This window comes from Frankia sp. RB5 (assembly GCF_059816245.1).
In genome coordinates this window covers 1-57,671 of record NZ_JCBATA010000034.1, presented here as the reverse complement: position 1 = coordinate 57,671, position 57,671 = coordinate 1, and the positions used below count along the sequence as shown (strand labels likewise).

The 57,671-nt window shown below is 74.9% G+C and carries 49 protein-coding genes (1 of these 49 running past the window's edge); 30 read left to right on the top strand and 19 right to left on the bottom strand.

All coding sequences use genetic code 11. The features are described from left to right. From AC6EXY_RS18790 to AC6EXY_RS18780, 3 genes are all read left to right on the top strand, one after another. On the top strand, positions 1-445 hold the 3' portion of the coding sequence (locus AC6EXY_RS18790) for an MFS transporter (protein ID WP_207770593.1). 875 nt of this gene lie to the left of the window's left edge; 445 of the gene's 1,320 nt are visible here — the last part of the coding sequence; its start codon lies off the left edge, out of view; it ends in the stop codon at positions 443-445. Positions 446-594: 149 nt separating this feature from the next. Next, the gene (locus tag AC6EXY_RS18785) at positions 595-1,368 is read left to right on the top strand and encodes a thioesterase II family protein (protein WP_101836201.1); all 774 of its coding nucleotides are present in this window, start codon (positions 595-597) and stop codon (positions 1,366-1,368) included. Positions 1,369-1,573: 205 nt separating this feature from the next. After that, positions 1,574-2,227, top strand: coding sequence for a DUF4231 domain-containing protein (locus AC6EXY_RS18780; RefSeq protein ID WP_499817374.1), 654 nt, complete (start codon positions 1,574-1,576; stop codon positions 2,225-2,227). Between the two features lie 284 nt (positions 2,228-2,511). On the opposite strand, the gene AC6EXY_RS18775 is transcribed toward AC6EXY_RS18780, so the two are convergent. The 3 genes from AC6EXY_RS18775 to AC6EXY_RS18765 form a co-directional block, all read right to left on the bottom strand. Next, positions 2,512-3,039, bottom strand: a complete 528-nt coding sequence (locus AC6EXY_RS18775) for a hypothetical protein (protein WP_499842378.1) — start codon at positions 3,037-3,039, stop codon at positions 2,512-2,514. A 594-nt stretch (positions 3,040-3,633) separates the two neighbouring features. Next, positions 3,634-3,963 (bottom strand): DUF362 domain-containing protein, encoded by a 330-nt coding sequence (locus AC6EXY_RS18770; protein ID WP_101836193.1) that lies wholly within the window; start codon positions 3,961-3,963, stop codon positions 3,634-3,636. 323 nt (positions 3,964-4,286) lie between these two features. After that, the gene (locus AC6EXY_RS18765; protein WP_101836191.1) at positions 4,287-5,339 is read right to left on the bottom strand and encodes an NAD(P)-dependent alcohol dehydrogenase; all 1,053 of its coding nucleotides are present in this window, start codon (positions 5,337-5,339) and stop codon (positions 4,287-4,289) included. A gap of 80 nt (positions 5,340-5,419) precedes the next feature. On the opposite strand from AC6EXY_RS18765, the gene AC6EXY_RS18760 reads away from it, so the two are divergent. The 8 genes from AC6EXY_RS18760 (at position 5,420) to AC6EXY_RS18725 (ending at position 15,889) form a co-directional block, all read left to right on the top strand. Then, on the top strand, positions 5,420-6,112 hold the full coding sequence (locus AC6EXY_RS18760; protein WP_499817375.1) for a TetR/AcrR family transcriptional regulator: 693 nt from the start codon (positions 5,420-5,422) through the stop codon (positions 6,110-6,112). Between the two features lie 452 nt (positions 6,113-6,564). Beyond that, positions 6,565-8,952 (top strand): serine/threonine-protein kinase, encoded by a 2,388-nt coding sequence (locus tag AC6EXY_RS18755; RefSeq protein ID WP_499842377.1) that lies wholly within the window; start codon positions 6,565-6,567, stop codon positions 8,950-8,952. 305 nt (positions 8,953-9,257) lie between these two features. Next, the gene (locus AC6EXY_RS18750; protein WP_101832937.1) at positions 9,258-9,725 is read left to right on the top strand and encodes an Lrp/AsnC family transcriptional regulator; all 468 of its coding nucleotides are present in this window, start codon (positions 9,258-9,260) and stop codon (positions 9,723-9,725) included. A gap of 44 nt (positions 9,726-9,769) precedes the next feature. Next, positions 9,770-10,834: a small ribosomal subunit Rsm22 family protein gene (locus AC6EXY_RS18745; RefSeq protein WP_499817377.1), complete on the top strand. Its 1,065-nt coding sequence runs from the start codon at positions 9,770-9,772 to the stop codon at positions 10,832-10,834. Positions 10,835-11,122: 288 nt separating this feature from the next. After that, a complete protein-coding gene (locus tag AC6EXY_RS18740; protein WP_499817378.1) occupies positions 11,123-13,441 on the top strand; it encodes a DUF7846 domain-containing protein in 2,319 nt (772 codons plus the stop codon). A gap of 92 nt (positions 13,442-13,533) precedes the next feature. Further along, on the top strand, positions 13,534-13,890 hold the full coding sequence (locus tag AC6EXY_RS18735) for a hypothetical protein (RefSeq protein ID WP_499817379.1): 357 nt from the start codon (positions 13,534-13,536) through the stop codon (positions 13,888-13,890). A gap of 48 nt (positions 13,891-13,938) precedes the next feature. Then, the gene (locus AC6EXY_RS18730; RefSeq protein WP_499817380.1) at positions 13,939-14,907 is read left to right on the top strand and encodes a neutral zinc metallopeptidase; all 969 of its coding nucleotides are present in this window, start codon (positions 13,939-13,941) and stop codon (positions 14,905-14,907) included. 85 nt (positions 14,908-14,992) lie between these two features. Then, positions 14,993-15,889: an SAM-dependent methyltransferase gene (locus AC6EXY_RS18725; protein ID WP_101832275.1), complete on the top strand. Its 897-nt coding sequence runs from the start codon at positions 14,993-14,995 to the stop codon at positions 15,887-15,889. A 116-nt stretch (positions 15,890-16,005) separates the two neighbouring features. Here the strand turns inward: AC6EXY_RS18725 and modA are convergent, their stop codons facing one another. After that, a complete protein-coding gene (gene modA / locus AC6EXY_RS18720) occupies positions 16,006-16,815 on the bottom strand; it encodes a molybdate ABC transporter substrate-binding protein (protein WP_101832276.1) in 810 nt (269 codons plus the stop codon). A gap of 519 nt (positions 16,816-17,334) precedes the next feature. Beyond that, positions 17,335-17,955: a TetR/AcrR family transcriptional regulator gene (locus AC6EXY_RS18715; protein ID WP_101832277.1), complete on the bottom strand. Its 621-nt coding sequence runs from the start codon at positions 17,953-17,955 to the stop codon at positions 17,335-17,337. A gap of 77 nt (positions 17,956-18,032) precedes the next feature. On the opposite strand from AC6EXY_RS18715, the gene AC6EXY_RS18710 reads away from it, so the two are divergent. The 3 genes from AC6EXY_RS18710 to AC6EXY_RS18700 all read left to right on the top strand — a co-directional run bounded on the left by AC6EXY_RS18710 (position 18,033) and on the right by AC6EXY_RS18700 (position 22,120). Then, positions 18,033-19,604 (top strand): MFS transporter, encoded by a 1,572-nt coding sequence (locus tag AC6EXY_RS18710; RefSeq protein ID WP_243407605.1) that lies wholly within the window; start codon positions 18,033-18,035, stop codon positions 19,602-19,604. A gap of 110 nt (positions 19,605-19,714) precedes the next feature. Beyond that, on the top strand, positions 19,715-20,473 hold the full coding sequence (locus tag AC6EXY_RS18705) for a response regulator transcription factor (RefSeq protein ID WP_101832279.1): 759 nt from the start codon (positions 19,715-19,717) through the stop codon (positions 20,471-20,473). Positions 20,474-20,530: 57 nt separating this feature from the next. Then, on the top strand, positions 20,531-22,120 hold the full coding sequence (locus AC6EXY_RS18700) for a sensor histidine kinase (RefSeq protein ID WP_499817381.1): 1,590 nt from the start codon (positions 20,531-20,533) through the stop codon (positions 22,118-22,120). A gap of 106 nt (positions 22,121-22,226) precedes the next feature. On the opposite strand, the gene AC6EXY_RS18695 is transcribed toward AC6EXY_RS18700, so the two are convergent. From AC6EXY_RS18695 to AC6EXY_RS18685, 3 genes are all read right to left on the bottom strand, one after another. Then, complete coding sequence (locus tag AC6EXY_RS18695) at positions 22,227-22,622, bottom strand: VOC family protein (protein WP_101831772.1); 396 nt, start codon at positions 22,620-22,622, stop codon at positions 22,227-22,229. Positions 22,623-22,683: 61 nt separating this feature from the next. Further along, positions 22,684-23,262, bottom strand: coding sequence for a nuclear transport factor 2 family protein (locus AC6EXY_RS18690; RefSeq protein WP_499817382.1), 579 nt, complete (start codon positions 23,260-23,262; stop codon positions 22,684-22,686). Positions 23,263-23,362: 100 nt separating this feature from the next. Beyond that, the gene (locus AC6EXY_RS18685; protein ID WP_499842376.1) at positions 23,363-25,741 is read right to left on the bottom strand and encodes a UvrD-helicase domain-containing protein; all 2,379 of its coding nucleotides are present in this window, start codon (positions 25,739-25,741) and stop codon (positions 23,363-23,365) included. Positions 25,742-25,980: 239 nt separating this feature from the next. Here AC6EXY_RS18685 and AC6EXY_RS18680 point away from each other — a divergent pair, with 239 nt between their 5' ends. Continuing rightward, positions 25,981-27,942, top strand: coding sequence for an amino acid transporter (locus AC6EXY_RS18680; RefSeq protein WP_101831775.1), 1,962 nt, complete (start codon positions 25,981-25,983; stop codon positions 27,940-27,942). 119 nt (positions 27,943-28,061) lie between these two features. Continuing rightward, a complete protein-coding gene (locus AC6EXY_RS18675; protein ID WP_101831776.1) occupies positions 28,062-28,454 on the top strand; it encodes a DUF2237 family protein in 393 nt (130 codons plus the stop codon). Positions 28,455-28,479: 25 nt separating this feature from the next. On the opposite strand, the gene AC6EXY_RS18670 is transcribed toward AC6EXY_RS18675, so the two are convergent. After that, on the bottom strand, positions 28,480-29,415 hold the full coding sequence (locus AC6EXY_RS18670) for a sulfotransferase family protein (protein WP_101831777.1): 936 nt from the start codon (positions 29,413-29,415) through the stop codon (positions 28,480-28,482). 138 nt (positions 29,416-29,553) lie between these two features. Between AC6EXY_RS18670 and AC6EXY_RS18665 the strand changes: the two genes are divergently transcribed. From AC6EXY_RS18665 to AC6EXY_RS18640, 6 genes are all read left to right on the top strand, one after another. Then, on the top strand, positions 29,554-30,525 hold the full coding sequence (locus tag AC6EXY_RS18665; RefSeq protein ID WP_115537946.1) for a glycoside hydrolase family protein: 972 nt from the start codon (positions 29,554-29,556) through the stop codon (positions 30,523-30,525). Between the two features lie 289 nt (positions 30,526-30,814). Next, positions 30,815-31,603 (top strand): FadR/GntR family transcriptional regulator, encoded by a 789-nt coding sequence (locus tag AC6EXY_RS18660; protein ID WP_101831778.1) that lies wholly within the window; start codon positions 30,815-30,817, stop codon positions 31,601-31,603. 229 nt (positions 31,604-31,832) lie between these two features. Further along, a complete protein-coding gene (locus AC6EXY_RS18655) occupies positions 31,833-33,551 on the top strand; it encodes an MFS transporter (RefSeq protein WP_243407580.1) in 1,719 nt (572 codons plus the stop codon). A 9-nt stretch (positions 33,552-33,560) separates the two neighbouring features. Next, entirely contained in the window at positions 33,561-34,184 is a 624-nt protein-coding gene (locus AC6EXY_RS18650) for a TetR/AcrR family transcriptional regulator (protein ID WP_101832172.1), read from the top strand. Next, positions 34,184-35,695: an amidohydrolase family protein gene (locus AC6EXY_RS18645; protein ID WP_101832171.1), complete on the top strand. Its 1,512-nt coding sequence runs from the start codon at positions 34,184-34,186 to the stop codon at positions 35,693-35,695. Before AC6EXY_RS18650 ends, AC6EXY_RS18645 begins: the two co-directional genes overlap by 1 nt. A gap of 53 nt (positions 35,696-35,748) precedes the next feature. Further along, on the top strand, positions 35,749-36,264 hold the full coding sequence (locus AC6EXY_RS18640) for an acyl-CoA thioesterase (RefSeq protein WP_101832170.1): 516 nt from the start codon (positions 35,749-35,751) through the stop codon (positions 36,262-36,264). Between the two features lie 35 nt (positions 36,265-36,299). On the opposite strand, the gene AC6EXY_RS18635 is transcribed toward AC6EXY_RS18640, so the two are convergent. Together AC6EXY_RS18635 and AC6EXY_RS18630 are read right to left on the bottom strand one after the other, a co-directional pair. Then, a complete protein-coding gene (locus tag AC6EXY_RS18635) occupies positions 36,300-36,770 on the bottom strand; it encodes a DUF2752 domain-containing protein (protein WP_243407579.1) in 471 nt (156 codons plus the stop codon). Then, entirely contained in the window at positions 36,763-37,236 is a 474-nt protein-coding gene (locus AC6EXY_RS18630; RefSeq protein WP_101832173.1) for a TM2 domain-containing protein, read from the bottom strand. The genes AC6EXY_RS18635 and AC6EXY_RS18630 overlap by 8 nt, the downstream gene beginning before the upstream one ends. 726 nt (positions 37,237-37,962) lie before the next feature. On the opposite strand from AC6EXY_RS18630, the gene AC6EXY_RS18625 reads away from it, so the two are divergent. Together AC6EXY_RS18625 and AC6EXY_RS18620 are read left to right on the top strand one after the other, a co-directional pair. Then, entirely contained in the window at positions 37,963-38,475 is a 513-nt protein-coding gene (locus AC6EXY_RS18625) for a hypothetical protein (RefSeq protein ID WP_101832169.1), read from the top strand. Between the two features lie 164 nt (positions 38,476-38,639). Next, positions 38,640-40,331, top strand: coding sequence for a bifunctional aminoglycoside phosphotransferase/ATP-binding protein (locus AC6EXY_RS18620; protein ID WP_499817384.1), 1,692 nt, complete (start codon positions 38,640-38,642; stop codon positions 40,329-40,331). 225 nt (positions 40,332-40,556) lie between these two features. Here the strand turns inward: AC6EXY_RS18620 and AC6EXY_RS18615 are convergent, their stop codons facing one another. Beyond that, positions 40,557-41,192 carry a response regulator gene (locus AC6EXY_RS18615; protein ID WP_101832101.1) on the bottom strand — a complete coding sequence of 212 codons (636 nt, stop codon included), beginning with the start codon at positions 41,190-41,192 and terminating at the stop codon, positions 40,557-40,559. A 284-nt stretch (positions 41,193-41,476) separates the two neighbouring features. Here AC6EXY_RS18615 and AC6EXY_RS18610 point away from each other — a divergent pair, with 284 nt between their 5' ends. Then, positions 41,477-43,990, top strand: a complete 2,514-nt coding sequence (locus AC6EXY_RS18610; RefSeq protein WP_101832102.1) for a diguanylate cyclase domain-containing protein — start codon at positions 41,477-41,479, stop codon at positions 43,988-43,990. Here AC6EXY_RS18610 and AC6EXY_RS18605 read toward each other — a convergent pair. The 3 genes from AC6EXY_RS18605 to AC6EXY_RS18595 form a co-directional block, all read right to left on the bottom strand. After that, positions 43,968-46,532, bottom strand: coding sequence for a DEAD/DEAH box helicase (locus AC6EXY_RS18605; RefSeq protein WP_101832103.1), 2,565 nt, complete (start codon positions 46,530-46,532; stop codon positions 43,968-43,970). The genes AC6EXY_RS18610 and AC6EXY_RS18605 overlap by 23 nt on opposite strands. Next, positions 46,480-46,803 carry an FDXHR family putative zinc-binding protein gene (locus AC6EXY_RS18600; RefSeq protein WP_499842380.1) on the bottom strand — a complete coding sequence of 108 codons (324 nt, stop codon included), beginning with the start codon at positions 46,801-46,803 and terminating at the stop codon, positions 46,480-46,482. Before AC6EXY_RS18600 ends, AC6EXY_RS18605 begins: the two co-directional genes overlap by 53 nt. 169 nt (positions 46,804-46,972) lie before the next feature. Beyond that, complete coding sequence (locus AC6EXY_RS18595) at positions 46,973-47,128, bottom strand: hypothetical protein (RefSeq protein WP_499817385.1); 156 nt, start codon at positions 47,126-47,128, stop codon at positions 46,973-46,975. Positions 47,129-47,549: 421 nt separating this feature from the next. On the opposite strand from AC6EXY_RS18595, the gene AC6EXY_RS18590 reads away from it, so the two are divergent. The 4 genes from AC6EXY_RS18590 to AC6EXY_RS18575 all read left to right on the top strand — a co-directional run bounded on the left by AC6EXY_RS18590 (position 47,550) and on the right by AC6EXY_RS18575 (position 52,187). Further along, complete coding sequence (locus AC6EXY_RS18590; protein ID WP_499817386.1) at positions 47,550-49,499, top strand: DNA polymerase; 1,950 nt, start codon at positions 47,550-47,552, stop codon at positions 49,497-49,499. A gap of 173 nt (positions 49,500-49,672) precedes the next feature. After that, positions 49,673-50,491, top strand: a complete 819-nt coding sequence (locus AC6EXY_RS18585; protein WP_499817387.1) for a class I SAM-dependent methyltransferase — start codon at positions 49,673-49,675, stop codon at positions 50,489-50,491. Between the two features lie 191 nt (positions 50,492-50,682). Next, positions 50,683-51,582, top strand: coding sequence for a phosphotransferase (locus tag AC6EXY_RS18580; protein WP_101833098.1), 900 nt, complete (start codon positions 50,683-50,685; stop codon positions 51,580-51,582). Positions 51,583-51,668: 86 nt separating this feature from the next. Beyond that, complete coding sequence (locus AC6EXY_RS18575) at positions 51,669-52,187, top strand: GNAT family N-acetyltransferase (RefSeq protein ID WP_499817388.1); 519 nt, start codon at positions 51,669-51,671, stop codon at positions 52,185-52,187. Between the two features lie 645 nt (positions 52,188-52,832). Here AC6EXY_RS18575 and AC6EXY_RS18570 read toward each other — a convergent pair. From AC6EXY_RS18570 to AC6EXY_RS18560, 3 genes are all read right to left on the bottom strand, one after another. Then, the gene (locus tag AC6EXY_RS18570; RefSeq protein ID WP_499817389.1) at positions 52,833-53,336 is read right to left on the bottom strand and encodes a DUF4262 domain-containing protein; all 504 of its coding nucleotides are present in this window, start codon (positions 53,334-53,336) and stop codon (positions 52,833-52,835) included. 189 nt (positions 53,337-53,525) lie between these two features. Further along, on the bottom strand, positions 53,526-53,990 hold the full coding sequence (gene msrB / locus AC6EXY_RS18565) for a peptide-methionine (R)-S-oxide reductase MsrB (RefSeq protein WP_499817390.1): 465 nt from the start codon (positions 53,988-53,990) through the stop codon (positions 53,526-53,528). Between the two features lie 123 nt (positions 53,991-54,113). Then, positions 54,114-54,533: a hypothetical protein gene (locus tag AC6EXY_RS18560; RefSeq protein WP_101833637.1), complete on the bottom strand. Its 420-nt coding sequence runs from the start codon at positions 54,531-54,533 to the stop codon at positions 54,114-54,116. Between the two features lie 96 nt (positions 54,534-54,629). Here AC6EXY_RS18560 and AC6EXY_RS18555 point away from each other — a divergent pair, with 96 nt between their 5' ends. Next, positions 54,630-54,980: an RNA polymerase-binding protein RbpA gene (locus AC6EXY_RS18555; RefSeq protein ID WP_101833638.1), complete on the top strand. Its 351-nt coding sequence runs from the start codon at positions 54,630-54,632 to the stop codon at positions 54,978-54,980. 122 nt (positions 54,981-55,102) lie between these two features. Here AC6EXY_RS18555 and lnt read toward each other — a convergent pair. Beyond that, positions 55,103-57,671 (bottom strand): apolipoprotein N-acyltransferase (lnt, locus tag AC6EXY_RS18550; RefSeq protein ID WP_499842375.1); only part of this gene is annotated, 2,569 nt, incomplete at its 5' end.

Genomic DNA, 57,671 nt, shown 5'->3' with positions numbered 1-57,671 from the left:
CTGGGCGGGCGTGTTCGGGCTGGTCGAGGCGGCGGCCGGGTGTGCGCCGAGCTATCCGGTGGCGATCGCCCTGCTCGCGGTGACCGGCTTCGCCATGCTCTATTTCATGCAGGCGGCCAACCACCGCATCCAGCTCGGCAGCGACCCGGCGTTCCGGGGCCGGGTGATGGCGCTCTACGCGCTGATCCTGCAGGGGACGACGCCGCTCGGCGCCGCGCTCGTCGGCGGGCTCACCGACGCTGCCGACGCCCGCGCCGGTCTGTACGTCGGCGGCCTGCTCTCGGCGCTCGCCGCCCTCGCCGCCGCCGTCGCGCACCGTTCCTGGGCCTCGGCGCGCGAGGACCGCGCCGTCACCACCGCGGAGCCGGAGTCCGCGACATCGGCGACGGTGCCTGCGACATCGACTGGGCCGCAGGCGGAGGAGAGGGTTTCGGCGCACGGGTGAAAAACTCCACGCGCCACTCCGGGGCGGGCGGACGGTCGCCTAGGATCACCATATGGTGACCATTGCGAACCCGCTGGAGCTGGCGGGGTGCCGCCGTCATGCCCAGGTGGCACCGGTCACATTCGAGGGGGCGGGACGGGGTGGCACGTATGTCCAGTGAGGCCGATCTGTGGCTGCGGCGGTTCCAGCCCGGCCCGGCGGACGGGCCGCGGCTCCTCTGCTTTCCGCACGCCGGTGGTTCCGCGAGCTATTTCGTGCCGCTGGCCAGGGCGTTGTCCCCGGTCGCCGAGGTGCTGTCCGTGCAGTATCCGGGCCGCCAGGACCGCCGCGCCGAGCCGCCGTTCACCGCCATCGCGCCGCTGGCCGACGCCCTCGCCGAGGTGATCAGTGGGCTGAACGACCGCCCGCTGGCCTTCTTCGGCCACAGCATGGGCGCGATCGTCGCCTTCGAGGTGACCCGCCGCCTCGCCGCCTCGGCCACGGCCGGGCGCACCGTCCCCGAACCGTTCGTGCTGCTCGCCTCCGGCCGCCGCGCCCCCTCCGCCCTGCGCGACGAGTCCTACCACCGACTCGACCACGACGCGTTCGTCGCCGAGATGGGCACCCTCGGCGGCACCGACCCGCGCATCCTCGCCGAGCCCGAACTCGTCGAGATGATCGTCCCGCCCACCCGCGCCGACTACCAGGCCATCGAAACCTACGTCCCCACCGACGACGCGGTGATCAGCACCCCGATCATTCTCATGATCGGGGACGAGGACCCCCGCGTCACCACCCCCGAAGCCGAACTCTGGCGCAAGCACACCACCGGCACCTGCGACCTGCGCCTGTTCCCCGGCGGCCACTTCTACCTCCTCGACCAGGCCCCCGCCGTCATCACCACCATCTCCGACGCCCTGGCCGCCGCCGCGCATCCCGCCTGACCGGCACGTGGTGGGGCCGGTGCGGCCCGCGGCGTGAGATCGGCGCAGGTCGGAGCACTGCGATGATGCGCAGTGTAACGATCTTTGCTGCCTCTGAGAGGATCACCGCTCATGAGGTCGCATTCCAGTCCGAACCAGGCCGATCCGACCCCCACGCCTCCCGCCGTCGCTGCCGCGGCCCCCTCCACGTCCACCTCCCCGGTCCTTGTCCCTGCGCCTGCCTCTGCCCCTGCGCCGCCCCCGGTTCCCGCCCCCGCGCCGGCGCCGGCGAAGACGAAGGGGGAGGGCGAGGACGAAGTCCGATCCGGTCGAGGCGGAGCGCGGCGCACTGAGCCCGCCGAGCCCGCCGGACCCGGAATGGGGCGAGGCCGTCGCAGCCTGCCGGCAGATCGTCGACACGGATGTTCGCCCCCTGCGTGAGCGCTACCGTCGGCGCGCCAACCGGCACAAGTTCTTCTTCCGGGCCAGTGGCCTGTTCACCGTCCTGCTCGGCGGCAGTCTGCCGCTGCTCGCCGGCGCTGACTTCGATCACCGCGACGTGGCGCTCGCCGGCGTCGGCGTGACAGTGGCCGTGCTCACCGGTCTGCGTGAGTTCTACCGGTGGGACGAGATGTGGTCGCTGCTGCGCCGCACCGAGAACGCGCTGACCGACGAGCTGCTGCGCTGGGACCTGCGGATCAGCCGGTCCCGCCAGGCCAGCCCGCCGTCCGCCGCCGCCCGGTACTGCTACCAGGCCACCGAGGACCTGCTCGCCGCGACCCGCACCATCCGCGACGCCGAAGCCGACCGCTACTTCGGCGGCCTGCGCCACCCCCACGTCACCCTCGACCCCGCCGGCTCCCGACCATCGACCCCATGATCCGCGCGCACCGGGCGGACCCGGACCGGCGTGGCCACCGACGGCGGCCACACGCTCAGTCCGACGGTGCCGGTGTCTGCGGCACGCTGGGGGGCGAGGCTGAACGCGTCGCTGCGTCGTTGGTGGACGGGCCGGGCGGCGGTGTTGTGCTGGTCGCGGCGGTGGGCCGGGACGAAGGTCCGGTGGGCGATGGGCTGGGGGAGCCTGTGGTCGTCACCGTCGAGGGCTCGAACACACTCGGGTCGACCGCGTACCGCGATCAGGTCCAGAGCCTCGTATGCGGCCTACAGGGCACCCTCTCGTAGGCGCGCGGCCCGGGCGGGGAGATAGTGCTGGATCGGGACGAGAAAAAGCCAGATGCTGGGGCCGGGCGGCCACTGCTGGCCTTCTCGCACCAGGCGTTCCAGGGTGTCGGCGAGCCGCCGGGCTCCCACGACTGACGCCGCCCGTTGGTCTGTCTGGCGGAGACCACGGTGGACGATCGTCGTGCGGCTCACTATCACCAGTGCCACAAAACAAGGGTAAGCCGTCATCATTGCGTTCACCGGGTCGGGCCGGTCAGGAAAGGCGATGTCGGCCAGCAGGACAAGGAAGGCCCAGACCGTCAGCGTCAGGAGCGGCACCAACCGCATGGTCCAGGAACGGCGCCGGGCGATAGCGAGAGCGACCTGAATCTCCACGGCGTCGACGTCCAGCGGGCTGGAGGTGGCCAGATCCGCCCCGAGCAGGACCCACAACCGCCCGCGCCTGCGTAGTGTCACTCCGCTGCGCACCGGGCCCTGCCGGTTGCCGAGCATCCGCACGCCGGTCACTGTCACTCCAAGCCGGGCAGCGACGTCGGTCACCCGAACCTGTACCTCGACACCAACCCCGACACCGGCAGACCGCTGCTGACCTGGTTCTTCGACGAGGACGCGCTGTAACTGGCGGCGAACGCCGACGGCTGGTTCGCGCTCCTGACGAACCAGAGCGTCGAGGAGAAGGACGCCGCCGGGTCTTCGTCGAGGACAAGGGCCAGGAAGCCTCCGAACGGCGTAACAGCGCGTTCAAAGGCCCCTTGCGGTCAACCCGTTCTCCCTGGCGAACAACCAGCGGATCCACCGACTGCAGCACGTCGTCGGCCTGGCACTGCTGCTGTTCTCGCTGATCGAGCGCGAGGCCCGCCGCGCCGCCGGCCCGACCGGGACGGTCACCGGCCTCTACGCCCGCCTACATCCCCCGGCCCGCCCCGCTCCAGCAGCGCGTCCTCGACCTCCTCGGAGTCGACCCGACCAAACCTCCGTGATCAAGAAAACGGGCCGGTCAGAGACCTAAACCGAACGTGCGCAGTGCAGGGTCCCCGCGCTACCAGGAGAGCCCCGCCGCCGCTCAACCACGAACCGGCGGACCTGCGGGGCTCCTCCCGCCTACTTCTGGTATGCGGCGATGAAGGGCGTGTCGGCCTTCACCTTGCCGAGACGGGTGGCGCCGCCGGGCTCGCCGAGGGGCTCGTCGCGGCCGGGGAGGACCTCGCTGAAGAACGCGGCCTCGCTGTCGATGAAGTTCTGGTCCTTCACCCGGTCGTCGCTGAGCGCCGCGCCGACCGGGCAGGCGACCGCGCAGGCGCCGCACTCGGTGCACTCGTCCGGGTGGATGTACATCTTGCGGTCACCCTCGTAGATGCAGTCGGCCGGGCAACCCTCCAGGCAGGCGCCGTCCTTGACATCAATGCACGCTTCCGTGACGACGAATGGCATGAGAGTCCTCTTTCCGATGTCCGATCGACATTCTCTGCGCCGCGGCCGTGAAGCCGGACGGCGGCGGGTGCCGTCCGGCGAACCCGAGAGGAATCGTAACGGCGGCATCCGGCCATCGACGTCGCGCGGTGTGAAACCCGTGTAAACAAACAACGGCCGCCGTGGTCGGAATGGATGTCGCCTGACCTGGGATCAGGAAAGAGGTTGTGGAGCGAGTCCGGGAGAATGTTCTGGAAAAGGTCCGGGAAAACTGCGAGGAAAAATACTGGGAAAAGTTTTTCCGCGCCGTCCTCCCGGACGGGGTCCCGCGGGAGCCGCGTGGGCTACGCGGAGGCGAGCGTGGCGACGTCGATGACGAAGCGGAACCGCACGTCGCTGCGCAGCACCCGCTCGTACGCCTCGTCGACCTGGTCGGCGCCGATGACCTCGACGTCGGCGGCGAGGCCGTGCTCGGCGCAGAAGTCGAGCATCTCCTGGGTCTCGCGGATGCCGCCGATGCTGGAACCGGCGAGGCTGCGCCGGCCGCGGAACAGCGAGAAGACCCGGAACTCGCTCGGCTCGGCCGGCGCCCCGACGTTGACCATCGTGCCGTTCAGGCGTAGTAGGCCGAGGTAGGCGTCGATCGGCAGGTTCGCCGAGACGGTGTTGATGACGAGGTCGAACGTGCCCGAAAGCGTCTTGAACGTCGCCTTGTCGTTCGTCGCGTAGTAGTGGTCGGCGCCCAGGCGGCGACCCTCATCCTGCTTGCTCAGGGTCTGGCTGAGCACGGTGACCTCGGCGCCGAGCGCGTGCGCGATCTTGACGGCCATGTGGCCGAGCCCGCCGAGCCCGACGACGGCGACCTTCTTCCCGGGCCCCGCCGCCCAGTGCCTCAGCGGCGAGTACACGGTGATCCCCGCGCACAGCAGCGGCGCGGCGCCCTCGTATGACAGCGACGTCGGCACCCGCAGGACGTAGTTCTCGTCGACGACGATGGTCTGGCTGTACCCGCCGTAGGTGATCTCGCCGTCGTAGTCCCGGCCGTTGTAGGTCGGGACGTTGCCGCGCAGGCAGTACTGGTCCTCGCCGTCCTTGCACGGCTCGCACTCCCGGCACGAGTCGACGAAGCAGCCCACGCCGACCCGATCGCCGACGGCGTGGCGGGTCACCGCCGGCCCGACCGCCGCGACCTCGCCGACGATCTCGTGCCCCGGCACGATCGGGAAGGTGGTGCCACCCCAGTCGTCGCGGACCTGGTGGATGTCGCTGTGGCAGATGCCGGCGTAGCGGATGTCGATGAGCACGTCGTGGTCACGCAGCTCCCGACGTTCGATGGTCGACCGCTCGAACGTCGCCCCCGGGGACGTGACGACCAGTGCCGCGCTGGTAGTGGCCATGTATCTCCATCCGTATGTAAGAGCACACTTATTTCATCGTATGCTGTCCTGGTCCACGGGGTCGGCACCGGAGGCGGCGGATGACGGAGTTCCCGGGCGACCCTTCGGGCGCGCGGATCGGCGCGGCCGCCGGCCCGCGCGGCGGCCGCGGCGCCCAACACCGCGGCGGGCGCTCGACCTACCACCACGGAGACCTCGCCGCGGCGCTCGTCGAGGGCACCCTCGACCTGATCGCGCAGGGCGGCCTCGCCGCCTTCTCCGTCGCCGCGCTCGCCCGCCGGCTCGGGGTCAGCTCCGCCGCGCCCTACCGCCATTTCCCCGACCGCGAGAGCCTGCTCGCCGCCGCCGCCCTGCGCGCCGCCGGCCAGCTCACCGAGCGGATGGCCGCCGCCGCGGCCGGTGCGGACCCCGCCGACCCGGTCGAGCGGCTCGCCGCCACCGCCGGCGCCTACACTCGCTTCGTCATCGAGCGCCGCGCAGGCCTCGACCTGCTGTTCAACCCCGAACTGCCGGCCGAACGCCACCCGGAGCTCGCCGCCGCCACCCGGGCGCTGCTCGACCTGCTGCTCCCGCTGCTGCTCGCCGTGCCGACCGTCGCCACCTACCGGCAGGCCCTCGTCCTGTTCGAGCGCCACCTCGCCCAGGCCCACGGGCACGCCGTCTTCCATCTCGACGGCGTGTTCGCCCCGCACGACCACGACGCCGAGCGCTCGGTGGCCGCCGCGATCGCCACCACCCGCAGCCTCGTCGCCGGTCACGCCGCCACCCCGTGATCGCCCACGGACGGGCTCACCGGATCCGACGGCGCCCCGGGCCGGCGTGTGACTCTCGTCCACACCGCGTCGACGACCGTCCAGTGAGATAAAGGACAGCCAGGCGGGAGAGTTCCCACCACGACATTCGGCGTTTTTACCGGTGACCGCACGAAAGAGCGCCCACCGGCGGCCCGGCCGCTCGTACGCCGACCCGCATCCCAGGTGGCAGCGAAATGACCGGGTGGGCCAAAGGTACTACCGGTCCGGCCTGACCGGCCTTTTCGTGCCGGCGTGAGACGTCTCGCCTTCGCCGCGCCGGCGCCCGGAATGCCGGTGTCGGCATGGCCTGGGTGGGTGACGCCGAACGTGTTCGTGTCGAGTACGCGATAGGAACGACCCGGGCCTGCTCGCGTCGCCCAGAATTGCGCCGCGATCAGAGCCGGAATTCCGGTCGGCCGTAGGGAGGGAATGTGGATTCGCGCGACAACGGCGACGCCGCGGTCGCCGGCGACGCGATCGCCGCGACGCCGGCCGCACCGCGGCAGCCGGCGGGTGGGCTGAGCACCCGGCCCGATCCGCTGCGTCCCGGCGACCCGCGCGATCTCGGCGAGTACCGCCTGCTCGGGCGCCTCGGCGAGGGCGGTATGGGCACCGTCTACCTCGGCCGGGGCCGCGACACCGGCCTCGTCGCCGTCAAGGTCATCCGCGCCGACATCGCGCGGGTGCGCCGCTACCGGGAGCGGTTCCGCCGGGAGGCCGCCGCCGCGCGCCGGGTCGCCCGGTTCTGCACCGCGGAGGTCCTCGACGTCGTCGACCCGGCCGGCGACGACCCGCCCTACCTGGTCACCGAGTTCGTCGACGGACCCACCCTGGCCCACGCCGTGCGCGCGCACGGCCCGCTGGGCAGCGCCGACGTCGAACGGGTCGCGGTCAGCGTCACGGCCGCCCTGAGCGCCATCCACGGCGCCGGCCTCGTGCACCGCGACCTGACCCCGTCGAACGTGCTGCTGTCGCCCCTCGGCCCCCGGGTGATCGACTTCGGGCTCGCCCGGGTCCCCGACGACGGGCCGACCGGCCCGAGCCGGCGGATCGCCGGCACCCCGGCGTACATGGCCCCCGAGCAGGCCCGCGGCCAGCACGTCACCAGCGCCGCGGACATCTTCGCCTGGGGTGGTCTGGTCCTGTTCGCCGCCACCGGACGGCGGCCCTTCGGCGACGGCTCCACCGCCGAGCAGCTGCGCCGCCTGCTGCACACCGAGCCGACCATCGAGGGCCTGCCCGCCGGGCTCGCGGGCATCGTGCGCGAGGCGATGCGCCGTGATCCCGCGCGGCGGCCGACCGCGCAGGAGCTGCTGCGCCGCCTCACCCACCCCGGTGTCGCCCCCGAGACGATCGTCACCTGCCCGCTGGACGTCCTGCCCGCCGAGCCACCCAACCAGCCCAGGCCCGCGCCGGACGCGCCCGGCCCTCTCGCGCCGCGCCGCGCGGGCTGGGCGCTGCCCGCCGTCGCGCCGCCGTCGTCCGCCGTCGCGCCGCCATCACCCAACGTCGTGCCACCATCACCCGCCGTCGTGCCGTACGCGCCCGTCGATCCGCCGAGCCGGCAGGCCGATGGTGAGGACGGGCCCGGCGATCCCCAGGGCCGGCACCTCGACGGGGAGGACGCCGTCACCGCCCCGCCGGGGCGGGGGACATGGCCGGCGGGGGAGCGGGGCACGACGGCCGGGATCACGGGATCAGGCAGCCGGCCGGCCCGCCGCTGGGCGCAGGGGAGCCGCGGATGGCCGAGGCGGCCGCGCGGACCGTTCGCCGGCCCGCCCGGGCGCGGCCCGCTGACCTTCGCCGAGGCGGCCCGCGTCGCCGCGCCCGTCTCATCCACCGCGCAGCCCGCGACCGACGCCGCCTCGGCCTCCTCGCTGGCCGCGCCCGTCTCGTCCACCGGACCGCCGCCACCCGCCGGCCCGTCCTCGCCGGTGCGGGTCGCCGACGGCACGGCGGACCGCCAGGCCGCGAGCATGCTGGATCCGCTGACCGGGCCGCAGGAGGCGGTGGTCGCGGGGCCGGCGGCAGGTGTGCGGCGCTGGTGGGACGAACGGCACCGGACGGTGCTGGGCACGGCGGGTCTGGCGCTGGCCGGCGCCCTGCTGGGCCTCGCCCTGGCCGGCCAGGGGCCGTTCGACCGGTCCGGCGGCGGGCCTGCGGACCAGGTCGAGGCGCCGGCGACCGTCGGCCAGAGCCGGCCCGGGGTGACCTCGAGCCCCAGCCCCGGCGTCGGGCCCTCCGCCTCGCCGGACGGCCGCCGCGGCGGTGGCGACGCGTCGCCGACGAGTCCGGCGCGGGCCGGCGCGACGGCGTCCCCCGGGTCCGGTGGCGGCCCGGATCCGACGGCGAGCGGCGCCGCCACCCCGCCGGCGGGCCCCGCGGTCGGGACCGACGAGTCCGGCGGCACCCGCCCGCGCATACCGCCCGTGGTCGGGCAGAAGGCCGACGCGGCCGCGCGGATCCTGCGCGACAGAGGCTTCACCGTGAGCCGCCGTTGGCGCGCCGACCAGGCCAGCCGCGACACCGTCGTCGCCGTCGACCCGCGCGAGGGCACCACGCCCGCGGGCGGCGCCGCCACGCCGGTCACCCTCATCGTGTCGTCGGGGCCGCGCGAGGTCACCACGCCCCCCGTCGACCCGTCTACCGGACCCATCGACCGGCCCGGGCAGGGCGGCCACCAGCCAGGGATCGGCGTCGTCCCGCCGCCGGGGCCGACCAGCTCGACACCGCCGAGCCCGCCCCCGCCCAGCGGCCGGTCCGGGGACGGCGCCGGCCCCGCCCCGGGCGGCGCCGAGCCGGGGCGGGCCGCTGACTGAGGGCCTGGGGCGTCGCCCCGCGGCGCCGTCGGTTCGCGGGGCGCATGCCGATCTGTCCAGCCGACCGCGGGCGATCGACCGAACTTCGCGGGCCGCGGGCACGTGCATAGTGCGGAAAGTCCCGTGCCGCTATTCCCTTCGGAGCTCTTCGGCGCCCATCGGCTCCCGCTGGGCCGGTGGGCATCGCAGGGTGGCAGATCTGGAGTAAGCGCCCCATACCGGGACATGTTGCTACTATGTTGCAACCGCGGGGGAAAGGCCCATGCGGTGAACGCGCAAATGCCCCGACGGCGAGGAGAATCGGTTTGGACGAGCTCGACCGCGCCTTGCTACGCCTGCTGCAGCAGAATGGTCGGCGCACCAACCGGGATCTCGCGTTGGCGACGCACGTGGTCCCGTCCACCTCGTTGCAGCGGGTCCGCTCGCTGGTGGAACGAGGCATCATCAGCGGCTTTCGGGCCGAGGTGGACCTCGTCGCCATAGGCCGGCCGGTACAGGCGCTGATTTCGGTCCGGGTCCGCCCCCCGTCCCGGGCGGTGATCGAGGATTTCCGGACCTGGGCGAGCGGCCTGACCGAAACCGTCAGCCTGTTCTCCACGACCGGCGCCTTCGATTTCCTGCTGCATGTCGCCGTGCCCACCGTGGACGGCCTGTACGGTCTGGTCACCGATCGGCTCGCCGCGCGCCCCGAGGTAAGTGACGTGCGGACCAGTCTGGTGTTCGACCATCGTCGTTCCGCCGCGATCGAGCCGGCGCCGCCCAGCCCGGAGTAACCGGCGCGGGCCGGGCCGCCGGGCTTCCTGACTACGCTGCGAGCGTGACCCACCGGGAGCCCGGCGGTGCCGGGGCGCAGGCGCGACGGCGCCCGATGTCCGCCGCCTACCGCGAACTGTCCGAGCTCTACCGCACGGGCGGCGCGACCCCGGCCGACGGCGAGCTCACCGACCAGCATGTGGCCGCCTACCTGGCCGCCCGGCTGCCGGCGACGCACGCCGCCAGCCGCGCCGTGTTCGCCGAACTGGCGCTGCGCCGACCCGACTGGCGACCCGCGAGCCTGCTCGACCTCGGCGCGGGACCCGCGCCCGCCACCTGGGCGGCCCTGGAGTCGTTCCCCGACCTGGCCCGCGTCGACCTGGTCGAACGATCCACGCTCATGATCGCCGCCGGCCGGCGCCTCGCCGCCGAACGGCCGTGGGCCGCGCTGCGTGCCGCCCGCTGGCACCACGGCGGCGCCGAGACCCCGCCGGCGCTCGAGGCCGACCTCACCGTCGCCGCCTACCTGCTCGGCGAACTGCCCGCCGCGGCCCGGCCCGCGGCGCTGGCCGCCTGGTGGCGCGTCACCGCCGGCGACCTCGTCCTCGTCGACGCCGGCACCCCCGCCGGCTACCAGCGCCTGCTCGCGGCCCGCCGGGCGCTGCTCGACGCCGGCGCGACGATCACCGCCCCCTGCCCGTCCGACGGCGACTGCCCGCTGCCGGCGGGGGACTGGTGCCACTTCGCCCGCCGGGTCGAGCGCAGCGCGCTGCACCGCGGCCTCAAGGACGCCGAGCGCGGCCACGAGGACGAGAAGTTCGGCTACCTGGTGGCCTCCCGGCAGGCCCCCGCGCACGCCGCCGGCCGGCTGCTGCGCGCACCACAGCCGCGCTCCGGCCACGTCCGCCTGACGCTGTGCACCCCCGGCGGCCGGCGCGAGCGGGTCGTCGCCCGCAGCCAGGCCGACGCCTACCGCTGGGCGCGGCGCGCCCGGTGGGGCGACCCCGTCCCACACACCCTGACCGACCCCGCTTCGCACACCCCGGCGGATCCCGCCCCGCACAACCCGACCGATCCCGCCCCGCACAACCCGACCGATCCCGCGCTGCCACCCACCGCCCCGCACTGACCCCACCTTCACCCGGCCGCGCGGGCGCCCCCGCGGCGCGGCACCGCGCCCGGCGCGACCGGTGGCACGCCGCGACTGATCGCCCAGGTGGGGGCACCCGGCGCGAACCTGTGCAATCCCGCCCTCTAGCCTGAGGGCGCACAAATGCGGACTGCCGGTGTCCTGACCGAACACGAATGGTCATCAGGGCCCGGCGTACCGGTGTGCGCAACAGGCAGGGACGGCTCGGGGGCTGGAGCGGGGCGGGGGCAGATGCGCGCGGGCGCACCACCGTGGGCACGGACCGTGATGACCGCGCCGACGGCGCCGCAGGCCGCGGGAGCGCGGGAGCCCGCCGCCCGGCTGGCGCGGTCCTGGCGGGGACGCGGGGACCGGCCGCGCGGGCGGTGGTGGGCCGGGCCGGTGGGACTGGTCGCACTGCTCTGCCTCGGGTCGTTCACGGTGAGCCTGGTGCTGCAGGCGACGCTGTACCGGCACGGCTCCGGCGACGCCGACGAGGCCGCCTACGTCCTGCAGGCCCGGATGCTGCTGCACGGGCGGCTCACCCTCGACGCCGCCAGCATGGAACCGTTCTTCCGGCCGTGGCTGACGGGAGAGCACGGCGGGCGGCTGTTCACCAAGTACCTGCCGGGCTGGCCGGCGCTGCTCGCGGCGTCGCAGGCGGCGTTCGGCACGATGGCCGTCGCGCCGGCGCTGGTGGCCGCCGCCTGGGTCGCCGGCACCTACCAGCTGGCCCGCGAGCTGTTCGACGACGCGGCGACCGGGCTGCTGGCCGCCGCGGCCGTCGCGCTCAGCCCACTCGTCTGGCTGCACACCGCGCTGCCGCTGGCCTACGGCTGCGGCGCGGCCACGCTCACCCTGACCGCCGCGGCGCTGCTGCGCGGGGCGCGCACCGCGAGCCGCGGGTGGCTGTTGGCCGCCGGCGCCGGCGCGGGATTCGCGCTGCTGCTGCGGCCCTACGACGCGGTGCTGGTCCTCGCCCCGGTCGCGGCGTTCGCGCTGCTGCGGCTGTGGCGCGACGTGCGCCGGGGGCGCGTTGTCGGCGGCGATCGGACGGGCGGCGATCGGACGGACGCCGGTCCGACGGACGCCGGTCCGACGGGCGTCGTGGCGGTGGCGTCGCGCCGCGCCGGCTGGGTGCTGCTCGGCGCGGCACCGTTCCTGGCGCTGCTGCTCGCCTACTGCTGGTGGGTGACGGGCTCGCCGCTGCGTATGCCGCTGTCGGCGTCCGACCCGCTGGACCGGTTCGGCTTCGGTCCCCGGCGTATCCTGCCCAGCGAGCCGACCTTCCCCTTCGGCCGCCGTCTCGCCCTGAAGGCCGCGCGCCAGACCGTGGAAGCGGCCCCGAGCTGGCTGTTCGGCGGGTCGGTGCTGGCCGTGCTGGCCGCGGTCGGCGCGCTGGGGGCGCGACGGCGCGGTGCGCGGCTGCTGCTCGTGGCTATGGTGCTCGCGGTCGTCGGGGGCTACCTGTTCTGGTGGGGCTCGGCGTTCGCCATGCCGGGGCTGCGCACCGGGCTCGGCCCGCACTACCACCTGGCGGCGCTGAGCCCGGTGGTGATCCTCGCCGCCGCCGGCGCCCGCTCGGTGTGGTCCGCGGCCGGCCTGGCGATCGCCGGCACGGCGTGGGCGCGGGCGGCGCGGCCTGCCACCGCCGGGGCGCTGGTGGTGCTGATGGGGGCGCTCACCGTCGCGTCGCTGCCCGGCAAGGTGCGTGACCAGCGGGGCGTCAACGACCGGGTGGCGCTGGTCCACGCGCTGCTGCCGCGGGAGTACTCGGCGCCGTCGGTGGTCGTCGTCACCCCGGACACGCCCAGCCGTTACACCCAGGTGCCGTTCCAGACCCTTCGCAACGGCCCGGACCTGAGCGGGCGCGTGCTGTACGCCGCCGATCTCGGCCCGGCCACGGCCACCCTGCCCGACCGGATGCCCGGGCGCACGCTGTACCGGCTGCGCCCCGGCGAGATCGTCGACCCGGCGGCGTGGCTGAGCTACCACGGCTCGTTCACGCTCCTGCGGCCCGTCGACGCCGCCCGCGTGCGCGTCGAGCTCCAGGTGTCCCTGCCCGCCGGCGCGGCGCCCACGAGCGGCGTCGCGTCCACGACTGGCACGGCGTCGGCGCTGGCCGCCGACGTGGCGCCGGCGGCCGGTACGGGACCGGTGGGCGCTACTGGTGCGGGGAACGAGGCGGGGACCGGTGCGGCGGCCGCGGCGCCGGGGGCCGGTGGGGCGGGGGTGACGGCCTACGTCCGGGTCGGCGCACAGACGCGGACGTTCGCGCTGGCGGCGGAGGGCGGTCCGCCGGCGCGGGCCGCAGTGGTGCTGACGGCGGGTGCCGCGACCGGGGACGAGATCTCGCTGGCCGCCGCGCGGCTGCCGGGAGAGGTCGTCGTCGGGCTGAGCGTGCCCACCGCCGACGGGCCCGCTCGCTGGGAGGAACGGATCCCGATCGCCCGGCGCGCCGCCACCGGCGAGCTGACGCTGCTCACGCCCGGGCTCGGCTGGCGCTGGCTGCCGTCGCGGGCCCGCGAGGGCTGGCTGCCAGCACCGGTCCGGCCGACTCTCACGACCACCGTCACCCCGGCCGGCGCCGCCGCGCCCCGCGCCTGATCCCCTCACCGTCGAACAGCCGAGGCCCCTTGGCGCACGGCCACATGCATGACAGGATGCACGTGCATAAGCACTGGCGAGTGGAGGTGAGGGTGTTGGTCCCCAGGAGACGTGCCCCGAACGGGCCGGTGCGCCGGCCCCCCTTATCGGCCGACCTGACCGTGGTGGTGCTCACGCACGCCACCACCATCGTCGCCCGCGCGACACTGCTCTCCGTCACCATGATCACGATCTGTGTGGGTGTCGGTGGCGTGCCGGCCGTCGTCGCCGCGCTGGTGCCCGCGGTGATGGCACCGCTCACGCTCGCGCTACCTGCGGCGATCCGCGATGTCCAGCGCCGCGGGGACGGGGCGGGCGGCGGCGGGCGGCGCGGCGCGGTCCGCTGCGGACGCTGTGGGGATCCCCCGAGCCCGCGACCCTCGGACGGGTCCCGGCCGATTCCCGGCTGAGCCCGCGGGCCGGCTGTCCTGCCCGTACGCCGCCTACGGTTGATCGTCGTGCGGGTCCCCTGTGCGGCGTTGGCCGCGATCGTCGTCTCCGCCGGGTTGCTGACCGGCTGCACCGCTCCCGCCGGCGGCGCGCTCGGCCTCGGCGGCACCACCGTCAGTCCCACGGCGGGCAGCGCCACCCCTGCCAGCGCCACCCCTGCCAGCTCCGCCTTGGGCGTGGCCACCACCGCCAGGTCCTCGGCGGGTGTCGCCACCACCGTCAGCGCCCCCGCGGGCGGTACCACCGCGGGCAGCGGGAGCGGCGCCCCGGGCAGCGGTGATGCGTCCGACGGCGGTGGCGTGCTGCCGGTGGCGGCGGCCAGTCCGTCCGGTGCGGCGTGCGGGGGACGGGTGCGCAGTGTCGCCGACGTCGAGCGCCTCATCGCCGAGCCGGTGGGCTGCCCGGGGTCGGTGAACACGTTCTGGCGCGGGGAACTCGGCGCGGCCTGGACACCGCCGCGGATCATCCCATATCACAACGGTCAGGTTCCGGACGACGCCTGCGGCCGGCAGGTCGGCGATCCCACCGCGTTCGCCGACAACGCGCTGTACTGCACCCTCGACGACACCGTCGCCTACAGCATCGAGTTCCTCGACGAGCTGGCCGGCATCGGCGGCCCGTCCTACCCGCTGTTCGTGCTCATGCACGAGCTGGCCCACCGCGGCGACCGCCTGCACGGCACCCTGGGCGCGGTCAGCCGTGCCGAGGAGAACCAGGCCGACTGCTTCGCCGGGCGGCAGGCCGCCGCCGCGGACCGCGCCGGGCGCATCGACGTCTCCGACGCGCTGGGCGGCTCGATGCTGTTCTTCAGCCTCGGCGACACCCGCGGCGGCTGGTTCGACCAGGAACCCTCCACCGCGCCCGACGCCCACGGCACCCCGGTGCAGCGCGCCCAGGCGTTCGCGCTGGGCTACCTGCGCGACAGCGCCACCTGCCAGCGCATCGGCCGCTCACCCACCGGCCAGGTGTCCGCCTGAGCCAGGTCGCCCGCACCCCCACCCGTCGTCACTTTCCGTTACAGATCGTGCGGCGGGCGGGGGGAGCCCGTGTCTACCGTGAGTCATGACCACCTTCAGGGCTACGTCTGATCGGGTCGAGGCGCCGGGCGGGGTCGGACGCACCGCCGTCGGCATGGCGTGGATCCGGGCGCGGGAGAGCGCACGCCCCGACCGGCTCTTCGACGATCCCTACGCCCAGGCGTTCGTCGACGCGGCCGGGGGCGGGTCCGAGCGGATGCTGGGGCTGGGCCCGGCGGGGACCGCCCCCACCGGGTTCACCGATCTGGTGTCCTCGCACGGAGTGCTGCGCACCCGCTTCTTCGACGACTACGTCACCGGCGCGGCCGCGGGCGGGCACCGTCAGATCGTCCTGCTCGCCGCGGGCCTCGACTCCCGCGCCCAGCGGCTGGACTGGCCGGCCGGCACCCGCCTGTTCGAGGTGGACCTGCCGGCGATGCTGGCCTTCAAACAGGCGGTGCTCGACCGCCGCCGGGCCCGGGCGCGCTGCGAGCGCGTCGCCGTCCCCGCCGACCTCGCCGGCGACTGGACGACGGCCCTGGCAGGCGCGGGCTTCGCCCCCGACCGGGCGACCGCCTGGCTCGCCGAGGGCCTGCTGCCCTACCTGGACGACGCGCAGGCCGACCGGCTGCTCACCACGGTCACCGGCTGGTCCGCGCCGGGCAGCCGGCTCGGCTTCGAGTACCGCACCGGCGACGACGCGTGGCTGCTCGACGAGCTGCGCCACCATCCCGAGCTGGCGGAGTTCGCCGCGCTGATCCACGGCGGCCTCGCGGAGCCGGCGCAGAGCTGGCTGCCCCGCCACGGCTGGCGCATCACCCGGGACCGGCTGCGCACCGACCTCGCCGCCGAGGCCGGCCGGCCCTCGGCGCTCCCCATGGCCGACGGCTTCCTCGTCGCCGGCCGGGAGGGCGCCGCCCGCGAGGAGGGCGCCCGCGCCTGAACCGCCCGCGCCCGCGCCGAGCGTGGGCTGCCGGGACGGCCGCGGCCGCCGCCCGGACGCCTCGGGGGAGGGCATCCGGGACGGCGGCCGCGGGTCGATCGGCGCGTCCGGTCCGGTCAGGGGCTCTGGAAACCGGCCCTGGTCAGGACGGCCTGCCCGGCGGGACCGGTGACGTAGGCGACCCACGCGGTGGCGCCGACGGTGTTCCTGCCGCCCTTGAGCGTGGCGATCGGGTAGTCGTTGATGGCCTTCGCCGACTCGGGGAACTCCACGCCCTCGACCTTGTCGCCGGCCGCCAGGGCGTCCGTGCGGTACACCAGCGCGGCGTCGACCTCACCGAGGGTCACCTTCGCCAGGGCGGACTTGACGTCCTGCTCCAGCGTGACGGGCGTGAGGTTCACCCCCGCCGCGGCCAGCGCCTTCTTCGCCGCCGCCCCACAGGGCACCGCGTCCGCGCACAGCGCGACCTTCACCCCGGGCCTGACCAGGTCGGGCAGGTCCCTGATGCCCTTCGGGTCGCCCCCCGGCACCGCGATGACGAGCTGGTTGCGGACGAAGACCTTCGGCGCCGAGGAGTTCTGCCCGGCGTCGGTGACCGTCTTCATCGTCGCGGGGCTCGCCGCGGCGAACACGTCCGCCGGCGCCCCGGAGGTGATCTGCTGGGCGAGCGCCGAGCTGCCCGCGAAGGAGAACTTCACCGTCGAGCCGGGGTTCGCCGTCTCGAACTGCTTGCCGAGCGTCGTGAACGTCCCGGTCAGTGACGCCGCGGCGAACACGGTGACCGTGCCGGTCACGCCGCGCCCGGCGCTGGCGCTCGCCGCGCTCGGCGTGGCACTGGCGGCGGCGTCGCTCCCGCTGCTGCCGTCGCTGCCACAGCCGGCGACCAGCAGTCCGGCGCTGGCCACGACCGCCAGCGCGGTCCTCATCCTGCGAAATCTCACGTGTGCCCGTTCCTCCGCCCATGACCGGCCGCCGGCGCCGTCCCGGGCGCGGCCGACCGCATCGTCCGACAATGCGCGTACGTTCGTTACTGACTGTGTTGGGCGTTCGGACCGTGCGAGGTGACACGACGGCGGGTGGACCCGACGTCCTCACACGGTGGACGGCGACGCCGTCGTCGCCCCCGATCACCGGCCCGGCCCTCGATGCTCCGGCGGCCGGCGCCCCCACCCGCATCCACGGGCGGCCGTATCGCAAGGCGCCGCAGATGCGGGACTGTCTGCATGATAGTTCCGCGCCCGCGTTTCGGTCATGTCAGATGTATGTGACGCCGCCGTGACCGGGAGGACGTCACGTGGCCACGCCAGGTGGACGCGGCGCGCCGTGCCGCGACGGCGACCGGCGTCGATCGCGCTAGGTGTTCGCGCGGTTGTGCGCCGTGTGAGAGTGCCGCTGGGTGGCGGAGGGGTGACGCCCCTGCGGTGGCGGCGCCGGTCGGTCCGGCGTCAGGAAGGGGTGTGCGCGGCGACGAACGTGCGCACGCCGGCGTCCACCGCGCGGCGGACCTCGGCCGGCGCCGCGTCGCGGGTGTCGTTCTCGGTGAGGTCCGGCATCTCGGCCGTGACCAGCGCGAGAAACTGGCGGGCGGCGAGCGTCGGGTCCGGCACCCGCAGCCGCCCGGCGTTGCCGAGCATCGCCAGCCGCCCGGCGAGCGCCTCCAGGATCGGGTCGCTGGCCGTCGCCCGCACCAGGCGGTAGATCTCCGGGTCGCGGGTGGACTCCGCGGCGATGTGCCGGCGGAGGAATCGTGCGCAGCTGTCCTGCTGGCAGGTCACCAGCCGCAGGCCAAGTGCGTGCAGGCTGTCCCGCCAGCCCTCGGCGGTCAGGTCGAGGCGCCCGATCGCCGCCAGCGCGTCGCCGTTCTGCTCGACCGCGGAGTCGGCCAGCGACTCGCGGAACAGCCCGTCCTTGCCGCCGAAGTAGGTGTAGATCGTCGGCTTGGACACCCCGGCCGCGGCGGCGATCGCCTCGACGCTGGCCCGCTCGTACCCCAGCGTGCCGAAGATCGGCGCCGCCGCGTCGAGGATCGCCCGCCGCTTGTCGACCTGCCGCTGCCGGACCGCCACCGACCCACCTCCCGCCGCCTCCCGATCACTATACCGGCCCCCTGTTAAATCTTTACTACACGGTTTAGTATCCGTCCATGGACGTAAAGACGATGGTGGACGGAGACGGGCCCACAGGCCGCTGCGACGCGACGGCGACCGTCGCCGCCGGCGACACCGCGCGTGGGGCCGGGCCCGAGGCGCGGACGGAACCTGGGCCGGGCACGCACTCCGCCCCCGAGACGCACTCCGCCCCCGACGCGCACTCCGCCCCCGACGCGCGCTCCGGTCCGGGGGTACGGCCCGGTCCCGGGGTGCGGACCGGGCCGGCACTGGTCGCGCTCGCCGCCGCGGCGCTGGTCGCGGTGCTCGACGGCACCGTGGTCGCGGTCGCCCTCGGCGCCCTGTCCGGGGAGCTGCACGCGCCGCTGACGACCGTCGTCTGGGTGATGATCGCCTACCTGCTGGCCGCCGCCGCGACGCTGCCGCTGCTCGGTTGGGCGACGGCCCGCTTCGGTGGGCGGGCGGTGTTCCTCACCGGGCTCGGCCTGTTCCTCGCCGGATCCCTGCTGTGCGCGCTGTCGGGCTCGGCGGCGCAGCTGATCGGCGCCCGGGTGGTCCAGGGCGCGGGCGGCGGGCTGCTCGAACCGTCCGCGATGGCACTCGCCGCCAGGCTCGGCGGGGCGCGGACGATGGGACGGGTGCTCGGCGTCATGTCCACCGTGGTCAACGTGGCGCCGGCCGCGGGCCCGCTCGTCGGCACGCTGCTGCTGCGCACCGGCCACTGGCAGTGGCTCTTCCTCGTCAACCTGCCGCTGGGCGTGCTCGTCCTGGCCGGCGCCCTCGCGTTCGTCCCCGCCGCCCGCCCGGACCCGGCGGCGCCGCGGCCCCGCGCCGACGTGCGCGGCCTGGGCCTGCTCGTCGCCGGGTACGTCGGCGTGCTGTTCGCCGTCAACCGCGCGGGGGAGCGCGGTGACGGCGGCTGGCCGGTCGTCGTCGGCGCCGCCGGGGCCGGCCTGCTGCTGCTCGCCGGCTACGGGTGGCACGCGCTGCGTCGCGGGCCGACCCCGGCCGGCCCGCCGGCGCTCGACCTGCGGCTGCTGCGCCGCCGTGGCGTGGGGGTGAGCATCGCGGTGATGAGCCTCGTCGGCCTCGTCATGTACTCGCTGACGACCGCGCTGCCGGTGTTCGTCGCCTCGCATCACGACCGTCATGGCCTCGCGCAGGGCCTGCTGGTCAGCGCGATGGGGCTCGGACTACTGGTGTCGATGTCCACCGGCGGGCGGCTCAGCGACCGCGTCGGCGCCCGGCCGCTGGTGCGCGGGGGAGCCGTCGGCACCGCCGCGGCGCTGGCCGTGTTCGCCGCGACGGCCGACCGGCTGCCTCTCGGCGCCGGCTTCGCGCTGTTCGTCGCCGTCGGGCTGGCCTTCGGCCTGACCGCGTCGCCCACCGTCGCCGGCCTGTTCCGCACGCTGGCCCCCGCCGAGCAGGCACAGGGGACGACGGCGCTGTTCATGGCCATCCAGTTCGCCGGCTCCCTCGGCGTCGCCCTGCTGGCCCTGGTCCGCCAGCGGGCCGGCGCCGACTGGCCGGCGCTCGAGTTCGGCCTGCTCGCCGCCGCCGCGGCCCTGCTCGGCCTGCTCGCCACCCGGCTGCCCGGCCGTCCCTAGCCAGCGCCGCGCGTCGTGATCGTCACGGCCTGTCGTCGCGTGGCGGGTCGTGGCAGCGTGCTGTCGAGGCCACATCGCCGTCACATCCGGTGGACCCTACGATCGCAGCCATGCGGGTGCTGGTCGTCGAGGACGAGGAGCGCACCGCCGCGCTGCTGCGCCGCGGCCTCGTCGAGGAGGGCTACGCCGTCGACGTCGCCCGCAACGGCGTCGACGCGGTGTGGTCGGCCACCGAGGTCGACTACGACGCGATCGTGCTCGACCTGATGCTGCCCGGTGTCGACGGGTTCGAGGTCTGCCGGCGGCTGCGGGCCCGCGGCCGCTGGGCGCCGGTGCTCATGCTGACCGCCCGCGTCGACGTCACCGACCGCATCCGTGGGCTGGACGCCGGCGCCGACGACTACCTGCCCAAGCCGTTCAGCTTCGGCGAGCTCACCGCCCGGCTGCGCGCCCTGGTCCGCCGCGGTGGGGTGCGGCGGCCCGTCGTGCTGCGCGCCGGGCCGGTCGAACTGGACCCCGCCGCGCACCGGGTGCGCCGCGCCGGCGAGCCGGTGGAGCTGTCCGCGAAGGAGTTCGCCCTGCTCCACCTGCTGCTGCGCCACCCTGACGAGGTGCTGACCCGCACCTTCGTCACCGACCACGTCTGGGACGACGCGTTCGACGCCACCTCCAACATCGTCGACCAGTACGTCCGCTACCTGCGTCGCAAGATCGACACGCCGGGGGAGGAGTCGCTCATCGAGACCGTCCGCGGCGTGGGCTACCGCCTGCGCGTGCCGGACGGACCGGGCCTGCCGGGCGCATCGGGCCTGGCGGGATCACCGGGCACTTCGGGGGCGCCGGGCGTGACGACCGGCGGCGGGGGCTAGCTCGACGTGGCGCGTGGACACCGGCCGGCATCGCGGGCGTGGGCGGTGCCGCTGGCGGTGTCGCGGGCATGGCCGGTGTCGCGGATGCGGGCGGCGGTGCGCAGGCGGGTGCGGCCGACGGTGCGGGTGCGGCTGACCCTGTTGTTCACCGTCGGGACGGTGCTGGTGCTGGTGCTGGCCGGCTCGCTGTTCTACCTGCTCCTGCGGGCGAACCTGCGCGACTCCGTCGACTCCGAGCTGCGCACCCGCGCCGACGTCCTCACCGCCCGCCTCGACGACCGCTTCGCCACCGGTGGCGCCGGCACCAACGGCGCCGGCACCGGCGGCTCAGGTAGCGCCGGCACCGACGGCGGTGGCGGCGGTGAGCAGGTGCCGGGCGGCGGGCCCGGGGATGGCGCGGCGCAGGCGGGCGGGCTGCTCGCGGGGGGCGGGTCGATCGCCCAGGTGCTCGCCGCCGACGGCCGGGTGCTGGCGTCGAGCGCGGATGCCGGGCCGGCCACGCTGCTCACACCGGGGGAGCTCGCCGCCGCCCGTGCCCGGCCGCGATGGTTCACCACCGGCGCGCCGCTCGAGCGCACCCACGCCACCCGGCTGTACGCGGTGCCCGTCCATCCGGGCGCCCCCGCCCGGCCGGGGCCGACGTTCGTCGCCGTCGTCGGCTCGCCCACCCGCCTCGCCGACCGCGCCGAGGACCGGATCCGCAACGTGATGATCGTCGCGAGTGTGCCGCTGATCGCGCTGTCAGGTCTCGCCGCCTGGCTGCTGTCGGGCGCGGCGCTGCGCCCGGTGGACCGGATGCGCCGGGAGACCGCCGCGATGGCCGACGCCGAGGACGCCCCAGGCCCCGCGGCGCCGACCACGGCCCCCGCCCTCGCCGTGCCGGCCACCCACGACGAGATCGCGGCGCTGGCCCGCACCATGAACGATCTGCTGCGCCGCCTGCACGCGGCCCGCGCCCGCGACCGCGCGTTCGTCGCCGACGCCGGTCACGAGCTGCGCACGCCGCTGACGGTGCTCAAGGCCGAGCTGGAGCTCGCCGCCCGCCCCGGCCGCTCCGCCGCCGAGCTGCGCACGGCCGTCGCGAGCGCCTCCGAGGAGACCGAGCGGCTGATCCGCCTCGCCGAGTCCCTGCTCACCCTGGCCCGCATGGACGGCGGCCCGCTGGTGCGTGTGCCGGTGGCCCTGGACGAGATCCTCGACCGTGCGGCCCGGGCGCGTATCCCCCTCGCCGCCGCCCGCGAGGTACGCGTCCGCGTTGACGTCGCCGACCGGCCGCTGACCCTGCGCGCCGACCCCGACCTGCTGCGCCAGGCGGTCGACAACCTCCTGGCCAACGCCGTGCGCCACGCCCCGCCCGGCAGCACCGTCGACCTGGGCGGCCAGCGCGCGCCCGACGGCCGCGACAGCGTGGTCGTGCGGGTCCGCGACCGTGGGCGGGGGTTCCCACCGGCGTTCCTGCCGCACGCGTTCGAACGGTTCCGCCGCGCCGACGCCGCCCGCGGCCGCGACGACGGCGGTACCGGGCTCGGCCTCGCGATCGTCGCCGCGATCGTCACCGCCCACGGCGGCACCGCCCGGGCCGCGAACCATCCGGACGGTGGCGCGCTGCTCACCGTCGTCCTGCCCACCGGCGATCCCACGCCCTGACCCGGCGGGCGGACGCGTCGCGGCAGCGCGGGCGTCGGTCGACGGCACGGGCCCGATGCGTACGGGGGCCAACGGGCCTGGGGTCGGCGGGCGAGGCCGGCCGCGCTCAGCGGGGGTCGCGGCGAAGGGGATGATCGGCGGGGATCTCGACGAGCACGATCGGGGTGCCGTCCGGATCGGCGATCCACATCTCGTCGAGGCCCCACGGCTCCCGCCGCGGCGCCCGCCGGATCTCCACCCCGGCCGCGACGAGGCGCCGGTGCTCGGCGTCGAGGTCACGCACCTGCAGCCACAGGGCCGGCGTGTCGGGCGCCGCCGCGGGCCGCCCGTCCGCGCGCCCGGAGACCTCCAGCAGTCCCGAACCGAGGAAGAACACCAGCCCGGGATGCTCGGGCGGCCCGAACTCGCGGTAGACCGCGAGCCCGAGGGTCTCCCGGTAGAAGGCACGGCTGCGCGCCGGGTCCGCCGGTCTGATCAGGATGCGGCTGCTGAGAACCTCCATCCGGTCAGTCTCTCCCCGCGCCCGCCCGCGTGCCCCCGCACGCGGCCCGCGGCGGCGGCGCTCAGCCGGCCGAGGACACCGGCGCGGCGGGCTCGGTCGCCCAGTAGCGCGACCAGGACTCGAAGGCCTCGGGCAGCTGGCGGGCGCGCAGCGGGTCGCTGCCGTCGTTCACCCCGGCGCCGTGGCTGGGGCGGGTGAGCGCGTCGACGAGGTACCAGCGGTGGAACGTGCGCCGGGCGAAGCACCACTCCCCGTCGACGCGGACGTAGCGGTCCCAGTACTGCAGGTCGCCGATCTCCCAGCGACCCGACTCGGGGCGCTCCAGCTGGTCGCGACAGTAGACGATGCCCCGGGCGTGGTCGGCGTCGTCGAAGTCGATGATGTGGTTGGCGACGAGATGCACCGAGGTGCGGGGCGCGCGCAGGTTCGCGTCGAACCAGCGCTGGATCGCCGCCCGGCCCGTCTGCCCGTCACCCATCGTGACGTCCGGGTCGAACAGGTCGGCGAGCGCGGCGATGTCGCGGGAGTCGATCGCGAGCGCGTACCGGGCGGGCAGCTGGCGGATCGCCGCGAGCGACTCCATCCGGTCGAGGCGCTCCTCGAACGTCGCCGGCTCCCAGGGGCCAAGCCTGCTGCTCATCGCATGCCTCCCAATCCGCCGGGCCGGCCGGTGCCGCACGCCGGTTCCGTGCCTGACGCCCGGCACCGGCGTGACGTTACCCCAGGTACCGTGGCGCGCGTCACGAGTCGGGCGCCGGCGGGCGGATCACCCCGATCCACAGCGTCTCGCGCGCACGGGTCATCCCGACGTAGCGTCGGCGCCGTTCCACCTCGGCCAGCTCACCCGCCACGGCCGCCACGACACTCCCGGCGACCCCAGCCGGGGCAGCGCCAGGCGTCGTCGCGCCGTCCGCCGCCGTGCCGACGTGCGCCGTGCCGACGTGCGCCGTCACGCCGTCCGCCGCGTCGCGGTCCGCGCTGTCGTCGTGCGCCCTGTCGTCATGCGCGGCACCGTCGGCGTGGGGCAGGAAGACGTGGCCGAACTCCAGGCCCCGCGCCGCCAGGTAGGTGCCGATCCTCACCGCGTCGCCGGGGGCGCCGTCGTCGCGGTGCAGGGGCAGGGTCGGGATGCCGGCGCGGCGCAGCAGGGCGGCGTACCGGTCGGCCTGCGCCGCGCTCGCGCACAGCACCGCCGCGTCCTGGCGGCGCGGGGGGACGAAACCGCCGCCCGGCGGCGCGCCGTACGGCGCGCCGCCCGGCGCGGGGGCGGCGCGGGGCGGTCCGGTGGCGGCGAGTCCGGGCACGAGGTCGCCGACCGCGGCCAGCAGCGCCTGGTCGTGGCTCGTCGCGTCGGGAACGACGACCCGGTGCGGGCGCGGCCCGTCGCGGGGCGTGACGACGGGGCCGTGATGGTCGGCGCCGACCAGGACGCCGGCGTCGTCGTGCGGGTCACCGTCGACGAGAGCGCGCGCGGCGGCGGCGATCGGGCGGGAGCCGCGGTGGTTGACGCGCAGCACCTCGGTGCGCCCGCGCAGGCGCACGCCGGCGTCCTGCGGCGGGAACGCGCCGGGAAAGACCGACTGCTGGCCGTCGCCGACGAGCAGCAGCCCGTCCGGGCGATCGCCGACAAGGGCGTGCAGCAGGCGCAACCCGACCAGGGAGAGGTCCTGCGCCTCGTCGACGATCACCGCCGTGTAGTCGGTGCCCGGCGGAAGGCGGCGCACCTCGTCGAGCGCTGCGGCGATCAGGTCGGGCCGGTCGGCGATGCCGCCGGCCGCGAGCAGGCGTTCGTAGTCCTCGTACAGCCGCCAGACGGCCTCGCGCTGGCGGGTGCGCAGCACGGCGCGCCGCCCGTGCCGGTGCAGCCGGGTGTACTGCTCGTAGGAGGTGACACCGCGGCCCTTGATGACGTGCTCGATCTCGTCCGACCAGTAGCGCGGATCGTCACACAGCGCGGCGAGCACGGAGGCGCGCCCGGTGCGCGCCCAGGCGGTGCGCAGCGCGGCGCGCGCCCGGCGCGGGTCGAGCGCCACCGCCCGGTCGCGCCCGCGCAGGAACCCGGTCGCCCAGCCGGGCAGGCTGGTCGTCTCGACCCGGGCGGCGACGTGTGGCCCGGCGAGGCGGCGCAGGCCCGCGTCCAGCACCCTCGGGAGGGTCCCCGCGCAGGTCACGAGCAGCACCGGGCCGCCGTCCCGGCGTGCCAGGTGCGCCGCGCGGTGCAGCGCGACGACCGTCTTGCCGGTGCCGGCCGCCCCCGCGATCCGTGCCGGCCCGGTGAAGCGGCGCCGGGCCAGGGCCACCTGCGCCGGGTGCAGGAACGTCATCCAGTGCTCCAGCGGCGCGTCGAGCGCCGCGGCCCGCAACGCCTCGGCGACCTCCCACACCGCGAACAGCTCCCGCCCGTCGCCACCCGGCGACGGGCCGCCGCCAGGCAGCCCCCGTCCGGCCGGGAACGGCTCCCCTGGGCGGGCCCCGCCGCACCGTCGCCCGCCCGCCGGCGGGAACGCGGCGGCGAGGCAGGCGGCGACCGCGTCGACGCGGTCGGCGGGCAGCCGGGCGGGCAGGCGCAGCAGCGCCGGCAGCAGGTCCGCGGTGCCCAGGACATGGACGCGGCCGAGCACCGTGTCCAGCCGGTGGCCGTCGACGACGAGGACCGGGCTCACCGCGAGCGGGGACAGGCCGATCGCCGCGACGCCCTGCTCGGCGAGGTCGGCGGCCGCGCGCAGAGCCGCCAGGTCGCGGTGGCCGGGGGCACCGGGGCCGTCCATCTCGCCGCCGACACCGTGCCCGCCGCCGGCGAACGGCCGCCCGCCCCGCGGCGCCGGACGCGGCACCCACCGCTGGACGCCGATCACGAACACTCCCGGCGGGCCGACGAGCAGCAGCTCGACGCCCAACCCCCGGTCGCCCCGGGTGCGGCGGTCGGCGAGCAGCCGCCAGGGGCGGCCCGGGCCGGTCAGCGCGCCGAGCGCGGCGGTGACGCGGTGCCCCGCGGGCCCGGAGCAGGGCGCGGCGCCCAGCCCGCCCGCCGCCCGTTCCCACAGTGCCACGGCCTCCAGGTGGGCGAGCTCCACCCGCTCGGCGGCGGGCCCGCCCGAGCCCTCGTGCACGATCGCCACGAGCGCAAACTATACAAACAGTGGTCATAGAGCGACTCTTTGCGCTGAAATTGCGGAATCAGTCACGTACTGCCGAACACCTGCCACCATCGTGCGCCCCCGGGCGCCCCCATCACGGCGCGGCATCCCCCGACGTGGTACCCCCGTCGCCGGCGTCCGGCGGGGAGGGGCGCGCGTCGCGGCGGGCCGGGAGGGGAGAGGATGCACGGCATGCCGCGTCCCCGCCGCTCCCGTCCGTCGTGACCGCGCCCGCACCGGCGCACCGCCCGCGCGCCGCGCCCCGGCGGCTGCGGGCATGGCTGCTCGCCGGCACCGAGCAGGCACAGCGGCACTCCGGCCCGCACGCCCAGCCCGCCCCCGAGCACCGGCTGCACCCGTGGTGGCGGGTGATGTGCCTGACCGGCGTCGACTACTTCTCCACCCTCGGCTACCAGCCGGGCATCGCCGCGCTCGCCGCCGGCGCCGTGAGCCCCATCGCCACCGCCGTGCTGGTGCTCGTCACCCTCGCCGGCGCCCTGCCCGTCTACCGCCGCGTCGCGCGTGAAAGCCCGCACGGCGAGGGCTCGATCGCCATGCTGGAAAAGCAGCTGTCCTGGTGGAACGGCAAGATCCTGGTCCTGGTGCTGCTCGGCTTCGCCTGCACCGACTTCCTCATCACCATCACCCTGTCGGCCGCCGACGCCACCGCCCACATCCTGGAGAACCCCTACGCCCCGCACGCCCTGCACGGCCACCAGGTCGCCGTCACGCTGGTGCTGCTCGCGCTGCTCGCCGCGGTGTTCCTCGGCGGGTTCACCGAGGCGGTGGGCATCGCCGTCGTCCTCGTCGTCCTCTACCTGGGCCTCAATGCCGTGGTCGTGGCCGACAGCCTCGTGCGCCTCGCCACCCACCCGCACCTGTTCACCGACTGGCACGCGCTGCTCGTGCGCGAGCATCCCGACCCCCTCGCGCTGGTCGGCTTCGCGCTCATCGTCTTCCCCAAGCTCGCGCTCGGCCTGTCCGGCTTCGAGACCGGGGTGGCGGTGATGCCGCTGGTGCGCGGCGCCCCCGGCGACAGCGAGCAGCACCCTGAGGGACGCATCCGCGGCGCCCGCACCCTGCTCACCACCGCCGCCGCGATCATGGCCTTCTACCTCATCACCAGCAGCCTGGCAACCACGCTGCTCATCCCGCACGAGGCCTTCGAGCCCGGCGGGCCGGCGAACGGGCGGGCGCTGGCCTACCTCGCCCACCGCGACCTCGGCGCCGCCTTCGGCACCGTCTACGACGTGAGCACCATCCTCATCCTGTGGTTCGCCGGCGCGTCGGCGCTGGCCGGGCTGCTCAACCTCGTCCCGCGCTACCTGCCGCGCTACGGGATGGCGCCGCACTGGGCCCGGGCGGTGCGCCCGCTGGTGCTGCTGTTCACCCTGATCGGCTTCGCCGTCACGCTCGTCTTCCAGGCCAGCGTCGACAAGCAGGGCGGCGCCTACGCCACCGGCGTGCTGGTGCTCATCACCTCGGCGTCGCTCGCCGTCACCCTCGCCGCGGCGCGCCACGGCCAGCGCGGGCGGACGATCGGCTTCGGCGTCATCGCCGCCGTGTTCGTCTACACCACCGTCGCCAACATCATCGAACGACCCGACGGGCTCATCATCGGCTCGATCTTCATCATCGCGATCCTGGTCGTGTCGTTCACGTCGCGGGCGCTGCGCTCCTTCGAGCTGCGGGTCACCGGGGTGCGCCTCGACGACACGGCACTCGCCTGGGTGCGCCACTCCGCCGACGCCGGCGCGCTGCACCTGGTCGCCAACGAGCTGGACTCCGGCGACGCGGCCGAGTATGTCGACAAGGTGCGCAAGGCCCGCGAGGAGCTGTATGTGCCCGAACGGGTGCCGCTGCTGTTCCTCGAGGTCACCATCCCGGACTCGTCCGAGTTCGAGGCCGAGCTCGACGTGCGCGCCGTGGATCGCCACGGCTTCCGGATCCTGTGCCTGACCAGCACCTCGGTGCCCAACGCGATCGCCGCGCTGCTGCTGCACCTGCGTGACGTCACCGCCGTGCGCCCGCACGTGTACTTCGAATGGTCGGAGGGCAATCCGATCGCCAACTTCCTGCGGTTCCTGTTCTTCGGCGCCGGGGAGGTCGCCACCGTCACCCGCGAGGTGCTGCGCGAGGCCGAACCCGACCCGGGGGCCCGCCCCTACGTCCACGTCGCCTGACGATCCGGCGTCACCCGGGCGGCGAGCGCGGTGGCGGGTGCGCGGCATCACCCAGACGCATCCCGCCCGATCTGGCCAGACCCCGTGTGACCACCGCGGGAGTGGGAGAAAATGGCGGGGTGGCAGCGGAACGAAACGTCCTCGGCGGGGAGCTGGAACCCTGCGGTACCGATCCGGTGACCGGGTTCTACCGCGACGGGTGCTGCAGCACCGGCCCGGAGGACCTCGGCAGTCACACCGTGTGCGCGGTGGTGACGGCCGAGTTCCTGCGCCACCAGCGTCAGGTCGGCAACGACCTGTCCACCCCGCGGCCGGAGTACTCCTTCCCGGGCCTGCGCCCGGGGGACCGCTGGTGCGTGGTCGCCGTGCGCTGGCTGCAGGCCTACCATGCTGGCTTCGCCGCGCCCGTCGTGCTCGCCTGCACCCATGAGCGGGCGCTGGAGGTGATCCCGCTCGAGGCGCTGCGTGCTCACGCCGTCGACGTCCCCGCCGACCCGCGCTCGCTCGGCTGAGCGCAGGCGGGCCCGGCCGCACGGCTCAGTCGATGGTCTCGGGCTCCAGGCCCACGGTGAGCCAGTCGTCGTAGGGCAGGCCGGTGAGCTCCTGTAGCCGGGCGATGTCGTCGACGAAGTAGGGCAGCACCGCGCGCCGCTGCTCGGGCGTCAGCGTCGGCCGCCCGCCGCGCTGGCGCTGCAGCGCGCCCAGCAGCGGGGAGCGCACCGCGCGGCGCACCGGCACCGGGAAGTGGTGGCCCACCCGCCCGCCGGTGCGCAGCACCGCCCGCAGCACGCCGTTCACCGGGGTGTCGGCGACGAACGGCGTCACGTTCTGCGCGGGCACCAGGTCGACGAGCCCCGTCTCGACGCCGAGGAACGCGCACACCCGGTCGAGCGTCTCGGCAGGGGAGTCGCGCAGGTCGCGGTAACGCAACAGCAGCACCTGGTCGCGGGAGAACAGGCCGAACAGGTGGGCGAGCTGCTCGCCGTAGCGGCCGAGGGAGACATAGTGCCAGAAATCCGCCCACCCGGCCGCGCGGCGGCGTTCCTCCAGCGCGCACGCACGGACGAAGTCGCGCTCGGGTTCCAGGCCCGCGGCCCACAGGTGCGTCCAGTTGGAGTGCGCCCGGTCGACCGGGTTGCGCAGCAGCACCACGAGGCGCGCCTTGGGTAGCAGCCGGCGGATGCGGTTCTGCGCGTCGAGGTCGTAGAGGTAGAAGGGGGTGGCCTCGCCGCGCAGCGCCCCCTCGGGTGCCGGGTCGAACAGCGCCTCGTAGTCGCCGCGGCGCCAGACATGCTCCTGGTAGGTCTGCGCGTCGCCAGGGCCGCCGCGGGCCGGCGGCGGCCCGGCGGACAGGAAGAACTTCGGCTCCTTCACCGTCGGCAGGAACAGCGCCGGATGGCGGGCCAACGCGGCATGCAGCGCGGTCGTGCCCGCCTTGGGCACGCCGATCACGAGGAAGTCGGGCAGGGCCATGCTGGGAACGCTCCGGCGGTTCGGACGGTGGCCAACCCAAGCAAGTCGACCGGTGAAATCAGGATGGTAGCCGCGGGTGGGACGCGGTGGGACCGGCTTGGCGACACCTGCGATGTCCGGCAACGGTAGGGTTGCGCGATGGCAACCAGCCCGCAGCACATCGAGGCGCGGCACGTCGAGGCGCGGCACCTCGAGGCGCGGCACCTCGAGGCCCGGGCGGTGCCGCTGCCGGGCCGCCGCCCCGCCGTCACCGTGGCCGAGGCTCCCGGGCGCGGCCCCGGGCACTGGGCCGGCGCCCCCAGCGCGATCCTCGTCGACGGCGTGTTCTACCTCGCCTACCGGCTGCGGCGCCCCGTCGGTGCCGGGCGCGGCTTCGGGCTGGTGATCGCCCACTCCACCGACGGTGAGACGTTCCGCGAGCTCGCCGTGGTACCCCGGGAGCCGTTCGGCGCCGAGAGCCTGGAACGGCCCGCGCTGGTCGTCACCCCCGAGGGCCGGTTCCGGCTGTACGTCAGCTGCGCCGCGCCCGCGAGCCCGCACTGGTGGGTGGACCTGTTGGAGGCTGACTCCCCGGGCGGCTTCGACCCGGATCGCCGCCGCACCGTCCTGCCCGGCGACCCGCGCACCCTCGCGGTCAAGGACCCGGTGGTCGCCCCCCTCGACGGCGGCTGGCAGCTGTGGGCCTCCTGCCACCCGCTCGACGACCCGCACGCCACCGACCGGATGGACAGCCGCCACGCGACCAGCCCCGACGGCGTGCACTGGACCTGGACGGGCACCGCCCTCGCCCCGCGCCCCGGGCACTGGGACGCCCGCGGTGTGCGCATCAGCGCCGTGCTGACCGACGGCCCGCGCCCGGTCGCCCTCTACGACGGGCGGGCCAGCGCCGAGCAGAACTGGGCCGAACGCACCGGCCTCGCCCTCGCCGACACGGCGCGCCGCTTCGAGGCCGTGGGCGACGAGCCGGTCGCCGTCGCGACGGTCGGCGACGGCGCGCTGCGCTACGTCACCGTTGTGCCCCTGCCCGGCGGCGGTCACCGGCTGTTCTACGAGGCGGCGAACCCCGACGGCAGCCACGAACTACGCACGGAGCTGCACGAGCCGGCCTGATCCACCCGGCGCCGCCCCCCGGCCGCGGGGACGGTGAACGCCGCTTCGGGCACACCGCGGCCGCACCGCGCCGCCGCGACCCCCGTGGGATGCATCACGGTATTCATCGGCAACAGGCGGTAAGATCGTGTCTCGGTCGGGGGCATGCTCACCCGATATTCGCGCCGGTTCCGGCTGTCCGTGTACATCGGGTTCATGATCCGGGGCGTTCGCCGCGGGCTGGGTCCTCGCGCGGCGCCTCGCGGCGGGCGCGGACCGCACCCGCCGCAGCGTAGGAGGAACCGTCGCCATGACCGCCGAGGTGTTTTCGGTGCCCGCCAGCCGGCTGCCCGGCGACAGCGTGCGCTCACCCAAGACGGCGGAGCTGCTCACCCGCCGCCTGCGCCGCATGATCGTCTCCGGGGAGCTGCGCGCCGGGGACTTCCTGCCCCGCGAGGCCGAGCTCATGACCCACTTCGGGGTGTCGCGCCCGACGCTGCGCGAGGCGGTGCGGGTGCTGGAGGCCGAGTCCCTCGTCGAGGTGCGCCGCGGGTCGCGCACCGGCGCCCGTATCCGCGTGCCCGGACCCGAGATGGTGGCCCGCCCCGCCGGGCTGCTGCTGCAGCTCGCGGGCGCCACCATCGCGGAGGTGCTCACCGCCCGGCTCGGCGTCGAGCCGCTGGGGGCCGCGCTGTTCGCCGCGCACGGCACCCCCGAGGCGATCGCCGCGCTCGTCGCCGACATCGAGGTGTGCGAGGACGAGGTCCGCCGGGAGCGCCCCGGCGGGGCGTTCTCCCAGGTGCACCGCACCGTCGTCGAGGGGTCGGGTAACCGGGCGCTGGTCGTCACCGCCGGGATGATGCACGAGATCATCGGCCGGCACGTCGCGGCGAAGACCCGCGCGGCGCTCGCCCAGGACGATCCGGGCACGCTCGCCGCCTGCCGCCAGGCCGTCGACACCTACCGCCTGCTGCTCGACCACATCCGCGCCGGCGCCGCCGACGAGGCCCAGGCGCTGTGGCGGTTCCACCTGGAGCGGACCAACGCGCTGCTGCTGCGCGACGTCGACCCGAACACGGTCGTCGACATCCTCGACTGACGCGCCGCCCGGTCGGGTGGGTCGGGTGGGGGAGTGCCACCGGCGCGCACCGCTGTCCGGGGGTCCCGGGGAGCCCGGGGGCGCGGTCCTGACCTGCGCGGACGTGTACCACGTCGGGTGATTCGCGCCACGACGATGTTGACCTTTGATGGTGAACGTGCGTTCACTGTTCGGTGGGCGTCGCGCCGGTCGGGCCGCCGGCGGCGTCGCCGATCATCCGAGGAGTGACGTGGACCGACCTGCCCCCACCGCCAGCACCACCCCCGCCGCCGGCCGGGTCAGCGCCGCGAACCCCGGGCGCTCCCGGCGCCTGGCCGCCGTGCTGGGCGCGGGCGGCACGCTGGTCGCCATCTCGCAGATGTGCATCGTGCCGCTGCTGCCGGACCTGCCGCGCCTGACCGGGGCCTCCGCCGCGGACGTCAGCTGGCTCGTCACCGTCACCCTGCTCGTCGGCGCGGTCGTGACGCCGCTGTTCGGCCGGGCGGGCGACATCTTCGGCAAGCGGCGGATGCTGCTCGTCGCCCTCGGCATGCTCACCGCCGGCTCGGCGCTGTGCGCGTCGACGTCGTCGATCTGGCTGCTGGTCCTCGGCCGCGGCCTGCAGGGCGCGTGCCTCGCCATCGTCCCGCTGTCGATCAGCATCCTGCGCGACGAGCTGCCCCCCGAGCGGGTCGGCTCGGCGGTGGCCATGATGAGCGCGACCGTCGGCACCGGCGCGGCCCTCGGCGTGCCCTTCGCCGCCCTGATCGTCCAGGTCGCCGACTGGCACGTGCTCTTCTGGGTCACCGGCGTCCTCGCCCTGACCGACCTGGTCCTCGCCTGGCTGATCGTGCGCGACTCGCCGGTGCGCGCCCCCGCCCGCTTCGACCTGCCCGGCGCCGTCGGCCTCGCCGCGGGCCTGCTGTGCCTGCTGCTGGCGCTGTCGAAGGGCGCCGACTGGGGCTTCGTCTCCCCGCGCTTCCTCGGCCTGCTGCTCGCCGCCGCGGTGATCCTCGCCGGCTGGGCCCGCTGGCAGCTGCGCGCCACCGACCCGCTGGTCGACCTGCGCGTGGCCCGGCGCCCCGCGGTGCTCGCGCCCAACATCGCGGCCCTGTTCGTCGGCTTCTCCTTCTACGCCAACTCGCTGTCCACCGCCCAGCTCGTCCAGGTGCCCAGACAGACCGGCTACGGCCTGGGCCTGTCGGTGTTCGCCAGCGGCCTGTGTCTGCTGCCCGGCGGCGTCGCGATGGTGGCGCTGTCCCCGGCCGCCGCGCGGATCACCGCCACCCGCGGGCCGCGCGCGACACTGCTGCTCGGCACGTCCGCGCTCGCCGGCGGCTACGTGCTGCGGATGGCCTTCAGCGACACCCTGACGATGATCGTCGTCGGGGCGGCGGTCGTCGCCGCCGGCACGGCGCTGGCCTACTCGGCGATGCCGATGCTGACCATGCGGGCCGTGCCACGCACCCAGACCGCCGCGGCCAACGGTCTCAACGTGCTGCTGCGCACGGTGGGCCAGGCGATGTGCAGCGCGGTCGTCGCCGCGGTGCTCGGCCACCTGACCGTGTCCACCTCGACGGGGGCGTCGCCGACCATGGCCGCCTTCCGCATCGTGTTCGCCACCGCCGCCGTCGTCGCCGTTCTCGCCGTCGTCGCCAGCCTGCTGGTGCCCACCCGCGCCGCCGCCACGGACACCGGCCGCGCCGACGCGTCCACCCGCGCCGACGGCAGCGCCCTCGTCGACCTGGTCGACGGCAGCGGCGCGGTCGACGTCGCCGGCCTGCCGGCGCCGCGCGGAGCCGGCCGGTCCGCCGACGGCGACGCCACGGTCGTGGTGCGCCGCCGGCCACCCGCACGGCCCGTCGGCGGCGCCCTGCGCACGGCCGTCGGTGGCGGGCCGGCGACCGCGGGTAACGTGCACCCCGGGGGTGTTCCGCTGGGGGACGCCGGCCACCTGCGGACGGGCTGAGGAGCGGACATGACCAGCGCCGCGAGCGCGACCCTGAGCCCCACCGTGTGCGCGCCGCCCGGTTCCGCCGCGGGCCGTGGCCGCGGGCGGGGCGACGCCGAGGTCAGCCGGGAGGCGATCCTCACCGCCGCCCGCCGCGCGTTCGCCCGCCAGCCCTACGAGGCCGTCACGCTCAAGGCGATCGCCGCCGACGCCGGGGTGAGCGCCCCGCTGGTGCTGAAGTACTTCGGCAGCAAGGAACGCCTGTTCGCCCGCGCCGCCCGCTACGGCGAGGAGACCGACGAGCTGTTCGACGCCCCCCTGCCCGAACTCGGCGCCCACCTGCTGCGCGTCCTGCTCGACGCACACGCCCACGGCCGCGACCCGCTCATCCGCGTCGCCTTCGCCCTGCAGCACGGTGACCTGGCGGACCTGCTGCGCGGCAACTTCCGCGAGCAGGTCGTCGCCCGGCTGCGCGCCCGCCTCGACGGCCCCGACGCCGCGCTGCGCGCCGAGCTGGTCCTGGCCTACCTGCTCGGCCTCGGCGTGCAGCGCCACGTCGTGCGGGCCGCCGCGATCAGCGTCGCGGAACGGGAGCGGATCGTGCGCCTGTGCGCCCCCGCGCTGCAAGGCCTGCTCGACGGCACCGGCTGATGGCCGGCGCCGGCGGCGCGCTGCTGCTGCGCCGGGCGCGGTTGACCCCGCTGGGCGGCGGCGAACCCGCCGGTGTGCCGGGGGCCGGTACGGACTCGCCCGGGCGGATCGTCGACCTGCGGGTCGACGGTGGGCTCGTCGTCGCTGTCAGCGCCGGACCGCTGCGCCCCCGGGCGGGGGAGACGGTCGTCGACGCCGACGGCGGCGCGCTGCTGCCGGGCCTGCATGACCATCACGTCCACCTGCTGTCCGCGGCGGCCGCCGCGTCGTCGGTGCCCGCCGGGCCGCCGCGGGTCAGCGACGCCGCGGGGCTGCGCGCCGCGCTGCGCGCCGCCCCCGGGGCGGGCGCGCACGGCTGGGTGCGGGCTGTCGGCTACCACCCGAGCGTCGCCGGCGACCTCGACCGCCACGGCCTCGACGTGCTCGTGGCCGACCGGCCGGTGCGGCTGCAGCACCGCGGCGGCGCGCTGTGGGTGCTCAACTCCGCCGCGCTGCGCCTGGCCGGCGTCGAGGCCTGCCCGCTGCCCGGCGTCGAACGCGACGCCGCCGGCCACCCGACCGGCCGGCTGTGGCGGATGGACGACTGGCTGCGCCGCGCCGCGGCGATCCCCCGGGTGCCCGTCGACCTCGCGGCGCTCGGCCGGGCCGCCGCCGCCCGCGGCGTCACCGGGTTCACCGACGCGACCCCGGGCCGGTCCGACGCCGAACGCCGGCTGCTCGTCGAGGCGTCGCGCACCGGCGCGCTGCCCCAGCGCCTGACCCTCATGCGCCCCGAACCCGCGGCGCACGGGCCGCCAGCGACGGATCGCGGCGGCATCCCGGCGGGGGAGCGGGTGCGCGACGGCGCGGTGAAACTGATCCTCGACGACGACCGGCTGCCCGACCTCGACACCCTGACCGCCCGGATCGCCGCGGCCCACCACGGCGGCGCGCCGGTGGCGGTGCACTGCGTGACCCGGGTCCAGCTGATCCTCACCCTCACCGCGCTGGCACTCGCCGGGCACCGCCGCGGCGACCGGATCGAGCACGCCGCCGTCGTCCCGCCCGAGCTGCGTGACATGCTGCGCGCCGGCGGGCTGACGGTGGTCACCCAGCCGAACTTCATCGCCGAACGCGGCGACCGCTACCTCGCCGACATCACCGACGAGGACCCGGCGGCGCTTTACCCGGCGGCGTCGCTGGCCCGCGCCGGCGTCCGGCTCGCGGCCGGCACCGACGCGCCGTTCGGCGACCCCGACCCGTGGCGCGCGATCCGCGCGGCGACCGACCGGCGTACGGCCGGCGGCGTGGTGCTCGGGGGCGGCGAGCGCCTCGCCGCCCCCGCGGCGCTCGCCCTGTTCCTCGGCACGCCGACCGATCCCGCCCGCCCCCGCGCGGTGCGGCCCGGCGCGCCCGCGGACCTGTGCCTGCTGGACCGGCCGCTGGCGGCGGCACTGGCCGACCCGTCGGCCGCCCACGTCCGCCGCACGTTCATCGCCGGCGTGCCCGTCGCCGCCACGCCCGGTGAGTGAGACATTGCTTGCACCCAGGCACGCCGGAGTCGATCCCTCGGCATTGTGGCGGGATGGACCCCAGACGCGATCCGCAGCGGCTCAGCCTCGCCAGCTACCCCCTGAGCCACAGCGTCACCGCCCGGTTCAGCGACCTGGACACCAACCGGCACCTCAACAACGTGGCGCTCGCGTCGTTCTACGAGGACGCCCGCGCCGCCCTGGACTGGCGGATCTTCGACGAGGGCGCACCGACGGGCTTCACCGGCTTCCGGCTCGTCATCGCCCAGGTCTCGATCCACTACCTGGCCGAGGCGCCGTACCCGGGGACGTTCGTGGTCGGCACCGGGGTGGGCCGCGTCGGCCGGTCGTCGTTCACCCACAGCTCGGGACTGTTCCTCGACGGTGTCTGCCTCGGCCTGTGCGACACGGTGATAGTGCATCTCGTCGACACCACGCCGACGGTGATCCCACCGCAGCGGCGGGCCCGCATCGAGGCGCTCGCCTTCCCCGCCCCGGACATCGCCCCGCGGATCCCCGGCCAGCAGGCCGAGCCGACGGCGTCCACACCCGCCTCCCGGCCCCGCTAGCCACCCCGGTCACCCACGGCGGCCGTGGGGGCTGATCAGGCAGGCCAGAAGGGCAGATTGCGCAGCGCCATCCAGGCGAGCGCGGCGGCGCCGAGGCCGTAGGCGACCCGCGGCGGCACCGGCGCGTGGCGCCCTGCGGCCACCGCCCTCGCCTGGCGGGCCAGCAGGCCGCCGAGCAGCGGCGCGCAGGCCAGCACGAACCCGTTGTCGCGCGCGGCGGTGGCCCACCGGGCGTGCAGCAGGCTGTGGGTGGCGCGCAGCGTGCCGCACGCCGGGCAGTCCAGGCCGGTGAGGTGGCGGATGGGGCAGCGCGGCATCGCCACCCCCGGGTCGTGCGGGTCGTGCCCGGCCAGGTAGACGAGCCCGACCACCCCCGCGCCGGCCACGGCGGCGGCGACGACCCGCCGCCGCCGCGCCACCGCCGCCGGCATGTCCGCGCCCCCGCTCCGCGGGGCCCGCTCGCCGCCGGCGGTGGGACCGCCGGCGGTGGGGGACCGGTCAGTCACGCAGCGGCCGGCCGTGCTGGTCGCGGACGTTGCCAGTCAGCATCATGATGCCGTCGATGAGCGCCCAGACCCCCAGGCCGCCGCAGGTGAACAGCTGGGCGAGGGCGATGCCGGTGTTGCCGAGGTACCAACGGCCGGCGCCGACCCCGCCGAGCAGGATCTGCAGCAGGCCGGCGGTGAGCTTCTGCTTGTCCGAGTAGGCCTCGCCGGTGACCGGGTGCCGGCCGAAGGGGGCGGAGGCGTCGTAGGGCGCCGGGCCGCCGTAGCCGCCGGGCGCGCCGTAGCCGGGCGGCGGGCCCTGCGGGTAGCCGCCCGGGGCGCCGTAGCCGGGCTGCCCACCCGGGTAGCCGGGGCCGCCCGCCGGGCCGCCGGGCCAGCCCTGCTGCGGGTAGCCGTGCTGGTCAGCGGGCCCGGCCTGCCCCTGGTAGCCCTGCGGCTGGTCCTGCGGTTGCCATGGCGACGTCATCGTGAGCTCCCAGGAGTAACGGACCCGGCGGATGGCACCGGGCGCCGCGCCGGGCACGGCCCGCGGCGGATCTGCCCTGGTGGCAGGCCGGTGCGGGGCCCTCGGCGCGGAGATCGAGGCGATGCTACCGAGGTGGCGCGCGGCCGCGACCGCCCTTCCCTGACCACTGTCTGTCCGCTACGCGACCGGTGACGCACCGTGCCTGCTCGGACGGGTGCGCGACGGCGCCCGATGACCGACTGGCCTGAGGCCGGCCGGTCGGCCCCGTGGGGCACCAGGGCCCGTTCGTGGTCGCGGTGCTGGTCTCGCGTAGCTGGTCCGTGGTGGTCGTATCGAGTGGCCGCGGGCTGGCGGGTGCCCGCCAGGGTGCCGGCCCCGGCCCCGGGGCATTCCCCACCCCCGCCCGGCGTGTCGTCCTGACCTGGGCTTTTCCCATCATCGCCGGGAACGTCACCGGCCCGCCCGCGGCATCTTTGTCGCTCCGTTTCCGATATCCCGGATGTGCGCGCGCCGAGGACCGCGCCCGGGGCGTTCCAACAATCCACGCCGGCGCGGACAAGGGTCTCGATTTTCGTTACACGATCCCTGGTTGTCTTCTACAGTTCACCGCGGGTCCCGACGCCGCCGGCACGTCCGTGCGCCCTGGTGTGGCGCGCGCTCCGGCGTGTTGGCGCGACCGGACCGGCGGGAGCTGGCCCGAGGGACCGGATGGCGAGGTGACTGGCGATGCGACAGGAGCACGGCGAGGGATCCGGTGGTGGGCGGGCCGGCGCCGAGTTCGATCTGGCCGCGATGGAGATACTCGAGCCGCTGGCCGAGAAGTACGGCCTGTTCCTGGCGGAAAGGACGGGCTGGCACGTCCTGTTCCGCGGTGACCGGCGAATGCTCGACGTCGCGTGCGATCCGTGGACGTGCTGGGCGCTGGGCGCCCGCGTCGGGATGTGGTCGGAGGCCGATTCCGGGCCGCCGCAGGGCGCCGCGGCGGCTACTAACCCGCCGCGTGCGCTGAGCGTCCAGGACATTTTGCACTCGGTTTACGGAATGCGCGAGAATGCCTGGCCGTGGATCGCGGCGACGCCGCAGGAGCTGCGGACGATTCTGCTGACCCTCGCCGGTCTCGTCGACCGCTACTGTGGCCAGCTGCTCCTCGACGACGACGCGTTCGCCCGCGCCGAGCGCCTCATCAGCGACGCGACGGCGGAGCGCGAGGCGTTCCTGCGCCAGTTCGAGGACCGGTGACGATCGAGGATCGCTGACGTTCGGACCTCCCGGGTCGCAAGACCGGCCAGGGAGGTCCGAACGTCCCCCGGGTAGGCAACCTCTGGCGGTCGTGGGCTCGCCCCCGGCCGGCGAGCATGGCCAGTGAGCACTATCGATGCCTGTGTTCGACCCCGGGAGAGGCGATGACCGTCCAGTATGTGCGGGATGCGCTGCCCGGCGCAGGTGCCGGCGGCGGGACCGCCGGCACGCCCACCCCGACCGGCCCCGGGTTCGGCCCCGGCTTCGGCATCGGGTTCGGCGTCGAGGCCGTCGGGCCGCGCCTGGCCGCCCCGCCGCTCGCGGAGCTCGCCGCCGGCGAGACGACCGAGACCCACGGCGCCCTGCTGTACCTGCTCGGCGACCGGGCCTACAAGCGGCGCAAGCCCGTCGACCTGGGGCTGTTCACCGTCACCGACCGCCGCGCCCGGGAGGCGCTGTGCCTGGCCGAGGTGGCGCTCAACCGCCGCCTCGCCCCCGACGTCTACCTCGGCGTCGCCGACCTGCGCGACGACACCGGCGAGATCATCGACCATCTCGTCGTCATGCGCCGGATGCCCGCCAGCCGCCAGCTGTCCACCCTGGTGCGCCGCGGCCACCGGGTCGGCCCGACGCTGCGTGCCGTCGCCCGGGCGCTCGCGGTGTTCCACCAGCGCTGCGAGACGAGCGCGGCGATCGCGGCGGCGGGGGAGCGCGCGGCGCTGGCCGGGCTGTGGCGCGAGCGCCTCGCCGCGCTCGCCCCCTTCCGCGGCAGCCAGCTCGACGCCGCCGTCGTCGACGACATCGGCCGCCTCGCCCTGCGCTACCTGGCCGGCCGCGGTGAGCTGCTCGCCGAGCGCCGCCGCGCGGGCTGGATCCGCGACGGCCACGGCGACCTGCTCGCCGAGGACATCTTCTGCCTCGACGACGGTCCGCGGATCCTCGACTGCGTCGAGTTCGACCCGCGGGGACGCTCCGGCGACGTGCTCGGCGACGTCGCCTCCCTCGCGATGGACCTCGAACGTCTCGGCGCCGCCGAGGAGGCCGCCGACTTCCTGGAGGCGTACCGGGAGTTCAGCGGCGAGGTGCACCCCCGCTCGCTGCAGCACTTCTACGTCGCCTACCGGGCCTTCGACCAGGCGCGCGCGGCCTGCCTGCACGGCCAGGGCGATCCCGACGTCGCCGAGCGGGCCCGGCGGCTGCTCGCCGTCGCCCACCGCCACCTGCGGGCGGGCAGGGTCCGCCTCGTCGTCGTCGGCGGGCTGCCCGGCACCGGCAAGACGACGCTGGCCAGCCGGTTGGCCGAGGTCGGCGACGGCTGGGTGCTGCTGCGCAGCGACATCATCCGCCAGGAACTCGTCGGCCCGGACCTGCCCGACTCCGCCCCGCCCACCCCGGCGCCCGCGCCCCCGTCGAGCTCCACCCCCGCGGACCCGGCCGCGGGCCACCCCGGACCGCGGGCGCCGCAGGGAGCCGGGTACGGGGTCGGGCGCTACGCGCCGGCGATCACCGACGCGACCTACGCCGAGATGCTGCGCCGGGCCCGCGCGGCGCTGTGCCGCGGCGAACGGGTGGTCCTCGACGCCTCCTGGTCCAGCGCGCGCCACCGCCAGGCGGTCGCCGACCTCGCCGCGGACGTCTGCGCCGACCTCGTCGAACTGCACTGCGTCACCACCCCGGAGGTCGCCGCCGCGCGCATCGCCCGCCGCCTCGCCGCCGGCCCCGACCCCTCCGAGGCGACCGTGGCCATCCACCGGGCGATGGCGGCCCGCGCCGACCCGTGGCCGTCGGCGACGGTCGTGCGCACCGCGGTGTCCGTCGCCGAGGCCCTGCAGACCGTCCTCAACCGTCTGGACTGACCCCGCAGCCGGACTGACCCCGCAGCCGGGGCCGCGACGTCCGGACGACCGGTCCACGGCTGTCGCCAGGCGGGCGACGACGTCCCGGCTTCGCGCCGTCTCGTCAGCAAGATAATCAACGATGTTGACGGCGTGGCGCCGCCATGATCAACCCCGCTCCGGGTGCCGCTCTGGCCGGCGGCCGACCGGCAGGCTCACCGGCCGGCACGCGGGCGACGACGGACGCTACTTGTCGATGCGGGTGGCGTAGACGGCGGCCTGGGTGCGGCTGGACAGCTCCAGCTTCTCCAGGATCGCCGAGACGTAGTTCTTCACGGTCTTCTCCGACAGGTGGATCCGGCCCGCGATCTGCCGGTTCGTCAGGCCCTCGGCGATCAGGACGAGGATCTGCCGCTCCCGCTCGCCCAGGGTGGCGAGCTTGCGGTCCTCCGTCGGACCGTCCCGCAGCCGGGTCAGCACCCGCTGGGTCACCGCCGGATCAAGCAGCGACCGCCCCGAGGCGATCGTGCGGATCGCCCCGACCAGGTCGGTGCCCCGGATCTGCTTGAGCAGATACCCGGCGGCCCCCGCCATGATCGCGGCGAACAGGGCGTCGTCGTCGTCATACGACGTCAGGATCAGGCAGCCGATCTCGGGGTGCGCCGAGCGCAGGTCGCGGCAGACGTCGATGCCGTTGCCGTCCTCGAGCCGCGCGTCGAGCACGGCCACGTTCGGACGGGTGGCGGGGATGCGCCGCAGCGCCTCGGCGGCCGTGGACGCCTCGCCGACGACCTCCACATCGGCGGTCTCCGAGAGCATCTCGCGGATCCCCCGACGGACGATCTCGTGGTCATCCAGGAGGAAGACCCGTACGGTACTCACACGGTGACGATACCGCCCGCCACGCCCACCCCGGCCCACATCGACGGGTGACACCGGCGGCAGGGGCCCGTCCGTGCGGTGTGCGTGCCCACCCCGCGCCAGCCCCCGCATCCCCACCGCGATGGCCACGTCGCGCGGTGATCGCGCCACGGACCGCAGAAGTCCTCGCGGTGCGTAGTTGTGCCATCTCGCAGTGTTGGTCCTGTGGTCCCAGGGGGGAACGTCGGAAAGGAGAGGTCCGGTCGCGGGCCCGACGACGCACGCCGTCCACCGGCCGAAACGAGGTGATCATCACGGATGCGAAGGTGGGCGCGGCGGGTCCCGCGCAGCGCGCCGCCCCATCGGCCCGACCCCGCGCGTCCGACGTCCGGCCGTCCTGGCGCTGGTTCGCCGCGGCCGCGGCCAGCCTCGCCGCCACCGTGGCGCTGTTCGTCACGCTGCCGGGAACCTCGGGCATCCTGGCGGGCCGCGCGGTCACGGCCCTGATGCTGCTCGCCGTCGCCGTGGCCTGCGTGCGCACCGGGCACGGCCTGCCCGGCCGGCACCGGCGCTGGCGTCTGGCGCTCGCCACGCCCGCGCTGGTGATGGCCGTCACCGGCATCTACACCGTCGCCGTCCCGCCACCGGTGACGGTGTTCACCGGCCCGGTGCCGTTCAGCTACGGCCAGATCGCCTACGTCATCCCCACGGCGCTCGCCCTGCTCGTGCTGTTCCTCTATCCCGCGCACCCGCAGGGCCCCCACCACGTCCGCACGACACTCGGCGGCAACTGGTGGCTCACGACCCTGCTCGACGGCCTGCTCGTCGTCGGCTCGATCGGGGCTCTGGCCTGGGTTTTCGTCCTGCGCGACGTGATCGACGCGGCCGCCGGCGACGTCGAGCACCTCGTCGCCACCCTGACGATCTGCGCGGCGAACCTGGTCGTCGTGTGCGCCGTCCTGGTGCTGTGGATCTTCCGGCGGCCGACGCCGCCGGTCGGGTTCGCCCTGCTCGGCACCGGACTCACGCTCATCAGCGTGCAGTTCCTCGGGGTCACCGCCGCCGTCACCCGCGGGCACGCCTCCCCACCGTCGACCGAGCTCCTGTGGACCGTCGGCGCCTGGTGCCTGCTGCTCGCCTGCCTGACACCCGTGCGCCCCCGGCCCGGGCGCCCCGCCGACCCGTCCGAGACCATCGGAGCGGGCCGGCGGGACCTGACGCTGCGCTGGGCGTATGCCCTGCTGCCCCTGCTTCCGCTGATCGTCGCCGGGCTGGTCGGCGTCCTCGACGTCCTCGACGGTGCGGGGCCCGACGTCGTCGACGTCATCGGCCTGTTCGGCCTGTTCGTGCTCGGCCTGGGCCGGCAGATGCTGATCATCGCTGACAACATCGGCCTGCTGCGCCGGCTGCACGGCAGCGAGCGCCAGCTTCGCCACCAGGCCTTCCACGACCCCCTGACGGGCCTGGCGAACCGGACGCTGTTCGGCGAGCGCCTCACGGTCGCCCTCTCCGACCAGCTGCGCGACGGCGACCCGCTGGCCGTGCTCTACGTGGACCTCGACGACTTCAAGGGTGTCAACGACACCCTCGGCCACGAGGCGGGGGACCGGCTGCTGCAGGTGACCGCCCGCCGCCTGACCCACGCGGTGCGGTCGGGGGACACCGTCGCCCGCCTCGGCGGCGACGAGTTCGCGATCCTGCTCGCCCCCGGTGGGGACAACCCCGCCACCGTCGGCAGCCGCATCCTGACCGCCCTGCGCGCCCCGGTGCTGCTGTCCGGATCCCGCCAGCGGGTGGGCGCGAGCGTCGGGCTGGTGGTGGCGCAGGCGGTCGAGGAGCTGTCGGCGGAGCTGCTGCTGCACCGCGCCGACGCGGCGATGTACGCGGCCAAGGCCGCCGGTACCGGCAGCCTCACCATCTACGACCCGAGCATCGAACGCGCCACGCCCGCCGCCGGATCCCCCGCCGCCACGGCGAGCTCACCGCGGCTCGCCCTGACCCGCGCGCTGCGCGGCGAACCGGGCGACGGCGAGCTCGTCGTGCGCTACCAGCCCATCGTCGACCTGCCCGGCGGGCACCCCGTCGCCAGCCAGGCCGAGCTGTGGTGGTGCCAACCCGCCCACGGCGACATGCCGGCCGTCGCCCTGGTCCAGGCCAGCGAACGCGGCGGCCTGCTGCCCGCCCTCACCCTCGCGACCCTGCGCCGCGTCTGCGCCGACCTGCCCCGGCTGCGCGGCGGGGACACCCCGCCACCCGTGTACCTGCCCGTCCCGGCCACCGTGCCCCTGCCCGCCACCTTCGTCACCGCGATCGCCGGGGCACGCGCTGACGGCTCGCTGCGCACCGGCGACCTCGTCGTGGAACTCATCGGCGCCGAACCAGGCACCGACCCCGTCGACCTGCGCTGGCCGGGCCGGCTGCACGACCACGGCGTCGGCCTGTGCCTGTCCGGATTCGGATTCGCCGACGCCTATCTGGACCTGCTGCGCGTCCTGCCGGTCGAGACGGTGATCCTCACCGCGGAGATGACCGCCACGTGGATCGCACCCCACCTCACCGCACGCGACGTGACCGTCCGCGCCGGCCTCCTGGGCATGCTGCGCGCGCTGCGCGTCGACATCATCGCCGCCGACCTGCCCGGACCCGACGACGTCCGCCGGGCGGTCGCCCTCGGTATCACCCGCGCCCGCGGCCACAGCACCCCCCACCTCGGCACCCCCCACGCCGACGCGCCCCGCTCCGGGGCTCGGGCGCCCGGCGGGCGGGGGCCACCGGGCGGACCAGCGGCGGGGCCGCTCACAGGCGGTCGACGGCGATGATCCGCACGGCCGCGACCCCGGCCTCGTCCGAGGCGGCCAGATCGATCTCGGCGCTGATGCCCCAGTCATGGTCGCCGGCCGGATCGTCGAAGATCTGCCGCGCCGTCCACACCGGGCCGTCCTCGGTCAGCAGCAGCATCGCCGGTCCTCGCGCGTCCGGTCCGGTGCCGATCTCGTCATGCTCGCCGTAGTAGCCCTCCAGGGCCGTGCGCCAGGCGTCCGCGTCGAACACCGGACCCGCGGGCGCGCCCTCGCCGCCCGCCGCCGGTCCGTCGAGCTCGCCGAGCAGGTCATAGCGGCGCAGCGCGGCGAGCTCCACCCGGCGGAACAGCGCGTTGCGCACCAGCACCCGAAACGCCCGCAGGTTGCGCGTCACCGCCGGCGGACCGCCCGCCGCCGTCCCGACGGCGGCCGCGGCGGCCTCGTCACCCGCCGCCGGGTCGCGCAGCTGCTCCCACTCGTCGAGCAGGCTGGAGTCGGTCTGGCGGACCAGCTCGCCCAGCCATTCCGTCAGATCGGCGAGCTCCTCGGTGCGCGCGTCCTCGGGAACGGTGTGCCGCAGCGCCTTGTACGCGTCGGCCAGGTAGCGCAGCAGCAGCCCCTCCGAGCGGGCCAGCCCGTAGAACGACACGTACTCGGCGAACGTCATCGCCCGCTCGTAGAGCTCCCGCGCCACCGACTTCGGCGCCAGCTCGTAGTCACCGACCCACGGATGACCGCGGCGGTAGGTCTCGAACGCCGCCCCCAGCAGCTCGCCCAGCGGGCGTGGGTAGGTGACCTCGTCGAGCAGCTCCATGCGCCGGTCGTACTCGATCCCCTCGGCCTTCATCGCCGCCACCGCCTCCCCGCGGGCCTTCTGCAGCTGGGCGTGCAGCACCTGGCGCGGGTTGTCCAGCGTCGACTCCAGCACGCTGAGCACGTCGAGGGCGTACTGCGGCGCCGCCGGGTCCAGCAGTTCCAGCGCCGCCAGCGCGAACGGCGACAGCGGCTGGTTGAGCGCGAAGTCGAGCTGCAGATCCACCGTCACCCGCACGCTGCGGCCCAGCTCGTCGGGGGTGTCCAGGCGCTCCACCACCCCGGCCGCCAGCAGCGCCCGGTAGATCGCGATCGCACGGCGGATCAGCCGGCGCTGCGTCGCCGCGTCCGAGTGGTTGTCGGTGAGCAGGTGCCGCATCGACGCGAACGCGTCCCCGGGCCGGTTGATGACGTTGAGCAGCATCGCGTGCGACACCGTGAACTGGCTGGTCAGTGGCTCCGGTTCGGCGGCGATCAGCCGGTCGAACGTCGGCTCGCCGTAGCCGACCGTGCCCTCGGGGGGCTTCTTGCGCACCACCCGGCGCCGCTTCTTCGGATCATCCCCGGCCTTCGCCAGCGCCTTCATGTTCTCCACGACATGATCCGGTGCCTGCACCACCACGTTGCCGACCGTGTCATAGCCGGCCCGGCCCGCCCGGCCGGCGATCTGGTGGAACTCCCGCGCCGTGAGCAGCCGCACCTTCGACCCGTCGTACTTCGACAGCGAGGTGAACACCACCGTGCGGATCGGCACGTTGATGCCCACCCCGAGCGTGTCCGTCCCGCAGATCACCTTCAGCAGCCCCGCCTGCGCCAGCTGCTCCACCAGCCGGCGGTACTTCGGCAGCATCCCCGCGTGGTGCACCCCGATGCCGTGGCGTACCAGCCGGCTCAGCACCTTCCCGAACCCGGCGGTGAACCGGAACCCGCCGATCGCCGCCGCGATCGCGTCCTTCTCGCCACGCGAGGACACGTTCACGCTCATCAGCGCCTGCGCCCGCTCCAACGCCTGCGCCTGGGTGAAGTGCACCACGTACACGGGTGCCTGCCGGGTCTCGAGCAGCTCACCGATCGTCTCGTGCAACGGCGTCGTCACGAACCGGTAGAACAACGGCACCGGACGCTGCGCCGAGCGCACCACCGCCGTCGGCCGCCCGGTGCGCCGGGTCAGGTCCGCCTCGAACATCGACACGTCGCCGAGCGTCGCCGACATGAGGACGAACTGGGTGCGCGGCAGCTCCAGCAGCGGCACCTGCCACGCCCAGCCCCGATCCGGATCGGCGTAGTAGTGGAACTCGTCCATCACCACCTGGCCGACGTCGGCCGCCACCCCGTCACGCAACGCGATGTTCGCCAGCACCTCCGCCGTACAGCAGATGATCGGCGCCGTGTCGTTCACCGACGCGTCGCCCGTCATCATCCCGACCTTCGACGCACCGAACATCGCGCACAGCGCGAAGAACTTCTCGCTCACCAGCGCCTTGATCGGCGCCGTGTAGAACGTGCGCCGCCCGCCCGCCAGCGCCGCGAAGTGCGCGCCCGCCGCCACCAGGCTCTTGCCCGACCCGGTCGGCGTGGCCAGGATCACGTTCGAGCCGGTGACGATCTCGATGAGCGCCTCCGACTGGGCCGGATACAACTCCAGGCCCTGCTCGCCGACCCAGGCGGCGAACGCGTCGAAAAGGAAGTCCGGGTCAGGCTCGGGGGACGCCGGCGCGGGGGCGGGAAGGTGGTCGGTGAGAGTCATGGTTGTTCGATCGTGCCTGACCGCCGCCGGAAGCACCCGCCCGGGCGGCGGGGGAGGCGCGCAGGGTCCGCCCCGGCGGCCGTTCACCGTCGACCAGCCAGTACCCGCGATCCTCGCGCAGACCCACCCGCGGCGGCGGCTCGCACCGGCCGTTCACCCGATGTGCGTCAAAGCCGCTGGTCGTCCCCGCGAACGTCGCGTGGCAGGCCCGGCAGTGCGCGGCCGTCAACGCCGTCCACCGGACGTCACACCCACCGCAACTGATCAGCATGGGGCGCTCGTAGTCGATGTCCCGCCCCGCCATGATGAGTCCACCCCCCGCGCGCATTTCGGCTCCCCGTCGGGGATTGTCACCGCTCCAGGTTTCCAGCGCGGGTATTTCCGCTTTCCCGCGTCGCGTCCAGTGGGCGCGACGCGGCCGGTGCCGGGGGCGAGGACGGTCAGCCGGTCATGTCGCACGGGCCGTCCTCACGGCCGTCCTCCGTCCTGCCCGCAGTGCGCGCGCCATCCTCGCCGAGAACGCGGCGCGCCAGGTAGCGGCGCGGCGGCGGGATGCGCACGGGGCGCGCCCAGAACAGCTCCATCGTCGCGGGCACGGCGACGACCCCTCCCCAGCGCCGGCCCCCGACGCTCCAGACGGCCGCACCATCGCAGTCCGCAAGCGGCCCCCCACCGCCAGACGGGAATCACCGGCGTCATCACCATGTCATACGGCCCGCCTGGCGACAGCCGCGGGCCGTATTACGCCCGGCCGCCGGCGTGGTCCGCGTCGTCCGGTGGCTCGGGGCGGCCACAGGACGAGCGTCGGCTGGCCGTTGCCCCCGCCGACGGACGCGAACCTGCACGGCCGCGCCGACCGTTGGGAGGCGCGCCAGAAGCACCCGCATCCGCAGGACGTGGACCAGCCCGACCAGCCCGACCAGCCCGCCGATGATCGCCAACATGCCGAGGACGGTCAGCGTCCGGGGGAGCCGCACGCCCACACAGACTGTCGGACCCGGCGGCGAGAATCGCGTTATGACGTCGGTGCAGGGCCGTGCCCACCCGTACCCTGCCCACGATCCGCTCGCCCGGCTGTGGGCCGCGTTCGACGGCCCCCGTCGGATGCTCGCCCTCGTCGTGCCCGCGGGGCCGCCGCGCGGGTTCGCGCTTGCCTGGTCCCCGCGGCCCCCCGCGGAGAAGGTCCAGGAGCTGTGGATACGGACGGAGCCGGGGGAGACGGCGTGGCTGCTCGCCGAGATCGAACGGCGGGTCGCGCCACGCTGGGTGTGGTGGGCGGCGCGGCCCGCCGCCGAGATCCCGCTCGGTGCCGGCGTTCGCCTCGCCGCCTGCTGGGACCTCGGCGCCGTCCACCGCCTGCTGCACGGCGGCCGGCGTGGCGACCCCGGCGCGGTGTGGGCCGCCGCCACCGGCCGACCCGAGCCGCCCGCACCGTCCTCCCCGCACCGCTCCCGCGGCGTCCCAGGCCAGCTCGACCTGTGGGACACCGCGGCGAAGGACCTGCCCGGCGCCGGGCCGCCCGCGACCCCAGCCCCGGTGGACGGTGCCGCGCCGTCCGGCGCCGCACTGGACGCCGAGGGCCACCTCGACACCGGCTGGCTGGCCCGCGCCGCCACCCCCGACGAGGCGCTGCGTCGCGCCGGCACCCTTGCCGCCCTGGCGCTGCGCGTCCAGGCACACCAGGAGGCGGCACTGCGCGGCCTTGGCGACGCCCGCGCACTGCCTGGCCACACCCCGCTGCCCGTCCTGACCGCCCACGCCGAGTCGGCCGCCGAACTGCTCGCCCGCGAACTCGAACGCGACGGGCTGCCCGTCGCCCGCGCCGCCGCGCAGACCCTGCTCACCGGCCTGGTGGGCCCACCCCCACGCACCCCCGCCGACGAGTCGGCCGCCCGCGCCCGCCGCGACGCCCCCGTCCTTGCTCACCTGCCCCGCCCGGTCGACCTGCGCAACCCCACCGCCGTGCGGGCCGGGCTGCGCTCCGTCGGCATCGACGTCCCCGACACCCGCTCCGGGCGCCTCGAACCGCTGCGCGCCGCCCACCCCGTGGTCGGCGCACTGCTCGACTGGCGCCGTGCCGAACGCATCGCCACCACCTACGGCCACCGCTGGCTCGACACCCACGTCGGCGCCGACGGGCGCCTGCGCGGGCGCTGGCATGCCAGCGACGGCGGCGCCGGGCGGATGACCGCCCAGGCCGGCCTGCACAACCTGCCCGCGGACCTGCGCACCGTCGTCGTCGCCGAACCCGGCCGGGTGTTCGTCCGCGCCGACCTGGGCCAGATCGAACCCCGCGTGCTGGCCATCGTCTCCCGCGACCCCGCCCTGCGCGCCGCCACCCTCGCCGACGACATGTACGCCCCCGTCGCCGCCCAGCTCGGCCGTGACCGCCCCGAGGCCAAGGTCGCGATGCTCGCCGCCATGTACGGCCAGACCACCGGCACCGCCGGCGAGGCCCTGCGCCGCATGCGCCGCGCCTACCCCACCGCGCTGGCCTACCTCGACGACGCCGACACCGCCGGCCGCGCCGGCCGCGACCTGCGCACCTACGGCGGCCGCCGGCTGCGCCTGGCCGCCCTCGCCGGCCCACCCGCCGCGGCGCCGACCGCGCTCACCGACCCCGCGGCCCCCGACGACACCCCCTCGCCCTCGCCCGCCACTGCGGTCGTCCCGGAGCTGGCCCGCGGCCGCTTCGCGCGCAACGCGGTCATCCAGGGCCCCGCCGCCGAGCTGTTCAAGGCGTGGGCGGCCACCGTCCGCGCCGGACTGCCCGCCCTCGCCGGCGAGATCGTGCTCTGCCTGCACGACGAGCTGCTTCTGCACGTCCCCGCCGCGCACGCCGACGCCGCCCGCGTCCTGCTGCACCGGGCTCTCGCCGCCACCGCCGCCTACTGGGCCGCCGGCAGCGGCGTGCGCCTGGTCGCCGACGTCGCCGTCGTGCTGCGCTGGTCCGACACCCCCCACTGACCCGCGGCCGTTCCCGACCCCCCGCCCGAACGACCCGCCCGCCGGCACGCGGCGCTGCGCCCGCGCCACACCAAGATAATCAACGCCGTTGACGGAATCGCCGGGCGCCCCTCGTTTGTCTCAGAATATGAGAATACATTCTCGTATTCTGAGAATGCTGCTACTGTCGAGCTATGACACCGACCGGCACCTACACCCATGGGCACGCCGAGAGCGTGCTTCGGTCCCACCGCACCCGTACCGCGGAGAACTCCGCCGCCTACCTGCTCGGGCACCTGCGCCCCGGCCTGAGGCTGCTGGACATCGGCAGCGGCCCGGGCACCATCACCGCCGGCCTGGCCGAGCGGATCGCCCCCGGCCAGCTCACCGCCCTCGAGACGGCCGAGGCGGTGCTGGCCACCACCCGGGCGGAGATCGAGCGCCGCGGGGCGCACACGGCGCGCTACCTCGTCGGCGACGTCCACCACCTGGACCTGGCGTCGGACTCCTTCGACGTCGTGCACGCCCATCAGGTACTGCAGCATCTGAGCGACCCGGTGGCGGCACTGCGCGAGATGATGCGCGTCTGCCGTCCCGGCGGGGTCGTCGCCGTCCGCGACGGCGACTACAGCGGCTTCGCCTGGTACCCACGGCTGCCCGGGCTCGACCGCTGGCACACGCTGTACCAGGCGGCCGCCCGGGCCAACGGCGGCGAACCGGACGCGGGCCGCCACCTGCTCGCCTGGGCACACTCCGCCGGCGCTCCCACGGTCACCGTCACCTCGTCGACCTGGTGCTACGCCGACCCCGAGTCGCGGGGGGAGTGGGGCGGCATGTGGGCCGAGCGGATCTCCGGCTCGGCCATCACCGACCAGCTCCTCGACAGCGGCCTGGCCACCCGCGCCGACCTCGACGAGATCGCCGACGCCTGGCGGGAGTGGGCCGCGCACCCCGACGGCTGGATCAGCATCCTGCACGGCGAACTGCTCATCCACCTGCCCGCGGCGCCGTGACGCCCACCGCCCGCCACGGGCGCCGAACCCCCGGCGTCTCGGGGGTCGAGACTGGCAGAGTCGTGTGTTCGACTGACCTGTATTCCCGCGAGCAACCCTGTCGATCGTGACCGAGAGTGGGCGTTGGACTCCATGATCCTCGGTTGGCTTCGGCCCTTGAGGAACACGCGCGCCTCACTACCGTGACCCCCATGATCGAGTCCGAGATGGAGATCAACGAAGATCTGGTCCGTGACTTGCTGCGGGAGCAGCATCCGGACCTGGCCGAGCTGCCCATCCGTGAGGTGGTGGGCGGCTGGGGAAACCAGATGTGGCGCCTCGGGGACGACCTGGCCGTGCGGATGCAGCGGATGGACAAAAGCCCCGATCTACAACTCAAGGAACGCCGCTGGCTGCCGCAGCTGGCCTCACGTCTGCCGCTTCCGATCCCGACTCCGGTGCGCAGCGGGACACCGTCCGAGCGATTCCCGAAGATCTGGACGGTCATGACATGGGTGGAAGGCACGCCCCTGGACCAGGGTTCGATCACCCGCGGCGACCACGCGGCCGACATACTGGCGGCCTTTCTCGCCGCGCTGCATGTGGAGGCGCCCGCCGAGGCGCCGGACGCCGTGGACGTCGGCGCTCACCCCAAGCAGTGCACAGGGGGGTTCGAGCACTTCCTGCGGTCCGTGGACCTCGGCGGCTTCACCGAGGACGACATCCGGGCTGTGTGGGACGACGCGGTGGCGGCCTCCGAGTGGCAGGGCCCACGGGTGTGGGTGCACGGTGACCTGCATCCCGCGAACGTCGTCATCGCGGATGGCACGCTGGCGGGCATCGTCGACTTCGGTGCGGTCGTCGCCGGCGATCCGGCGTGGGATCTTGCGGCCGCCTGGCTGCTGCTCCCCGCGGGAGGCGCCTCGCGGTTCTTCGGCAGCTACGCGCAGGCGGACGAGGCGACGGTGCGACGGGCGCGCGGGCTGGCCGCGATGAAGAGTCTGTTCTTGATGCTGATGGGCCAGAACGGGGACCGTGGCCTGTCCGGCGGCAAGCCGCACTGGGGGCCCGCAGGCCGGTCGGCACTCGATCGTGTCCTGAAGGGCCTTTGACACCAGCGTAGATCGGTGATCTAGCTCTTCGGTGATCGATCTGCTGGTTGGCGGACCATCGGATGCCACGGTGTGATGATCGTGGTGTGCTTGTTCGTCCGGCTGGCGTCGGTGATGTTGAGCGGGTCGCCGAGGTGCATGTGCTGTCCTGGCAGGTTGGCTATCGGGGGCTGTTGGCACAGTCGCTGCTCGACGGGCTGCGTCCGGCGCAGCGGGTGCCGCGGTGGACGGCGGCCGTGCGGCAGGCGGCGTGGCCGGCCCGGGGTGTTCTGGTCGCCGACGACGCCGGTGAGGTGGTCGGCTTCGCGTCCCTGTATCCCACCGAGGACCTCGACCAGGATCCCACCAGGGTGGGCGAGGTCGCCTCGTTCTACGTGCTCCCGGCCGTGTGGGGGCGGGGTGTTGGAGGTCAGCTGATGGCGGCGGCGGTGCGCACGTTCGGCGTGGCCGGCTTCGCGTCAGCGACGTTGTGGGTCCTGGAGAGCAACGCCCGCGCGAGCCGTTTCTACTCTCGGCTGGGCTGGGAACCGGATGGTCGCACCAGGGACGAACGCGTGGGCGGGTTCATGGTGCGTGATGTGCGGTACCGGCGGACGCTCGGCTGATCTGCGCGTCGATGAGGGCGGCGTTCGCCGCCGTGTGGGTCTCGGCCTTCTGGTCCACGTGCGAGCGCCGCCCGCGGGTGAGCACCTCGTCGAGGTCTCCACGTCCTCGCCGCCAACACCGGCGAGGATCACCCCTCTCTCCCATCAAGATAATCAACGCTGTTGACGACGTCTTACCGCACAAGATCAAAAAAGACCAAACACCGAGCACCCGGGGGAGCGGGCGCAGCTTGATCATCTTAGGTCTGGCTGGTGGGCCGGCTCGCGCGGTTCCACACCGCCGCGCGCAATGCCCGCGGCCGAATGTCGACGGGCCCGGCACATCCGCGCCGGGCCGGAGGCGTGATGGCGGTAGTCCACGTCGTTGACGACACCAACTATCATGATCACTAAATGAAGATCACAAACCTGCACCCGGGCACCGACCCGCCTTCTGGATCACGGTCGACGACGATCTCGCGAGCATGACCGGCCGGATCTGATGTGGACATCGGATCCGGCCGCCTCCGACCCGGCTTACTTTACATAATGTGCATTATCGGCGCGGTGGGAGAGTGGGGTTGAGCGCGTCGATGTGTCGTGGTTCGTCGGAGTCGACGCTGGTCACGGCCTGGGAGGTCGACCTCGCCCGGATGGGCGCGGGGATCACAACTGCGTGCCCGGCCCGGGTGCTCGAGGGGGTGATGCGGCGAGGGGTTGGTGGGTGGCGGGGCTGGTGCAGCCGTGTTCCCAGGGCAGGCGGCCGGTGGGGTCGCTCCAGATGACCTGGTAGGCGGGGACGGGTGGGCCGTCGGGGTGCTGGTAGGTGCTGTTGGCGTCGAGGAGGAGCTCGTCGCTGGCGTGGGGCGGGAGGGTGAGCAGGTAGTGGCGTTGGGGTGGTGTGTGCGCGGGGAGGGGGGTGTGGGGTGGTGGTGGGTCGCCGGCGCGGATGCGGTCGCCGAGGTGGTTGAGCAGGGTGGCGGCGTGGGTGGGCGGCAGGCCGGCGATCATGAGTTCGGGGTGGTGGAGGGCGGTGAGGCCGATGGTGTAGGCGTAGTCGGGTTCGTCATGGGTGGGTTCGGCGAGGACGGCGCGGATGGCCCAGCCGCGTCGCGCGATGGTGCGGCGGATCCAGGCGTTGTCCTGGTCGGTCCAGGTCTGGAGGTCCATCGGGGCTTCTCCCGGGCGTGGTGGTGGGTTGCCCGGGAGAGGCTATGGGTGGGCACCGACAGTTTTGGGGTGCCGCTTCGGGTCGGTCCGCTCCCCCATGGCAGCTGGTTGGGCGCGGCGGGCCAGCCGGTGTGGGCTACCGGCGCCGCGCCTGTCCTACGGCGGCCCGGTAGCTTCCACGCGGGGCGGTCAGGGGGTGGTGTCGAGGTCGAGGGCGAGGCTGTTCATGCAGTAGCGCTGGCCGGTGGGGGCGGGTCCGTCGTCGAAGACGTGGCCGAGGTGGCTGCCGCAGCGGGCGCAGCGGACTTCGGTGCGGGTCGTGCCGTGGGAGGTGTCCTCGACGAGTTCGACGGCGTCGGTGTCGGTGGGCTGGTAGAAGCTGGGCCAGCCGGAGCCGGAGTCGTACTTGGTGTCGGAGGTGAACAGGGGGGCGCGGCAGGCGCCGCAGCGGTAGAGGCCGGTTTCCTTGTTGTAGGTGTAGGCGCCGGTGAAGGGGCGTTCGGTGGCGGCCTGGCGCAGGATGGCGTATCGGTCGGGGGTGAGCTCGGCGCGCCACTGCTCGTCGGTCTTGGTGACCTTGCCGGGGGTGAGCTCGGCGCGCCACTGCTCGTCGGTCTTGGTGACCTTGCCGGGGGTGTGGTCGGCGTGGGTCATGGCGTGGTGTCCTTTCGGTGGGGTGTCGCCGCGGGTGTTTCCCGGTGGCGTGGCCCGGTGTCAGGTGTTGCGGTGGTGTGACCGGCGGGCTGTGGCTTGTCGGGTGGTGGGGGTTCGGGTGGGTCACTCCCCCGCGGTGTCGCGGGGGCGGGTGAGTAGGGGTGTGGCGGCGGCCGCGCCACCGAGGGCGGCGGTGGCCATGGCGGTGCCGAGGGCGGGTGGGAGGTGGCCGCGGGCGGTGGAGGTCGCGAAGACGGAAACGTCGGCGGCGTCGGCGAGCATTCCGGCCCAGAGCCAGGTGTGGGTGTCGCGGCCGGTGGCCTGGGCGGTGAGCAGGCCGGCGCCGAGGGCGAGGTCGCGGATGCCGGCGAGGCGGGCGACCCAGGCGAGGTGGGTGGCGGTGACGCGGTCGGCGCCGGTGAGGCGCAGCGTGTCGACGGCGCGGGTGAGGATGAGGACGCCGACGGCGCAGCGGGTGAGGCCGAGGGTGGTGGTGTGCAGGGTGCGGCGGCTGCGGGTGGGGCGCGGGCGCGCTGTGTTCATGATTGTGTTAGGGGTCCTTCCGGGGCGGGAACGTCTCGGCTGGCCAGAACGTTGTCGAGGGGTAGTTGCACACGACTCGACGCTCGGAGGAGTTATATGGGCGAGCGCATCCTGCGGGGAAGCCGTCTCGGTGCGGTGTCCTACGAGACTGACCGCAGTACCGAGCTTGCCCCACGGCAGTCGGCGTCCTACGACTGCCCCAACGGGCACCAGTTCACGATGCCCTTCGCCGCGGAGGCGGAGGTGCCGTCGGTGTGGGAGTGCCGGGTGTGTGGTGGGGCGTCGGTGATCGTGGATGGTGAGCGGCCGGAGCCGAAGAAGGCGAAGCCGCCGCGGACGCACTGGGACATGCTGATGGAGCGCCGGACCACCGATGATCTGGAGGAGGTTCTGGCGGAGCGGCTGGCGGTGCTGCGGGGCACTGGTGAGGGGCGTCGTAGCGCCTGAGGGTCGGTAGCGTCTGAGGTGTATCGCGGCCGGGTGGCCGCGGGCGGTGAGGGTCGGGCACGGGTGGTTGTGCGTGCCCGACCCTTTGGCGTGCCCGCGGGTGGGGTGTCGCCGGGCGGGTGTCAGCGGCCGTTGCCGGTGGTGAGGGTGCTGGGCTGGTCGGCGCTGGGGGCGGGTTGGCTGGTGGTGGCGCCGTTTGTGGTGGCGCTCGCGTTGGTGCTGGTGGGGCGGGGGGTGGGGGTGCGGCGGCGGTGGGTGGCGGCCCACAGGGCGACGCGCCAGAAGGCTTCGGCGACGATGGCGTTGCTCATCTTGGAGGTGCCGCGTTCGCGTTCGACGAAGGTGATGGGTACTTCGGTGACGCGGAAGCCGGAGCGCCAGGCCTGCCAGGCGAGGTCGACCTGGAAGCAGTAGCCCTGGGAGGCGATGCGGGCCAGGTCGCGGTCGCGCAGGACGTCGGCGCGGTAGGCGCGGTAGCCGGCGGTGGCGTCGCGCAGCGGTATGCCGAGGGCGGCGCGGACGTAGAGGTTGGCGCCGCGGGAGAGCAGCAGGCGGCGCCGGGGCCAGTTGCGGACCTCTCCCCCGGGTACCCAGCGGGCGCCGATGGCGAGGTCGGCGTGGTCGAGGGCGGCGAGCAGGCGGGGTAGCTGTTCGGGCTGGTGGGAGCCGTCGGCGTCCATTTCGACGATGACGTCGTAGCCGTGGTTGAGGGCCCAGGTGAAGCCGGCGACGTAGGCGGTGCCGAGTCCGTTCTTGCCGGTGCGGTGCAGGACGTGGATCTGCTTGTCGTGTTCGGCGAGGTCGTCGGCGATCTTCCCGGTGCCGTCGGGGCTCGCGTCGTCGATGACGAGCAGGTCGACCGTCGGGTTCGCCGCGCGCAGGCGGCGGGCGGTGTCCGGGAGGTTGTCCCGCTCGTTGTAGGTGGGGACGCAGACGACGACGCGGTGGAGATCCACGCGGTTCCTTTCCTGATCGGGGCCCTGGTCCGTCTGTCCGGCCCGGTGGGCGGCACGGGTCGTGTCGTCGGTGCGGGTTCGGCGGCGGATCACTCCCGCCATCATGGCGGCTAGGCCGAGTGCGATCAGCACCGCCTCGGGGAGGTCGCCGGCGCGGTCGGCGAGGGTGCGGCTGGTGCGCAGGGGAAGGGTGGCGGTGAGGATGCCGGGTTCGTAGAGGCCGGTGGTGGCGAGCATGGTGCCGTCGGGGGCGATGAGGGCGCTCTGGCCGCTGGTGGAGACCTGGATGGTGGCGCGGCCGTGTTCGACGGCGCGCAGGCGGCTCATGGCGAGTTGTTGCTGGCTTTCGCCCTTGCGGCCGAAGGAGGCGTTGTTGGTCTGGATGACGAGGAGTTCGGCGCCGTGGTCGACGGTGTCGCGGACGAGGCTGTCGTAGGCGACTTCGAAGCAGATGACGTCGCCGATGGTGGTGCCGGCGGTGTGCAGGGCGCCGACGGTGGTGCCGTGGACGAAGTCGCTGGGCATGTCCTCGGCGAAGCGGCTGATGAGTGTGGTGAGCAGGGCGCGGCCGGGGAGGTATTCGGCGAAGGGGACGGGGTGGCGTTTGACGTACATCTGGCCGGTGAAGCCGTCGGCGGTCCAGATCATGCCGGCGTTGCGGACGTGGCCGGGGCCGGGTCCGTCGAGGACGGCGCCGACGAGCAGGGGTGCGCCGGCGGTGCGGGCGGCGTCGCGCAGGGCGGTGGCGACGGTGGGGTCGGTGAGGGGGTCGAGGTCGGAGGAGTTCTCCGGCCACAGGACGAGGTCGGGGGCCCGGCGGCGGCCGGCGTGGACGTCGGCGGCGAGGCGGCGGGTCTGGGTGAGGTGGTTGGTGGTGACCTGGAAGGCGCGTCCGAGGGCGTGGATGCCGCCGTCGGCGGGGACGTTGCCCTGGATGGCGGCGATGGTGCGGGTGCCGTGTTCGGCGCCGGTGGGCAGGGGGACGAGCAGGCCGGTCAGGGTGAGGGCGGTGGCGCTGAGCAGGGGTGTGGCGATGCGGCGGGTCTGGGTGGCGCGGCGTGGTGGGCGGGCGGTGGTGTCGGTGTCTGTCGTGGTGTCGGGGCGGGTGCGGCGGGTGGCGGTGAGGGTGCGCGCGGCGCTGGTGGTGTGCAGGGCGGCCAGGGCGAGCAGGGCGCCGAGGATGGCGACGACGGCGGTGAGGGTGGGGGCGCCGGCGACGGCGACGAGGGGTGTGAGGGGGCTGTGGGACTGGGTGAAGGCGAGGCGTCCCCAGGGGAAGCCGCCGAAGGGTGCGCGGTCGCGGAGTGCTTCCTGGGCGGTCCAGACGCAGCCGGTCCACAGCCAGGGTGCGGGCAGGCGCCAGGCGAGGGTGGTGGCGGGGGCGACGAGGGCGAGGATGGCGGCTTCGGCGAGGGCGAGGACGATCCAGGCGTCGGCGCCGACGAAGGAGACGAAGCGCAGCAGGGGGAGGAAGAACGCGAGGCCGAACAGGAGGCCGAGGGCGTAGGAGGCGCGGGGGCGCCGGCCGCGGACGGTGAGGGTGAGCAGGGTGATGGCGAGCGGTGCGAGGGGCCAGGCGCCGACGGGTGGGGTGGCGAGGTAGAGCAGTGCGCCGGCGGCGAGGGCGGTCAGGGCGGGTGGGGTGCGTCGGCGCAGGGTGGCGCGGCGTCGTGTGCGGCGGGTGGCCCGCTCCCCCGCCGTTGCGATGTCGGTCGTGTCGTCGGTGGAGATCGGA

Bases quoted from the DNA above. Each gene is read 5' to 3' on its own strand.
- AC6EXY_RS18660 (WP_101831778.1), top strand. From the start codon at position 30,815: ATGACCGCCGAGGTGTTTTCGGTGCCCGCCAGCCGGCTGCCCGGCGAC.
- AC6EXY_RS18740 (WP_499817378.1), top strand. From the start codon at position 11,123: ATGACCGCGCCGACGGCGCCGCAGGCCGCGGGAGCGCGGGAGCCCGCC.
- AC6EXY_RS18640 (WP_101832170.1), top strand. From the start codon at position 35,749: ATGGACCCCAGACGCGATCCGCAGCGGCTCAGCCTCGCCAGCTACCCC.
- msrB (WP_499817390.1), bottom strand. From the start codon at position 53,990: ATGACCCACGCCGACCACACCCCCGGCAAGGTCACCAAGACCGACGAG.
- AC6EXY_RS18650 (WP_101832172.1), top strand. From the start codon at position 33,561: ATGACCAGCGCCGCGAGCGCGACCCTGAGCCCCACCGTGTGCGCGCCG.
- AC6EXY_RS18645 (WP_101832171.1), top strand. From the start codon at position 34,184: ATGGCCGGCGCCGGCGGCGCGCTGCTGCTGCGCCGGGCGCGGTTGACC.
- AC6EXY_RS18725 (WP_101832275.1), top strand. From the start codon at position 14,993: ATGACCACCTTCAGGGCTACGTCTGATCGGGTCGAGGCGCCGGGCGGG.
- AC6EXY_RS18710 (WP_243407605.1), top strand. From the start codon at position 18,033: ATGGACGTAAAGACGATGGTGGACGGAGACGGGCCCACAGGCCGCTGC.
- AC6EXY_RS18705 (WP_101832279.1), top strand. From the start codon at position 19,715: ATGCGGGTGCTGGTCGTCGAGGACGAGGAGCGCACCGCCGCGCTGCTG.
- AC6EXY_RS18695 (WP_101831772.1), bottom strand. From the start codon at position 22,622: ATGGAGGTTCTCAGCAGCCGCATCCTGATCAGACCGGCGGACCCGGCG.
- AC6EXY_RS18605 (WP_101832103.1), bottom strand. From the start codon at position 46,532: ATGACTCTCACCGACCACCTTCCCGCCCCCGCGCCGGCGTCCCCCGAG.
- AC6EXY_RS18665 (WP_115537946.1), top strand. From the start codon at position 29,554: ATGGCAACCAGCCCGCAGCACATCGAGGCGCGGCACGTCGAGGCGCGG.
- AC6EXY_RS18600 (WP_499842380.1), bottom strand. From the start codon at position 46,803: ATGCTGATCAGTTGCGGTGGGTGTGACGTCCGGTGGACGGCGTTGACG.
- AC6EXY_RS18590 (WP_499817386.1), top strand. From the start codon at position 47,550: ATGACGTCGGTGCAGGGCCGTGCCCACCCGTACCCTGCCCACGATCCG.
- AC6EXY_RS18785 (WP_101836201.1), top strand. From the start codon at position 595: ATGTCCAGTGAGGCCGATCTGTGGCTGCGGCGGTTCCAGCCCGGCCCG.
- AC6EXY_RS18555 (WP_101833638.1), top strand. From the start codon at position 54,630: ATGGGCGAGCGCATCCTGCGGGGAAGCCGTCTCGGTGCGGTGTCCTAC.
- modA (WP_101832276.1), bottom strand. From the start codon at position 16,815: ATGAGGACCGCGCTGGCGGTCGTGGCCAGCGCCGGACTGCTGGTCGCC.
- AC6EXY_RS18560 (WP_101833637.1), bottom strand. From the start codon at position 54,533: ATGAACACAGCGCGCCCGCGCCCCACCCGCAGCCGCCGCACCCTGCAC.
- AC6EXY_RS18630 (WP_101832173.1), bottom strand. From the start codon at position 37,236: ATGACGTCGCCATGGCAACCGCAGGACCAGCCGCAGGGCTACCAGGGG.
- AC6EXY_RS18760 (WP_499817375.1), top strand. From the start codon at position 5,420: ATGACGGAGTTCCCGGGCGACCCTTCGGGCGCGCGGATCGGCGCGGCC.
- AC6EXY_RS18570 (WP_499817389.1), bottom strand. From the start codon at position 53,336: ATGGACCTCCAGACCTGGACCGACCAGGACAACGCCTGGATCCGCCGC.
- AC6EXY_RS18690 (WP_499817382.1), bottom strand. From the start codon at position 23,262: ATGAGCAGCAGGCTTGGCCCCTGGGAGCCGGCGACGTTCGAGGAGCGC.
- AC6EXY_RS18620 (WP_499817384.1), top strand. From the start codon at position 38,640: ATGACCGTCCAGTATGTGCGGGATGCGCTGCCCGGCGCAGGTGCCGGC.
- AC6EXY_RS18770 (WP_101836193.1), bottom strand. From the start codon at position 3,963: ATGCCATTCGTCGTCACGGAAGCGTGCATTGATGTCAAGGACGGCGCC.
- AC6EXY_RS18670 (WP_101831777.1), bottom strand. From the start codon at position 29,415: ATGGCCCTGCCCGACTTCCTCGTGATCGGCGTGCCCAAGGCGGGCACG.
- AC6EXY_RS18765 (WP_101836191.1), bottom strand. From the start codon at position 5,339: ATGGCCACTACCAGCGCGGCACTGGTCGTCACGTCCCCGGGGGCGACG.
- AC6EXY_RS18580 (WP_101833098.1), top strand. From the start codon at position 50,683: ATGATCGAGTCCGAGATGGAGATCAACGAAGATCTGGTCCGTGACTTG.
- AC6EXY_RS18585 (WP_499817387.1), top strand. From the start codon at position 49,673: ATGACACCGACCGGCACCTACACCCATGGGCACGCCGAGAGCGTGCTT.
- AC6EXY_RS18625 (WP_101832169.1), top strand. From the start codon at position 37,963: ATGCGACAGGAGCACGGCGAGGGATCCGGTGGTGGGCGGGCCGGCGCC.